The sequence below is a fragment of the Vibrio mexicanus genome, assembly GCF_001012815.1.
Lineage (GTDB): Bacteria > Pseudomonadota > Gammaproteobacteria > Enterobacterales > Vibrionaceae > Vibrio > Vibrio mexicanus.
Genome location: NZ_JYJP01000053.1, coordinates 1 through 40,597, shown reverse-complemented (window position 1 = coordinate 40,597; position 40,597 = coordinate 1). Strand labels below are relative to the sequence as shown.

Here is a 40,597-nt window from a genome sequence, read left to right as displayed (position 1 = left end):
CTTGTATTCGCCCTTCGGTCGAAAGAGTCCCGCTGGAATGCCAGCCCAGCCACTCCGCCATTTATTAGAAAGCCTAGTCTGATGACTAGGCTTTCGTCGTTTTCGACAATACAAATCGAAGCCTCAGATCCGACCGCTTATAACAAGCCCTGCTAAACATAGCAGGGCTTTTTGCTTTTAAGCCATGTCATATTCAAACGTGGGCGCTAAGTCGCGAACTAGATTCCCTTAACTAAGGACCTTCTGAACGTGTAATTGAATATATGGCAAGGTGTCTTGTTCAAACCAAGGGTTTCGTTTTAGCCAAATGGCATTTCTTGGTGATGGGTGAGGAATAGGTAAATAGGTTGGTGCCCATTGTCTCCAGTTGGCTACGGTTTCCGTTAGCGTACTAGGTTTGTCTTTCAGGTAGTATCGCTGAGCGTTATCACCAATTAATAAGGTGAGCTGTACGTTCTCTAGTTCGTTTAAGACTTTAGAATGCCAAGTTGGTGCGCATACCTTACTTGGTGGCTTATCGCCGCTTGCGGCTCTACCCGGATAACACAACCCAATCGGAACGATCGCTACCAGATCGGGATTATAGAAGTACTCGTCGTCAATACCTAACCACTTTCTTAGCCTTACACCACTTGGGTCATTCCACGGCTTATTCGTGTCATGTGCTTTCAGACCAGGCGCTTGTCCTATAATCAGTAGCTTTGATTTTCTGCTTGCTTGGATAATGGGCTTTGGTTCAAGAGGAAGCTCGTCTTTGCATAGCTGACACTGCCGTACTGACTCTAGTAGCTTCTTCACTCCTTAATATCCTTTGCCTAAGTCGATAACATTTTGTAGAGAGAAACCATCACGCCATCTACCGTAGTTTTCTACAAACTGCTCAATGACTTGATGCGGAAAACTGCTGGCAGCAATGTGCGGCGTAACAGTGATTCCGTCGTGATTCCAATAGATATGATTAGCTTTAAGAGGTTCTAGATCGAATACATCGAGAAAAGCATGGATTATTGACCCAGAATCTAAAGCGTCCAGTAAACCACCTTCTTCTATTGCGCTACCTCGCCCTACATTAAACAGTAGTGCATTGCTGCAGTAAGAAAGCGTTTTATCGTTCAAGATATGTTTCGTTTGTTCTGTATGCGGTAGTGTATTGACGACAATATCTGCCTGTTCAAAAGCCGACTGAAGCTCCTGTATATGATAGACCTGATCAAAAGGGGAGTCCTTTTTAGGAATCCCAGTACTATTGATCCCAATGACCGTCATACCCATCTGACTGGCTTTGAGCGCGAGAAAACTTCCTATAGACCCACAGCCTAGAACAACCATGGTTTTCTCATTGAGAGATTGGTATTGATGAGCTGTCCAAGATTGCTTTTTTTGTTGTTTGCTATAGAGCGCAAAATGACGATAGTGAGAAATGGAGTAACCTAACACGTACTCTGCAATTTGCTGACCAAAGATGCCACGTACATTGGTTAACTGATAATCGCGTCTAAGATCCTGACTCGTTAACGCATCGATCCCAGCATAGGCTGATTGTAGCCACTCAAGTTGAGAAAAATCGTCTAGACTCTCTTTAATTAGTGGTGGGGAAGCAAGAACGATATTCGCTTCGCTGCGAGTTTGCGTTAACTCCAGTCCGTCTAGAGTGTGGTTGTGAAGAGCCTTGATGTAGTCTTCGTCTCGTTCGGTAAGAATATAGAGTTTATCGGTGAAATTATCCATCAGCTTGCTTTTTTCCATCTTGTTTATCAAGTAAACTGCCGCTGTCTTTTTCCGCAACGATAAAACTACTATGTTACAGAATCCTCTTCAGGTCAGACTCGAGAAATTCGAACCTTGGCAACAAATTACCTTTATGGCTTGCTTGTGTGAGCGTATGTACCCTAACTATGCCATGTTTTGTGAGAATACAGAATTTGCTGAAGCGAGAATCTACCGAGATATTCTAGATAGTATCTGGGAGCAGTTGACGGTTAAAACTGCGAAGGTGAACTTTGAACGCCAATTAGAAAAGCTCGAAGAGATCATCCCGAGCTCTGAAGATTTTGATTTCTACGGCGTTTATCCAGCGATTGACGCTTGTGTCGGTCTTTCTTCGTTGTTGCATGGTTTATTGGATCGTGAGGGCCTGTTTGAAAGCATGCAAGAGGTCAGCCAACAATCAGTAATGACGGTTGCTCAGCTTGAAGAAGCACAAACAGGCGTTGAAATTACCAACGAAAACCAGAAAGAAAACGAAGCAGTTTGCGAAGAGTGGGACGTTCAATGGGCGATTTTTAGACCTCTGCGCGAAGCAACAGGTAGAGATATCGAGCTGATCAAAGACCTAAGATTCGAGTTGCGCGAAGAAGCCGTGAGCAACATTGGTATTTCTATCTGATTTTCTACCTGCCATAATTTACGGCACACGTCGAATTGAAAAGGGAGCTTAGTGCTCCCTTTTACTTTTCTATTCGTCGTCTCGACTCTCTATCACGCCGTGGATCTTTTTCCATTTCTCCCAGCGCTCAAACGCCAGTTGTTGCATGTCGGTCGTTTTGTCGGCTTCATCAACAATCTCCTCGCCTAGAAGATGCTCGAAGATATCTTCTAAAGTCAGAATGCCCTGAACGGTACCATATTCATCGACGACCATTGCAAGCTGAAGACGATTCTTCATCATCTGATCAAAAGCTTTTGGTAGTGTTAGGGTGTTGAGCATGACGTGAACTGGGCGCATTACCGCTCCAAGTTGTTTTTGCCCAGAGCCAGCTTGCTGAAGCCTGAATAGCTCTAATCGATGAACAAAACCTATGATGTTATCTTTGGATTGGCTAAACACTAACGGCCTTGAGAAAGGCGTATCCTTGTGTTCAGTTAGGAATTCATCGATGGTCGACTCCGCCTCTACACGAAACAGCACCGGTCTTGGTGTCATGACTTGAGTCACAGGAATGTCCTGCAGGCCGAGTAAGTTACTCAGCATCTTAGACTCACCTGCCGCAAACTCACCGCTCTCTTTTGCCAAAATCGCCATTGCTGAGAGCTCATCGCGCATTTTTGGCGTCTCCCCACCTCTTGATAGACGCTTAGTAATTTGTTCAGAAAACCAAACGAATGGTGTTAATGCCCATACCATCCAACGAAGTGTTGCAGCGGCTAGCGGTGCGAGCTGACGCCAGTAGGTTGCACCAATCGTCTTAGGCACGATCTCAGATAAAACTAGGATACCCAGAGTCAGAACTGCAGAGAAAACGCCTAGCCATTGGCTACCAAAAACGACGGAGGCTTGCGCACCGGCACTAGCCGCACCGATAGTATGAGCAATCGTATTAAGAGTTAAAATCGACGCAAGTGGCGGTCGATATCTGATTTCAGCTTGGTTAGTCTCTCTGCCGAAGGGTGACCTTGCTGGCGAAGTTGAGCGAGGTAGCTAGGGGTAATGCTCAGTAGTACAGCTTCCAAAACCGAACATATAAACGATACGCCAATAGAAATAGAGACGTATACAGTAAGCAGCAACATAATGTTCCTATGTAGTTAAACCATCATTTTCTCTCTGCATTTTGCCGTAAAACGGAGTGATTTTCTCCTATTTATGACAGACCTGAGCAGGGCAAACTTGGTTAAAAAAGTATTGCTGACAGTAAGAACGAACAGGTTTGCACTACTATCAGTAGTCATTAACTTGGGGTCTTAATGACTGTTTACAAGTCGAGAGTGAAGTATTTAGCTGAACAATTTGTGAGTTAATGCTCATATTATGGTTAAAAGTCCGTCATGAAAGCCAAAGATTGACGACAAACCTTTGCCAGATGGGGCATTTATGATTTAGAGTGAGTTGAATTCGATAACCTATGAGAAGGGAAACCTAATGAACAAGACCCAATTAATCGACTTTATTGCAGAAAAAGCAGACCTTTCTAAAGCACAAGCTAAAGCTGCTCTTGAAGCTACTCTTGGCGGCGTTACTGATGCTCTTAAAGACGGCGACCAAGTTCAACTAATTGGTTTTGGTACATTCAAAGTAAACCACCGTGCAGCTCGTACTGGCCGTAACCCAAAAACTGGTGACGAGATCCAAATCGCAGCAGCTAACGTACCTGCATTCGTAGCAGGTAAAGCACTGAAAGATTCAGTGAAATAATTTACACTACGCGAGGTAAGCAATTTATCTCGCGTAGATTCTATTTATGAAAAAACTTTTACTCACTTCTCTCATTACCTCTTTGCTCATTGGATGCTCGTCATCCGTTCCCTCGCCAAACTTAGAACAGTTCACCGAGTATTCGGGCGGTCATATCGCCGGTGATGCGACTAGCTTGTTCTGGTATACCGAACGCCTTTCACAACCTAGCTCTGGTGCAGATTATGTAACAGCAGGGGACTATGGCTGGTATAAAACTGACTATCGGTGGAGCGAAGGTAGCGTCAGAGAGCTAATCAGAGAAGGCGAGCAACTTGGCGACGATGGCTTGGTCCCTTATCGAGTTCATGTTCGTTTCAATAAAGATGGGCAAGCAATCTATCAGCGTTACCGACTGGATGGGAAAGTGTTGCCGATCAACCAAGAATCATTGAATCGTTACTTGGCTGAAGCTCAATCCGTGATTGATTCGACTAAAGAGAGTGACAGCTCGAATTACGAACTGATTCAAGGTATTTGGGATGGCTCTACATTCGAGACATGTTCAGGGCGCGTTTACGACAGTGTCGAGTTCAACCAGACGCTGCCAAGCTTTGTAATCAATCGCTTATCAACTATCGATAGTTATGTGGCGTTTCTTGGACGCTCTAGATTGAATCGTCTGCAGGTGGAAGAATTGCTTATGCTTGCAGATGAAGACCATGAATGCATTAGTCGTCCAGAACTACTCAGCGAATAACTTACTAGTTACTCATGGTGAGTTTTCAATATTAGCAACCAAACATAGAAAAGGCGCTCAATGAGCGCCTTTTACTTTTATTATGTTTTCTAGTGAGAATTACTTCTCTTGCTCACGAGCAATGGCACGGTAACCAATGTCGTTACGATGGAACATACCTTCCCAGCTAATCTGTTTAGCGAGTTCGTAAGCACGTGCTTGCGCTTCTGATACGCTGTTACCCAGAGCCGTTGCACACAGAACGCGACCGCCGTTGGTTGTTACGTTGCCGTCTTTTTCAGCAGTACCTGCGTGGAAGACTTTCTCGCCTTCAACTTCTGTCGTTGGTAGACTGAGATTACGTCGCCTTTGTTGTAAGACGCAGGGTAACCGCCTGCTGCCAGTACAACACCGATAGAAGCGCGTGGATCCCACTTAGACTCTACTTGGTCTAGCTTCTCATCGATAGCTGCCAGACAAAGCTCCACGAGATCAGACTCCATACGCATCATGATTGGCTGAGTTTCTGGATCACCAAATCGGCAGTTGTACTCGATGACTTTAGGTGTGCCATCTTTGTCGATCATAAGACCTGCGTATAGGAAACCTGTGTATGGGTTACCCTCTGCTGCCATACCACGAACAGTTGGGTAGATAACCTCATCCATGATGCGGTTGTGGATTTCAGTTGTTACAACTGGAGCTGGCGAGTAAGCGCCCATACCACCCGTGTTTGGACCTGTATCTTTGTCACCAACACGCTTGTGGTCTTGGCTAGTTGCCATAGGCAGAACGTTTTCGCCGTCTACCATTACGATAAAGCTCGCTTCTTCGCCGTCTAGGAACTCTTCAATTACTACGCGGCTGCCTGCTTCACCGAATGCGTTGCCTGCAAGCATATCTTTGATGGCGTCTTCCGCTTCTTCTAGCGTCATAGCAACGATAACGCCTTTACCAGCTGCTAGGCCGTCAGCCTTAACTACGATTGGTGCGCCTTGCTCGCGAACATAAGCGATAGCAGGGTCAATTTCAGTGAAGTTCGCGTAAGCGCCAGTTGGGATAGCATGACGAGCTAGGAAGTCTTTAGTGAAGGCTTTAGAGCCTTCTAGCTGGGCCGCTGCTTCTGTTGGCCCAAAGATTGGTAGGCCTGCTTCACGGAACGCATCCACAACACCGATTACTAGCGGAGCTTCAGGGCCAACAATTGTTAGCTCGATTTTTTTCTCTTGAGCGAAAGCAACCAACTCAGAGATTGCTTCAACGCCAATGTTTACGTTCTCAAGCTTTGGCTCAAGTGCTGTACCTGCGTTACCTGGTGCAACGAATACCGTCTCAACGTTTGGGTTTTGTGCTGCTTTCCAGCCTAATGCGTGCTCACGACCGCCGGCACCAATAATAAGAATGTTCATTTATCTGTCCTTAAAATCTTTTGAAAAATCGCCTTCCCAATAGAAAGGCGATTGAAATCTCGGAGAAACTAATCAGAGTTGATTAGTGGCGGAAGTGACGCATACCCGTAAAGATCATCGCCATACCGTGCTCATCTGCTGCAGCAATAACTTCGTCATCACGCATAGAGCCACCTGGCTGAATCACACACTTAATACCCGCTTCTGCAGCTGCATCAATACCATCACGGAATGGGAAGAATGCGTCAGATGCCATTACACAACCTTCAACTTGTAGGCCTTCGTCTGCTGCTTTGATGCCAGCGATCTTCGCAGAGTAAACACGGCTCATTTGGCCTGCGCCCACACCGATTGTCATGTCACCTTTTGAGTAAACAATCGCGTTTGATTTCACGTATTTAGCTACTTTCCAGCAGAATAGGGCATCTTTTAGCTCTTCTTCTGTTGGTTGACGCTTAGAAACTACTTTAAGGTCGTCTAGGGTTACCATACCTTGGTCACGGTCTTGAACCAGTAGGCCGCCATTCACGCGCTTAACATCGAAGCCAGTCGTCTTCGTTGTCCATTCGCCACACTCTAGTAGGCGAACGTTCTTCTTCGCTGCAACCACTTCTACCGCTTCAGCAGACACTGATGGTGCAATGATCACTTCTACGAACTGACGCTCAACGATAGCAGACGCTGTTGCAGCATCTAGTTCTTGGTTGAATGCGATGATGCCACCAAACGCTGATGTCGGGTCGGTTTTGTATGCACGGTCATACGCTTCAAGGATGTTGCTGCCTAGAGCAACGCCACATGGGTTAGCGTGCTTAACGATCACACATGCTGGCTCGTCGAACTCTTTCACACACTCAAGCGCTGCGTCTGTATCCGCAATATTGTTGTAAGAAAGTGCTTTACCTTGGATTTGACGCGCTGTTGAAACAGACGCTTCTTCTGGATTTGCTTCTACATAGAAAGCGGCTGCTTGGTGGCTGTTCTCACCGTAGCGCATGTCTTGTTTCTTCTCGAACTGTTGATTGAAAGTACGTGGGAATTTAGATTCCTCATCACCCTCTTTGTTCTCACCGTAAGAAGGAACCATAGTGCCGAAGTAGTTAGCAATCATGCCGTCGTATGACGCAGTGTGCTCAAATGCAGCGATAGCTAGGTCAAAACGAGTTTCTAGGGTAAGAGATTTCTCGTTAGCGTCCATTTCAGCAATAACACGGTCGTAGTCGTGTGCATTTACAACGATAGTTACGTCTTTGTGGTTTTTCGCAGCAGAACGAACCATTGTTGGACCACCGATATCGATGTTCTCAACAGCGTCAGCCAGTGTACAGCCTTCTTTCGCGACTGTTTCTGCGAATGGGTATAGGTTAACGACAACCATATCGATAGGGTTGATGCCGTGCTTTTCCATCACGTCATCGTCTTGGCCGCGACGGCCTAGAACGCCACCGTGAACTTTAGGGTGGAGAGTCTTAACACGACCGTCCATCATTTCTGGGAAGCCAGTGTAGTCAGAGACTTCAGTTACAGAGATGCCTTTTTCAGCCAGTAGACGCGCAGTACCACCAGTTGAAAGGATATCAACACCACGGTCAGCAAGACCTTGTGCAAACTCTACAATACCAGTTTTGTCTGATACGCTGATCAGAGCGCGGCGAATAGGGCGAGCGTTATTCATGCTTCCATCTTCCTCAAATTCACGGAGTTAAAAATAAAGATATTTGCCAAAGTCGAACTTGTTTTTACTCATTCCTATCATGAAAGTAGTAAAATATTGGCCAGCTTTGGTAAAGACCTTTGATGCTCTTGCGAGAAAAAGTCTCCAAAATTTGATGGCGCACATTCTAACTAATTTATTACAAAAAAGCTCGCGCAATCGTTTGGCATCGCAAAATAATTGCAAAAAATTCGGTCTTTAGCTTAAAAAGTAACGAGATAGTTAATAAGGAAAGTTATGTTTCAGATAGGCGAATTGGCGAAAAGGTGCGCAGTCTCGACCGATACCTTGCGTTTTTATGAAAAGAACCAGCTAATTCAACCCGCTGGTCGAAGCGAGTCAGGATATCGTCTTTACAGTGAAGAGAATCAAAAGCAGGTGAGCTTCATCCTCAAGGCCAAATCACTGGGCTTAACGCTAGAAGAAATTCGAGAGTTGTTGGAAATAAGGCTAGAGGCGACCGAACACAGTTGTGCTGAAGTGAAAGCCATTACGACGGCAAAGCTTGTATTGATTGAAGAGAAAATAAGAGAGCTTAGCCGAATACAGGTAGCGTTGAGAAAAATTAACGATGCGTGCTGCGGTGATGTTGAAGACGATGCCAGTCATTGCTCTATATTGGGGGCATTAGCCAGCGAAAAGAGTGACGAAGGTTGTTGCTCAAATTGATAGAGATTTAAGATGCTCTTAGGATGCGCACGTTTAAGTTCGTATTGACACTGACTTCCGGCAGATTAGGGTAATAGATGGTTACTTGATCTCGACCAGTCTGCTTTGAATAGTACATGGCTTTGTCAGCTTCAATTAACATCGATCTCGCGGTGGTGCTTGCTCCGCTTTTTTCTGAGATACCAATACTCACCGTCGGATACACAATGTGTTCATCCACTTTGCATGGGGTATGTGAAATGGCTTCTCTGACGCTTTCCGCTAGTTCATAGGTTTCTATTGCGCTGGCACCCTTCACCAGAATACAGAACTCTTCCCCGCCTAGACGGCCAATGATGCTGTTACTTGGCAGGGTATCCATACACAGCTTTGCCACATGAACAATGACGCTGTCTCCCGATAGGTGCCCGACTTGGTCATTGATCTCTTTGAAGTGATCGATATCGACCATCAGGCAGCTTGCTGGCGAAGAAGAGGATTTGAGTGTCTCTTCAAGCTCAATCAGAAATGCACGCCTATTAAGGGTACCAGTTAACTCATCTGTCTCAGACAGTCGCTTCAGTTCCTGTTGATAAAAGTACTCTTTAGTAATGTCGCTTTCTTGCCAAATAACGACTTTTTCACCGGATGGGCCTTGAATCGGTTTAAGGGTACTCTTAAACCAAGATTCGCCCTCAAGACTCAACTCATCGAGCTCTTCAATAGAGCGCTGTAGCTGTTGGCAGGAAGTTACAGAGTAAGTTAAGGATTGAGCTTGTTGTGATGCTAAAGCGTGATCAGCCAACTTGAGAATCTGTTCGGCGATGCTGGTGGGCAGAATGGCCTGTAAAGTTGTCACATATTGGGTATTGCAGTCGGTATAAACGTTACCAGAAGCTGTGATGATATGGTGGCGATCAGGCAGCTCTCTGAGGACCAGAGACAACCATTCTTCTCGTTGCATATCAATCATATAGGTGACCTAAATGTTAGCTGAACTGATTATTATATAGGGTTGTCAATATGGTGCAATCATATGCTTCACACCTTGGTTAACTTTTGCGCAACAAAATGTTAGGAACAAAAAAATCCGAACGGTTTAGGCTCGGATTTTATATTTTGTTTTGGTGTGGAACTTGTATGCTAATTTTCAACGTATCCTTGTTTTAATCTATTACTTTTGCATGCCGCCTTGGTGTACACACATTGTCACAGGCATATGTTGGTTAGAGCCATCTTTCATTTGGCAGTCTACTAGTGGACCCGCTTGACCTGTTCCAGCCGCTGCTGCGCCAAATGCCATTGTTAGTCCTAGAAAAAAGATTGATAGTGCTTTCATGATGTTATTCCTACTTTGTTGTATTACCAAGCCTGGCTTTTTGCAGACACTGGTAAGTTAAGAGTTAGCTTCAATCGATATATGCGATACAGATATCGTCAGTTGGTTTGCTATTGCGATAACGCCTTAAGCGTTGAGGGAATAATACGTAAGGAAAGCGAATAGAAAAAAATAGTAACTATTCGATATGTAGATAGTTTGCTTGAGTATGATTTCAATAGGGCCAAACCGATAGTTTGGCTCTTTATGAAATAGAAAATGATAGTTTTTATCAGCTTCGTTTAGGCTAATACTGGGGAAGAATCTTTCCAAGCGCCCCCTCGCCAGCGGATTAGGCAGACAGCACAACGCAAGTACTCATCAAGTAGGAGTGCCAACCAAACACCAATAAGCCCCCAACCGAGAGTAATACTCAGGAAATAAACTAAAGGTAGGCAAAACAGCCACATACTTAGAATTGAGAGAGTCACGGGATATTTAGCGTCGCCAGATACAACCAAGCTATTCACGACGACCATATTGATAGCACCAGCAGGATGCCTAAGAAAATCTATTGCGAGTAATGTAGCGCCGAGTGCCAGAATTTCTTGGTTCTGTGTGAAGAGCTGAAAGGCATAGTCTGAACCTAGCCAGATAGCAAACAACATTGCTGCGCTACCAGTGGTGCTCAGTAAGATACTTTGCTTAATTTGTCGTTCAATTCGTCGATGTTGTTTTGCTCCCAGTAGATGAGAGACCAATATTCGATTACCTACACCAATCGCTTGAGAATATATAACAGGAATAAGTATTAAGTTGAGCGTGTAAATGCGAGTTGAAATAGCTAGCGCACCGAGAGAAATAACGGTGATGGTAATGAAGAAGCGGTTCAGCTCATAAGACATTGGCTCCATTGTCGCCGGAATACCAATTTTTAGTGTTTGTTTTAAGTAAGTGGTCGCATCGCTTCTACTGCCACTGAAGTCAAACTTCACACCTTTCTTTATATGAACAAAGTACATCACAACAACAAGACCTAATAAGTAGGAGATTGCTGATGCGAGGGCGACGCACTCCACTCCAGATAGACCAAAGTCCTTTCGACCAAAAAGAAAATAACTGTTGAGTGTGATGTTTAATCCATTCGCGAGCATGGTTGAATACATGTTAAGACGAGTCCAACCGTTAATATTAAGGATACACCCATAGCCAATTTGAACAGCTTTAATTAGTAAAGCGGGGGCAAAAATAACTAGATAAGCACTGGTTAAGGCGTTCATGCCTCCATCGAGCCCCATCCAACTTCCAATGTGCTGGTGGCCGACTAAGTAAACGAGCATCACAACTAAGCCAATTGCGAAGTTAAAAACGACAGTATAGAGATAGTTTTTCGAGAGACCAGAATGCAATTGTGCCCCCAACATCTGGCCTAACACACCAGTCGTGCCAATAGAGAGAGAATGTAAAATCACTATCGGAATAACGATGATGGGCATCAAGGTTCCAATGGCTGCTGAAGATTGCTCGGATACCTGATTGAGGAAAAGAATGTCAGTGAAATTGATTAGATAAGTCAGTAAAACCTCCAGAAAGATAGGCCAAGTTATAGCGAACAAGCCCATATTTATGGCTTCAGTCTCTGTTCTCTGTGCGATGTTTTTCTCTGTCATGGCTTCTTCCTGTGAGATTTACTTTTCATTTTCGTGCTGTTTACCAAGAGTTAATGCCGACGAGCTTACGTCCAAGTGCAGTAAGCTTTGGCTGATCGTAAGGCTCTGGATCGACTTGACCTCTGAGGTTTCGATGACACTCAGGCGCTCTCATGGTTTGGAAACACTCGACTCGTTCATGTCTATCTTGAATGATTTCTACTGGCACTGATTCTTGGTCCTCTGCTTTGAACATGCTAACGAATTGAACGAATCGAGGTTGATGGTAATGATTGCTGACACATCCGTGAGGCAATCTCGCATCCCAAACGATGAGACTTCCAGCAGGGGCGTCAACCGCTACAATATCGTCTTTAGAGAAGGGCATAACATCTTTAAGAAACAGGCCTTTGGAATGGAATTGATCAAGGCTATCCATATGCTCGAACGTTCCTGCTTTGATTTGTTGGTAAACACTTGGAACGCATGAGAAGGCACCTTGCTGTTTATTAGTATCAGAAAGGTAGATCAGACCTTGATAGAGGCTTTGAGATTTTTTGCGAAAGTCGTAGTCCCAGTGGATAGGGTTCTCGTCATTTCCATATGTAGGTAAGTCATAGCGACATGGTGGGCGGAAAGAGGCTCTATCCATCGTAACCCAAAGGTTGGTCTCATCGAGTAAACGTGAAAACGCTGAATAAAGCTTTGGGTTTTGGCGTACATCCCAGAACGCTGGATGCTGATGGAGAGGGACTAAACCTATCGAGTTTAGAGGTTTGTCTTTGTACCAAGTTGACGGGTCAGACAGCGAAACCTCTAAAAAGTCGCATATGGCTTGAATCGAATTCGAACACTGCTGCGGATCAATAACATTCTCAATTACGACATAGCCATTGTCTTCGAGAAACTGTTTTTGCTGTGCAGTTAAGTCATCGACCATGCCGGTGTTCGTTTCGAGAGGGTAATCGATGATTGATTGGATGTTTTGGGCTTGTTCGAAAGAAAGTTCCATTTATATAAACCTAGTTTACTGACGTTGTTATTATTTAAATCTCGCAAGATCCTAATCCCCACTGAGGTCGGAGAACAGGCAGAAACCTAGTCGTTTTTGAATTGAAATGTGCTCGGTTTTTTACGTAACACTCTTCACTTAAGGTGTGGTGGGTGAGAGTTTCGCCGCAAGCTCAAGGCTTATGCTTTGCCATGCGGGACCACTTTATATAGAAATGAGCGGGCTTTCGGACCCTGCCTAGTCTCCTTTATTCGAAGAAGTTAACTAAGGACTCTCACATTGGATTATTTTTGCTTTGAAAAAGTCACAACGCTTTCGCCACCAACAAAATTGAATTTTGACATTTCCAAAGTGGGTCACCAGTTGGGGGCTAACTTAGTTCGATATCGAAAGGCGACGGGGATGAAGCAGCAGTGGATGGCGAGTGCTTTCGGTGTATCTTTAGCTCAGTACCGAAAATACGAGAAAGGGTCTGAAATAGTAAAAATGCATGCGGTTGCGAGGTGGTCGATTATTACAGGAGCACCAAGCGTTTTGCTGTTACTCGACACTCAATTTGCACCGTATTTAATGGATTACAACGCCTGTTGGGATAGCGCACCTTATTACTGTACGGTTTCTCATGCCAGTGATACGGCCTTTCGCTCATTACTGCTGTTAAGCTATGAGATGGTTGGTCTCGACCCTGATGACATCATTGAAGATGAGCCGAGCCCTAACATCAGACAAGCCCTTGTAGATATTGATTCTCACTACTATGTTCGAGTCGCGCAGAACATGAAGCTGATTCGACAACATTTGCAACTTTCACAAGAAAAAGCATCAGAGTTGTTAGACATTTCTGACGCTACTTATCGACAGTATGAAAAAAAGAGCAATAGCCCAAGAATTCCGTTTACCTTTTTTGCCAAGACGCACGCTGTGTTCCAGTTACGCAGTCAATGGGCCGAAACTGGGAGTTCGGATTTCGCTAAGTTCAATCGGCGCAGACACCAAAGGTTGAATGCTTTGCTTCCTGCACTGAAAGCGGCCAGTAACCAGCAAAGGGAAAACCTAATCCAGTTGTTTAACTCTGTTGCGACAAGTTTGGTCGAGAAGCAGTTGTCCCAGGAATTAGAGCAACATGCAGGTTTAAATAAAGATGAAAAAAAACCGCGTGCATAAAGGCACGCGGTTTCAAATTTTTAATGGTGAACTTTGATTAGTTCATGCCGTATTTTTTAAGCTTCTTGCGAAGAGTACCGCGGTTGATACCCATCATAGTTGCTGCGCGAGTTTGGTTACCGCGAGTGTACTGCATGATGGTGTCTAGTAGTGGCTGTTCAACTTCAGCTAGAACTAGCTCATATAGTTCTGTTACTTCTTGGCCGTTTAATTGAGCCAAGTAGTTTTTAAGAGATGCTTTAACGGAGTCACGCAATGGCTTCTGCGTGATTTGGTCTTGTGAAGTTACTGTAGTTACTGTTAAAGCTTCTGAAGTCAGATTTTGTTCGAACATATTCGGTCTAGCTCTTCTCTTAATATTATGATGCAACGTTTTCAAAATAACCGTTCAACGCTTCAAGTTGCAGCGGTGCTGTCTCGATGGCGTTAAAGGTACGGCGAAACTCACTCGCTTGCTCATGCTCTTTTAGATACCAACCACGTGCTTTCGCGCGATTCGTGGCCCTAAGAACTCCCCATAGAAATGATGGAGTGCGTCAACATGACCAAGCAAAATGTCTTTCACTTCCTGGTAAGGAAGCTCATCCATTGTGGTGCCGTTTTCCAAATAGTGTTGGATTTCCTGGAAAATCCAAGGACGACCTTGGGCGGGGCGTCCAATCATCAAAGCGTCTGCACCGGTGTAATCCAGTACATATTTCGCTTTCTCTGGGCTATCGATATCACCATTAGCAATAACCGGAATAGAGATCGCTTGTTTTACCGCTTTAATGCTGTCGTATTCTGCCTCTCCTTTGTACATGCAAGCTTTGGTTCTACCGTGTAGAGCAAGTGCCTGTATGCCGCAGTCTTCGGCGAGTTTAGCGATGTAAACACAGTTTTTGTTTTCTGTGTCCCAGCCAGTTCGAGTCTTCAATGTCACAGGGACATCGACTGCATTCACTACCGCGGTCAGAATATCTTTGATGATTTCTGGGTATTGAAGCAGTGCAGAGCCAGCCAGTTTCTTGTTCACTTTCTTAGCTGGGCAACCCATGTTGATATCGATGATTTGCGCACCGTTTGCAACATTGAATTGAGCAGCTTCAGCCATAAGCTGTGGATCCGAACCTGCAATCTGTACAGAGCGAATGCCCGATTCGCCTTCATGTACCATGCGTTGTTTAGATTTGGACGTATTCCAGGTTTTTGGGTTCGACGACATCATTTCACTGACGGCCATTCCCGCACCATATCGAAGACACAACTCGCGAAATGGTCTATCGGTAACACCAGCCATGGGCGCAACGATGAGATTGTTCTTAAGTTGGTAGTTTCCGATTTTCAAAACGTCTTCACAGCTTATGTACTAGCAAGGGCGCGCATTTTACGCATTTTTTTGCTGCGTGAAAAGACTAATATTTGAGCATTTACAATTTGTTTTTGTGAAATGATTAAAAATCAATCAATTAGCGCGCTAAGTCTTTGCTAGTCTTGCTTTTGTCCTGAGATGCGACACCACTCATTAAGCTCTTTAATCGGCTCAATATGCATCTCATCACGGTAGTAATTCGCAACATCTTCAGCTTGAGTGTCAAGAACACCAGACATCGCCAGTACACCATTTGGCTTAACAAGACCTTTAATGATGCCCGATAGGTCGCGCAGTGGGCCCGCTAAGATGTTCGCCACAACCACGTCAGCGATTAGGCCTTCTGGTTGGTCTTGTGGCAGGAATACTTCAAGCTGCTCTGCAACGCCATTGCGCTCAGCGTTATCTTTCGAAGCGAGTAGAGCTTGAGGATCAATGTCGATCCCGATGACTTTCTCTGCGCCAAGTTTGATCGCGGCGATCGCTAGAATGCCTGAACCACAACCGAAGTCGATAACGGTTTTACCGCTAAGATCGAGGCCTTCTAGCCACTCTAGGCAAAGTGCGGTCGTTGGGTGGGTGCCAGTACCAAAGGCAAGACCAGGATCCAGCATGACATTGACGGCGTCTGGCTCTGGCACTTCACGCCAGCTAGGGCAGATCCACAATCTTTTACCGAACTTCATTGGGTGGAAGTTATCCATCCACTCGCGTTCCCAGTCTTTGTCTTCAAGTTGCTCGACCTTGTAAGCAAAATCTGCGCTCAGCAGATTGCTGAGTTTGATTTGCTCTAGAATAAAGCCAGTGTCCGCCTCTGCGTCGTACAGTGCGAGAATATCAGTATCACCCCAAAGGCGAGTCTCTCCCGGAAGAGGCTCGAATACAGGCGTGTCATGGGCATCTAGGAAGGTGATAGACAGAGCACCTGTCTCTTCCATAAGCATGTCACCAATTTGCTCTGCATTAGCATTGGTTGCGTTGAGTTTGATTTGAATCCAAGGCATGAGTATCTGCTCTTAATTAGGGTTATGTGATTTGGCGCAAAGTGTAGCAGAAGTTGCTTGCGACTTTGAGCTTAACTTTTAACCAAAAACAAAAATGCTCACCGAAGTGAGCATTTTGAAAGTAAAAGAAACAGGTTCTCTTATTGAAGACCTAGCTTTTTCTCAAGGTAGTGGATGTTCGCACCACCGTGCTGGAAGTTCTCATCATTCATAATGCTCTCTTGAAGAGAAACGTTAGTCTTGATGCCTTCTACAATCATTTCGCCTAGCGCGTTTTTCATACGAGCGATGGCTACGTCGCGGCTTTCACCGAAAGTGATCAGCTTACCAACCATTGAATCGTAGTGTGGTGGCACTGTGTAGCCTGTATAGATGTGAGATTCCCAACGAACGCCCATGCCGCCTGGCGCGTGGAAACGTTCGATCTTACCCGGTGAAGGTAGGAAGCGCTCAGGGTCTTCTGCGTTAATACGACATTCGATAGCGTGGCCACGGATCTTGATTTGGTCTTGCGTGTAAGACAGAGGCTGACCTGCAGCAACACGAAGCTGCTCTTTGATTAGGTCAACGCCAGTCACCATTTCAGTCACAGGGTGCTCAACCTGAATACGCGTGTTCATTTCGATGAAGTAGAACTCGCCGTTTTCGTATAGGAATTCGAACGTACCTGCGCCGCGGTAACCAATCTCGATACATGCTCGAGTACAGCGTTCACCGATGTACTTACGCATCTCTTCAGTGATACCTGGAGCCGGTGCTTCTTCCACAACCTTCTGGTGACGACGCTGCATAGAACAGTCGCGCTCACCTAGGTGGATAGCATTGCCTTGTCCGTCAGCAATCACTTGAACTTCTACGTGACGTGGGTTTTCTAGGAATTTCTCCATGTAAACCATGTCGTTGTTGAATGCCGCTTTTGCTTCTGCGCGAGTCATGGCGATAGCTTCAACCAGTTCAGCTTCAGAGCGAACCACACGCATACCACGACCGCCGCCACCACCTGATGCTTTGATGATAACTGGGTAGCCGATACGCTTCGCGTGCGCTTTGTTCTTCTGTTCATCGTCGTCCAGTGGACCATCAGAACCTGGTACACAAGGAACGCCCGCTTTCTTCATTGCATTGATAGCTGAAACTTTGTCACCCATCATGCGGATTGTTTCTGCTTTCGGGCCAACAAAGATGAAACCGCTGCGCTCAACTTGCTCAGCAAAGTCAGCGTTTTCAGATAGGAAACCGTAACCTGGGTGAATCGCTACCGCGCCCGTTACTTCTGCAGCAGAAATAATGCGAGGAATGTTTAGGTAGCTATCGATACCACGAGCAGGACCGATACAAATAGCTTCATCGGCTAATAGTACGTGCTTAAGATCGCGGTCAGCGGTTGAGTGAACCGCAACCGTCTTAATTCCGAGTTCTTTACATGCGCGAAGGATACGAAGTGCAATTTCACCTCGGTTCGCGATGACTAATTTATCTAGCATGAGAGAGCCTCTATTATTCGATTACAACAAGTGGCTGGTCGAACTCAACTGGTTGGCCATCTTCTACTAGGATAGCTGTAACAACGCCTGACTTGTCAGCTTCGATTTGGTTCATCATCTTCATCGCTTCAACGATACATAGTGTATCGCCAGCGCTAACTTTCTGGCCTACTTTTACGAATGGCTTCGCATCTGGGCTTGGTGCGCTGTAGAAAGTACCAACCATTGGAGAAAGAACTTGGTGACCAGAAACTGCTGGTGCCGCTTCTTCCGCTGCCGGAGCTGCTGCTGGTGCCGCCGCAGGAGCTGGCGCTGCTGCTGGAGCAGGTGCCGCTGCGTATTGAACAGGTGCTACCGGTGCAGCTGTGCCGCTGCGGCTGATGCGTACTGACTCTTCACCTTCAGAGATTTCTAGCTCAGCAATGCCAGACTCTTCAACTAACTCGATCAGCTTTTTGATTTTACGGATATCCATGTTTTGATTCTCTTTCTCTTGTGAAATAAGACAGCTTATTTGGCTGTAGAGTGTTTCGTTACTTTAAAGTAATAGCGTTACTTTGCCTGCAGTTGTTTAACGGCTGCCGACAGAGCGAATTTATAGCCTTGTGCGCCTAAACCACAAATCACACCTTGTGCTTTATCAGACAGGTAGGAGTGGTGACGGAAAGGTTCGCGAGCATGCACATTGGATAGGTGCACCTCAATAAATGGGATGTTAACGCCAAGTAGCGCGTCACGCAGTGCAACACTGGTGTGAGTAAACGCTGCTGGGTTAATGATTATGAAGTCGATTTTTTCATGCGCTGCATGTATGGCTTCAATGAGCTCATACTCGCGATTGGACTGCAGATGTTCTAATTCAACATTCAGCTCTGCCGCCTGTTTGATAAGGTTTTCAACAATCTGCTTGAGCGACAAAGACCCATAATGGGCAGGCTCCCTTAACCCTAACAGGTTAAGATTTGGTCCATTTAGGACTAGAATGCGTGACTTTGCTGACATTGTGCAGTTATCTTCCTGTATCGTGAAAAGAATCTAAACACTCCCATAATCTTGCCTTTTTATCATCCTCTTTTTGTAGAAAGTGAGTCAAAATTAGCAAATTGCCCAAGATTATAGCTAATTCAGCGCATTTAGCAGCAATTTACTGGTCTAATCTCCTATTGTAGTCGAGCATTTTTGTAACCGAGGTAACACTATTAAGAGTAACCATATATTAATAGTGGTTAATTTGAGACGTACGCTGCGCTTTTCACTGTTGGTGAGCAAACGCTAGTTAAAGTCACCGTAGAAGTTAGCTTGGTAGGAACTGAGTGGGGAAAGAAAAAGGCCTAGCATTACGCTAGGCCTTTGAAATATTGAGTTTTGCTGGTGGTATTAAGCCAGTTCAGCTTTCTCTGCAATCAGCTTATCAACAACGCTTGGATCGGCAAGTGTTGAAGTATCACCTAGGTTACTGGTATCACCCGTTGCGATCTTACGTAGGATACGGCGCATGATCTTGCCTGAGCGTGTCTTCGGTAGTGAGTCTGTCCAGTGCAGGACATCTGGCGTTGCGATTGGGCCAATCTCTTTACGAACCCAGTCTTTCACCTCTTTATGCAGTTCTGCTGATGGGAACTCGCCATCATTGAGCGTGATGTAGGCATAAATTGCTTGGCCTTTGATGTCGTGTGGAATACCCACAATCGCAGCTTCTGCAATCTTATGGTGAGCAACCAGTGCTGACTCGACTTCTGCAGTACCCATACGGTGGCCTGACACGTTCAGTACGTCATCGACACGACCTGTGATCCAGTAGTAGCCATCTTCGTCGCGACGAGCACCGTCACTGGTGAAGTACATGCCTTTAAACGTTGAGAAGTAAGTCTGCTCGAAACGCTCGTGGTCGCCGTAAACGGTACGCATTTGGCCTGGCATGAATCGAGAATAACAAGGTTACCTCTGCTGCTGTTTCTTCGATGATGTTACCCATGTTATCAACCAGCGCAGGTTGAACACCGAAGAATGGGCGCGTTGCTGAGCCAGGTTTTAGATCTGTCGCACCTGGTAGTGGAGCAATCAAGATACCACCAGTTTCTGTCTGCCACCAAGTATCCACGATAGGTGACTTCTCGTTACCGATGGTCTTGTAGTACCACTCCCAAGCTTCTGGGTTGATTGGCTCACCGACCGAACCCATTACACGCAGGCTCGATCGGCTTGTGCCGTCTACAGCTTCTGTGCCTTTTGCCATCAGTGCTCGAATAGCGGTTGGAGCAGTATAAAGAATGTTAACTTGGTGCTTGTCGACCACTTCACTCATACGGCTTGTATTCGGATAGTTTGGCACACCTTCAAATAGGATGGTTTTCGCGCCGTTTGCCAGTGGACCGTAGATTAGGTAAGTGTGACCAGTAATCCAACCCACATCAGCGGTACACCAGAAGGTTTCACCTTCTTGGTAATCGAATACGTACTTGAAGGTCATGGTTGCGTAAACAAGGTAACCACCTGTGGTGTGTAGAACACCTTTTGGTTTACCGGTTGAGCCAGACGTATACAGAATGAATAGTGGATCTTCTGCTTTCATCTCTTCCGGTGGACAGTCTGCAGACACGTTCGCCGTTGCTTCATGCCACCAAACGTCGCGATGCTCGTGCCAATCGATATCACCGCCAGTGCGTTTGAATACGATCACTTTTTCGATGGTCTTCACTTCTGGATTCGTCAGTGCTTCATCAACGTTCTTTTTAAGAGGAACTGAGCGGCCACCGCGAACCCCTTCGTCAGCAGTCACAACGATTTTTGAATCTGAATCGATGATACGACCCGATAGTGCTTCTGGAGAGAATCCACCAAATACCACCGTATGGACAGCGCCAATACGTGTACAAGCCAGCATTGCAACGGCAGCTTCAGGTACCATCGGCATGTATAGACACACAACGTCGCCTTTCTTAACGCCTTGCTCTTTTAGCGCGTTAGAGAAAAGACACACTTCTTTGTGCAGCTCGTTAAAGGTTAATGTTTTGTCGTCTGCAGGATCGTCGCCTTCCCAGATGATAGCGACTTCATCGCCACGCTCAGCAAGGTGACGGTCGATACAGTTAGCTGACACGTTAAGTGTGCCATCTTCGAACCAGCGAATGTCTACGTGGCCAGTGTCAAAAGAAGTGCTTTTTACTTGAGTAAACGGTTTGATCCAATCAACGATCTTACCGTGCTCTGCCCAGAAACCTTCTGGATCAGAAACAGATTGTTGGTACATGGATAGGTAAGTGTCATTATCCGCATGGGTCGTTGCTTTAATATTTTCTTTTACCGGATAAACGTGGGCTTCACTCATTGCTTCTCTCCTTGCGCTTCGTTCAACTGAACAAAGCTTCTTCCATTTGATGTAGGCATTGATTATTGAATTAATGACTAATGGCTCATCTGAGCACGATTGAATGTCTGTATTTATAACTCTCTGACAGCGGGCGTTTTTCCACAATTAGACTTTAGGATGAGAGAGGGAGATCCTTTGTATATTAGCGAACTAAGCTCGAAAACTTAGAGCTGTGTCTCAAGGATCAGCGGTTATAGGGCAGGTTAAAGCTAGGCAAATCGCCTTTTGTCAGGCGAACAAATACTAAAGCGGCTGAAATGGCGTCTTGAAGAGCATCATGTTTGTTTTGCATTGGTAGATCTAAATGCTTACAGATCGCGTCTAAGCTAAGGTCGAAGTAGGCGTTGGGCAGGTGCTTTTCTAATTTGTCATGATAGATCTGGCTCACCTCTATCAAAGGGTTCGGCAACGGAAAGCCTAATTGTTTGCGGCAAGCGAGATCGAGAATCTTTTTGTCGTAGCGAATGTGATAGCCAACCAGTGGGCGATTACCGATAAATTCGAGCAATTGGATGAGTGCTTGCTTTTCATCGATGCCATCGACCAAATCTTGGTGGCGAATATGATGAATCTTCACCGAGCCGGAATCGAGGGATTGCGGTGCTCTGAGCCTGACCTCGAATGGTTTACTGGTAATAATTCGATTGTCGATGATCTTGGTGGCCGCGATGGTCACCAGTTCTGCACGATTGGGGTCTAGGCTGGTGGTTTCGCAGTCGAGCGAAACATATTCGCCTTTTTGTACCGAGGCAAACAGTGGTCGATAATCAGAGCCTTTTGAGTTTGTAATGCCAATATCGGCGTTGTAACCAATTCATACCGCGCCCTCAATCTCTTATTTGATAATGATAGCCCAAGAACTGCTTAAATTTTTTCACCACGTGTAGGCTGTGGCGCAGCAAATCGCGCTCGGTGCGATCCAGTTGCTTTAGGTCAATTCGGTTATGACTGTGTTGGTGCGTAAGTTGCTGGTTGAGACGAAGCTTAAATAGAAGCTTTAACGCCTCGCTTAAGTTGTCTGCGGTGTCTGGTTCGAGAATTTTCTTTGTTCGCAGCGCTTCAATACGCTCAAAGGTGTTCTTTTCTTCAATTCCATACTCTAATGCCAGAGTGCGAATTCCATGGACAATAGGGAAGATACCACCACTTTTGACATCCACACCTTGTTTGTCTTTTTTGACGTTACCAAACAGAGTGAGTGGTAGTGAGAATTGAAGAGCAGGGCGCGAGAAGTCTTGAAGAGCGAGCATGTTATTGAACATAATTTGAGTAAGGTGCTGCTCAATAGGTTCCAACAGCGCTTTGTTTCCTGCCACGGCATGAACATCCGTAAATATAGCGAGATTCATTACATGTTCTGCTGAGCTTGGTTTCGACCATTGGCTGACAGTAGCTTTCCATTCAGACTGTGTTTTCACCCATTGCGGATTGTTGACCATCACATTGCCCGGGCAGAGCGGGTAACCGAGCTGCTGTAGGGTATGAGTCAGTTGGTTCATCACCGTTTCACATTGTGGCCAATCGAGCCCATCTTGGAGAACGAGTGCATTGTCTTGATCGGTTTTGAGGATCTGCTCACCGCGCCCTTCTGAGCCTAACACCACCAAACAGCATTGATTGTGCAGCGCAGGCGGCACTACCAGTTCAAACGCTTTCTCTATGATGTGTTCATTAACGGCAGAGATCAGCTCCATGATAAAGCGAGTGCGAATCCCATTATTTAATAAGCTTTCGACCAGCTGACGCTGTTTGTTTGAGGCCAACGCAAGCTCTTCGATGGATGTGGCGCGAGCAATAGACAAAGTCAGCACATGCGAGTGGGTGGAAAAGGCACTGAGGATCTGCGTCATATCCAACATGCCGACCGCTTCGGAGCCTTGGCATACCATCAGCCGCTTCATTCGATTTCGCGTCATGGTGATCATGGCGTTAAACAGGAAGTCGCCATCATCAACGTGCTGAACGGGGAAGGTAGCGATATCGCCGACTGGGGTATCCAATGGGTGGTCGTCGAGCATAACGGCGTGTAGCATGTTGGTTCTAGTCACAATGCCGTAGGGATGTGCGTGCTGGTGGTCATTCAAGCGACTATCATCTTTGGCTAGCTCAACTAAGGCTGCATCCAATCCATTATCTTTCAGTTGCTGAGTGACTTCTCGCAGTGGTTGCTCGGGCGAAAGTAGCATGGGAGGGTGATAGATACTGCTGTCTACTTTGGTGAGGATAAACTCAGCCAAATTTTGTTGTTGCTGAGCGGCCTCAATAAGCTGTTGGCGTTTGGCGAGGTTGTTATCAAAGTACGCGGCGAACTGGCCATTTTCATAGTAGAGATCGAGAAAAACTTGTTTAGGCAGCAGATAGCAAAGGGTGTCTTCTAGGGCGACATATTGATGCCGTGTGGTCTCTTCAAACAGGGAACGGACATCGAACATATCATCGTTAGCGTAGTGTGCGAATATCTCTTTGCCATCACCAGAACGTTCTTCCACCGCGCCCTTTATCAGAATGTGCAGATGGGCACAGCTTTGGTCACACTGAAGCAGCAGCTCTTTGGCGCGAAAATAGGCGACATCCAGAGAAGAACGAAGGGTGTTTTGTTGCTGTTGGTTCAGCCTATCAAAAGGCGGAGCTTTCATGTTGAATTTATCAGGCATAGTGCTCTCATTATTAATGATATGACCACCAGTTAAGTGTGACAAAAAAGGGCGGTTGCTCCAGACGACTTTGGTCTAATAGCCTTAAGGAGGGGGTATGAATAAGGAAAGAGAGGATGAAAGATTATTCCCTTTTTCTGCGAGAGAGATCTCGTCATAATGTGCGCACTTGTTCTGACCCTCCCATCACGCAGTAGGACATCAAAATGCTCAACCCATCGCCTTATGGCTGGATATCCCAATATTTCATCGGCTTTTTCTTCGCTTATGGTGTTTACCTTCCTTTCTGGGCCTTATGGTTTGAAGGGCAAGGAGTGACCGCGACAGATATCGGCTTATTGGTCGGTTTGGGTTTTGCGACGCGCTGTGTGGCTAACTTGGTGATTACCCCTCGCATTCACCGAGTAGAGCATTTAATCCCTGCCTTGCGTTGGTTGAGTGTCGCCTCTTTAGTCTTTATCGCCTTCCACTTCTTTACTGGCGGTAGCTTCTGGCTGATGGCGGTTGCGACGGTGTTGTTTAATCTCTGCTGTGGCCCGATTGTTCCCTTGTCTGATGCGATGGCTAACCACTATTCACGTTTGAAAATGTTGGATTACGGCCGAACTCGCCTGTGGGGTTCGGTGGCTTTTATCGCGGGTTCAACCGTAGTCGGATTCTTGGTAGCGCGCTATGGAATCGACATGATTGTCTACACGGCATTATTTGGTGTGTTGGGGTCTTTGCTACTGGGTATGCGTAACCCATCGGTAATGCCGGTGAGCGAAACCGAAACCGAGCAAGTTCGTCCAAAGCTTTCCAAACTCCTTACCGAGTGGCCAGTGGTCAAGTTCCTTATTCTTGTTGCGTTGATTCAAGGTAGCCACGCTGCGTACTACAGTTTTAGTGCGATCCACTGGAAAGACGCCGGCCACGCCGAAAGTACCATTGGTTATCTGTGGAGTTTGGGTGTGGTAGCTGAAGTGGCTGTTTTTGCCTTCAGTAAGCGTCTGTTTTCTGGATGGGCATTGCGAACCTTGTTTGTTGTCGCGGCAGCTGGGGTGATGCTGCGTTGGGGCTTAACCGCTTCAACTACATCGATCTTTGCGCTGATTCTTATTCAATTACTTCATGGTGTTACCTTTGCGATGGCGCATATTGCGGCAATTCAGTACATCCAAAGTGCCGAGTCTAACAAGATGGTTGCACTGCAGGCTCTGTATAACGCGTTACCGCTCGGCGCATTTATCGCCTTAATGACGGCTTTGAGTGGCTGGGGCTACGAGAACTGGGGTGCTAACATTTTCTGGGTAATGGCGGGCATGGGCGTATTGGCACTGTTCTTTAAAGTTGATGAAGCGACTAAAGACGAGCAGGCTCCAGTTGTCGTTAAAGCGGAGCCGAAAGCACAGAATTAAACCGTGCTGATTGAGTTTAAAAAGTAACCCTTGTTAAATAAAAGCTCTCCTTCTGATGGAGAGCTTTTATTTTTTAGAAAGGATTTCTAATGCAAGGTTGGCTCGTCGTTCCCGTCTCACTCGCTTATCTGGGTGTACTGTTTATTATTGCCTGGTATGGGGATAGGCAAACCCAATGGTTAGCCAAGTGGCGCCCGTGGATCTACAGCCTGTCGATCGCTGTTTATTGTACTTCATGGACCTTCTACGGAACGGTTGGGCAAGCTAGCAGCAACCCTTGGTCATTTCTTCCTATTTATATCGCCCCCATCATAATGTTCACCTTGGGGTGGCGAGTCATTGCGCGATTAATTCTGATTGCAAAGCGTGAGCATATTACCTCAATTGCTGACTTTATCGCCGCTCGATATGGCAAGTCTCAAGGCCTTGCGGTAGTGGTCACTCTGATTGCAGTGGTTGGTATACTGCCTTATATCGCATTGCAGCTTCGTGGTATTACCATGGGGCTGGAAATTGTTGCGCCTAATCTTGCCAGCGATTTTGGCTATCAGGACTACCATGTCTCTTGGTTTGTAGTCGGCGCTTTGGCTATGTTCACCATGCTGTTTGGTACCCGTCATATCGACAACACCGAACATCACCGTGGCATGATGATGGCGATTGCGTTTGAATCGATTGTTAAGCTGGTGGCGTTTCTCGGTGTTGGCTTTTTCATTGTTTATTTGGCGTTTAAACGAGCGGAAGTCGACTTGGTTCAAATGGCCAAGCAAACCTATCAATCTCCGAATATCCCAACACTGTTAATTCATACCGGCCTGACTATGATGGCGATCTTGTGTCTGCCGCGTCAGTTTCACACCATGGTGGTGGAGAACGAACGAGCGCAAGATCTGCATACCGCAAGATGGCTCTTCCCTCTGTATCTGATTCTAATGGGCATCTTCGTGCTTCCAATCGCATGGGTAGGGCAAAGTATGCTATCTGGCAGCCCAGCAGATACCTATGTGATTAGCGTACCGATGTCGGTAGGTGCCGATGATATTGCGTTGCTGGCGTTTTTAGGCGGTACGTCGGCGGCCAGTGGTATGGTGATCGTTTCAACCATTGCGTTGGCAATCATGGTGTCGAACGATTTAGTTATGCCACTGCTGCTGCGCCGTATGCGATTAACCAATCGTAACCACAAGCACTTTTCAGGGTTGCTGCTTATCATCCGCCGCGCGCTTATTTTACTGCTGCTGCTTGGCGCATGGGCGTTTTACCAGGCGTTGGGAAGTATTCACTCACTTTCGGCGATAGGTTTTCTCTCGTTTGCCGCCATTACCCAGTTCGCGCCTGCCTTAATTGGCGGTATGTACTGGCGTCAGGGTAATCGTAAAGGGGTTTATGTTGGCTTGGCGGTAGGTTTTACTATTTGGTTAATCACTCTGATGAGCCAAACCAACATGCTGGCAGGCGATGCAGACAGCAACATGCTGTTATGGCTTATTTCGCCACCTGACTGGTTCAGTGAGCGAGGCATTAGTGGTTCTGATTGGGGTATGCTGCTAAGTGTGGTGAGCAATGCCCTTTGCTATGTAGTCATCTCTTTGCTTACCCGCTCTAGCCTAAGTGAGCGCTTACAGTCGGCATCTTTTGTCGGAACGCCGCTACCTGAAAGCGAAAATATCAGCTTGTATCAAAGCCGAGTGACGGTGGCAGAACTGGAAATGTTAGCCTCCCGATTTGTCGGCCGCACGCGTGTTCGAAGCGCCTTTTCACAATACTGGCAGCAACAACGTGAGACGCTACTCCCGAATCAGCAAGCACCTGCCACCTTAATTCGCCACACGGAACGTGTACTGGCGGGGGTGTTTGGTGCCTCTTCTGCGAAGTTAGTCCTTACTTCTGCTCTTCAAGGCAGAAATATGCAGTTGGAAGAAGTGGCGACCATTGTTGATGAAGCTTCTGAGCTGTACGACTTCAGCCGCGGATTACTGCAAGGTGCGATTGAGCACATTGGGCAGGGCATTGCTGTGGTCGATAAACAGCTAAGACTTGTGGCGTGGAATCAGCGCTACTTGGAACTGTTCACTTTCCCGGCTGGATTGATACAAGTGGGTCGGCCGATTGCTGATGTGATTCGGCACAATGCTGAGCAAGGTTTATGCGGCCCTGGTGACCCAGAAGAGCATGTGCGTCGCCGCGTGTTCCACTTGGAGCAAGGCACAAGGCATACCTCTTCTCGAGTGAGACCAGATGGACGAGTGATAGAGGTGCAAGGAAACCCCATGCCGGGCGGCGGGTTTGTAATGAGCTTTACCGATATCACGGTGTTTAGGGATGCCGAGCAAGCGCTAAAAGAAGCTAACGAAACTTTGGAAGAACGTGTGCATGCTCGTACCCAAGAGCTTGAGCAATTGAACAAGCAGTTGGTGTCGGCCACTCAGCGTTCGGAGCGCGAATCGCAGTCTAAATCGCGTTTCTTGGCCGCGGTGAGCCATGACTTAATGCAGCCACTCAATGCCGCGCGCCTGTTTGCTTCTTCTCTTTCGGAAGTGGCACAAGAACAAGAGGTGAAAAAGCTCTCAGCGCATATTGAAAGTGCTCTTGGCGCTGCGGAAGATTTGATTGGAGACTTACTGGATATCTCACGTTTGGAATCGGGCAAGTTAGATATCAATGTGCATGCCTTTGCGGTGCGAGATGTACTGAATAATCTTGATGCGGAATTTAGCGCACTGGCGAAGCAGCAAGGCATTCAGTTTGAAATGATTCCATCCTCCTTGTTTGTACAGTCTGACCCTAAATTGTTGCGCCGGGTGATTCAGAACTTTTTGACTAACGCGTTCCGTTATAGCCCGAAAGGCAAAGTGGTGTTGGGTGTGCGCCGAGTCAACGATCAAGTCAGTATTGAAGTTTGGGATAACGGTATGGGTATCGATGAAGATAAGCAGCAAGAGATCTTCGAAGAGTTTACTCGTGGCAGCCAAATACGTTCTGACCAAGGTTTGGGGTTAGGGCTAGCGATTTCAAAAGGCATTGCACACGTGCTTGAGCACACGATTTCAATGCGTTCGTGGCCTGAGCAAGGCAGCGTGTTCTCTATTACTCTGCCAAGAGCCAATGAGCCGCAAGCTGTGCCTGTGGTTGCGCCAGCAGCGCAAGTGTCGGACTTAAGTCACTTGAAAGTGCTGTGTGTAGATAACGAGCAAGAGATCTTAGTGGGTATGGAGAATCTACTTGCTCGCTGGGGCTGTGATGTTCAAACCTCTTTGGATTTAGTCGAAAGTCTTAAGATCCTAGAGAAAGGGTGGATTCCTGATGTGATCTTGTCGGATTATCGCCTCGACAATGGTCGAACTGGATTAGAAGTCCTACAGCAGTGCCGCTTAAGGTTGGGTGACAGCTTTAAGGGTGTGATCATCAGTGCTGACCGAACTCCTGATATGCTTGAAGGTATTCAGTCAAATGGGTTTAGTTTTATTCCTAAACCCGTCAAACCGCTTAAACTCAGGGCGGTATTGAATAGAGCATAGAAAATCGTTTTCATGCAAAAAGGGGTAGCTAAATAAGCTACCCCTTTTTAATGTTTGGATTTTATACCAACTAGTTGCTTTCTTCTTCGGTAAACAAGGTTTCGTATTTCACAAATACGGCTTGAGTTTCACCGTAGTAAAGGGTGCCATCGGATTGAGCGGCAACACGTAGCCAACCCTCTTCTGATGTTGGTTTCGGCAAAGTGATATACCAGTTTTCGCCAGCTTGGTCTGCGCGAATCATATCGATAGGTTGAGCGTTGTGCTCTTGGCTTTCCACTAATGAAACCTTGATGCCTTCTAGTGGAAACACTGACTTTAATGACAGCTCGACGCTATCAGCGGTGAGTTTTTCTGAGCGGAACTTCACTTTAAAGTCACCGTTTTCAAAGTCGCACAAACCACTGGTATAGCGACAGTTAGATTTCGCAGCGAGTTTATAGCTCTCGCCCTCTTTTGCCGCATGTGGCTTTTCACTAAGGGCCATATCCGTCCCGAAATAGGCGATCAAAGAGAGAATAGGGGCGATTAATAACGCAACGATAAAGTGCTTATTTTTGAACATCTTGGCTTCCTTGCTGCAACAGGCATCGATTACGGTAACTGAAATTTTAGAATAAAAAAGCCCCCGAAGGGGCTTTTGTGGGTTGGGTTAGATTTTAGTGGTCTACAGCACCGCCAGCGCCTGCTGGTACACGTACGTGTTCAACCAAATCTTTCACTTCTTGTGGTGTTTCAGCTGTTACTTTCGATACCGCGAATGCCACGATGAAGTTAAATACCGCACCAATTGCACCGAATGCGTTTGGCTCAATGCCTAGGAACCAGTTGCTGCCCCAGCTTTCTAGGTAAGTCCAGTCAGCAACGAATAGAATACCTTTGTGCTGGAATACGTAGAATAGAGTGATACTGATACCCGCAATCATACCCGCGATTGCACCTTCTTTGTTAATGCCCTTGCTGAAGATACCCATCATCAGTGCAGGGAAGATTGAGGATGCGGCGAGACCGAAGGCCAGTGCTACCGTACCGGCTGCAAAGCCTGGCGGATTGAGACCAAGGTAACCGGCCACCGCGATGGCCACCGCCATGGAGATTCGACTGGCGAGCAGCTCTTTCTTCTCGGATATGTTTGGATTGATAACGCCTTTGATTAAGTCATGGGATATGGCGGACGAGATAGCCAACAATAGACCCGCTGCTGTTGATAGTGCGGCTGCAAGACCGCCGGCTGCCACCAATGCGATAACCCAGTTAGGTAGTTTTGCAATCTCAGGGTTAGCCAATACCATGATGTCACGGTCAACTTTTAGCTCGTTAGTCTCTGCGCTAGACGTGTACTGGATGTTGCCATCGCCGTTCTTGTCTTCAAAGCCAAGTAAGCCTGTTTTCTCCCAGTTCTTGAACCAGTCTGGACGCTCATCATAAGCAAGGTGCTGACCTGGCGCAGGGTTTACTGTATCCATTAGGTTCAGACGAGCCATCGCAGATACTGCTGGTGCAGTTGTGTATAGAATCGCGATGAATACCAGTGCCCAACCTGCTGATGTACGAGCATCACGCACTTTAGGTACAGTGAAGAAACGGATGATTACGTGAGGTAGACCCGCAGTACCGATCATTAGAGACATGGTGTACACGAACATGTTGAGTGTATCGCCCCTGACTTGGGTGGTGTACTCAGTAAATCCGAGTTCGGTGACCACTTGGTCGAGCCTATCGAGCAGATAGACATCGGTCCCTTGTATGGTACTACCTAGACCGATCTGAGGTAGAGGGTGACCTGTTAGTTGCAGAGAGATAAAGATTGCAGGGATAGTGTAAGCTAAAATGAGTACGCAATATTGAGCAATCTGCGTGTAAGTGATCCCTTTCATACCGCCCATTACCGCGTACATGAATACGATACACATACCAATTAGAAGGCCTGTCGAGTAATCCACTTCTAGGAAGCGACCAAACGCAACGCCAACCCCTTTCATCTGACCGATTACGTACGTTACCGACGCGATGATCAGACACACAACCGCTACGATACGCGCTGTGTTTGAGTAGAAACGTTCACCTACGAACTCTGGTACAGTGAACTTGCCGAACTTACGTAGGTAAGGTGCAAGTAGTAGTGCTAGAAGTACGTAACCGCCAGTCCAGCCCATTAGGAATACGGAACCGCCGTAACCCATAAAGCAATAAGACCCGCCATCGAAATGAATGATGCCGCTGACATCCAGTCTGCAGCTGTTGCCATGCCGTTAGCGATTGGGTTTACACCACCGCCTGCAACATAGAACTCTTTGGTTGATCCTGCACGTGCCCAAATCGCAATACCAATGTAAAGGATGAAGGTCGCACCAACCACGAGGTAAGTGATAGTTTTCAAATCCATCTGAGTTACTCCTTACTCATCTACGCCGAATTCACGGTCAATTTGGCGCATCTTCCACGCGTAGTAGAAAATAATACCTAGGAAGGCATAGATAGAGCCTTGTTGAGCAAACCAGAATCCTAGTTTGTATCCACCTAGTTGAAATTGATTAAGTTGATCGACAAATAAGATGCCGCAGCCGAATGAAACGACAAACCAGATAACCATAAGCGATATCATGAGTTTTACGTTTTTATCCCAGTAGCTTTGGCTTTATCCTGATTTTCAAACGCCATGGCCTTCTCCTTTCGTTTCCGTTTTAAAAGAATTATTGTGTTAACGTAATGTTACGATTTCTAAGATAGCAGCGTAGAGTCAACAGATCTGTGCAACTTTAGTCGGGCAAAAAATAGGCAGAAATGGCGGTTAAACCGCGACTTAGGGTAGTTTGAGCAAAAAAGTGTGATGTTAATTTGATGTTAAATTAGCCTAAGGTCTAAGATCTGGAGGGTATTTAAGGTGAGAGTCTTAAATATTAACAACTATTTTTCGAGAAACAGGGCATTGAATACTATCAATTCCGCTCATACAGGTAATTGTTTGGTATAGTGGCTTATACCCAAGTAACCTCAAGATGCGTGGCTCAGCGAGAGTTGCCTAGTTTGCAAACGCGGCAACGATTGGAAAATCTAATGGTTCTAAATTGAGAATCGTTAACAAAGTATGCGAGCTAGGCAAACTCGCCCTTCGGGAGCGAATCACTGGCTCAATTTCTGCGTTAAATGATTTGGACAGAACCTGTTATTCCGCTGTGTCATTTGCCTTGAACTGGAACCCGTGATTCGCTCTGAATCCTGCATCTTGAAGTCACTTGGGTATATGTACGCAACATACGGTTTTATTGGGGGAAGAATTGGACGCAGTCACCATTAATCACTTATTTCTAACGGGAGCAGTGCTCATTGCCGCGAGTGTGTTACTTTCCCAATTTTCCTCTCGTATTGGCGTCCCCATTCTCGTAATCTTTCTCTTTGTTGGCATGCTGGCCGGTGAAGATGGCCCTGGCGGTATCGCCTTTGATGATTACTCTCTGACCTATTTAGTCAGTAACCTTGCGCTCGCCGTTATTCTTCTCGATGGTGGGATGCGCACCAAAGTCGCCAGTTTCAAAGTGGCATTTTGGCCTTCTTTATCTCTTGCAACCATCGGCGTTGCACTCACCGCAACTATGACTGGCCTAATGGCAGCTTGGTTGTTCGACCTGACTTTAATGCAAGGTATTTTAGTGGGGGCGATCGTTGGCTCTACCGATGCGGCAGCGGTGTTTTCTCTGTTAAAAGGTCAAAGTTTGAATGAGCGTGTTGGCTCTACATTGGAAATCGAGTCTGGCACCAATGACCCAATGGCGGTGTTTTTAACCGTTACTTTGATCGCACTACTCGGCAATCCAGGGGCAGACATGGGGGCAAGCTTCCTCATTAAGAGTTTCGTGATGCAGTTCGGTGTTGGAACGATTGTCGGGTTTGCTGGTGGCTGGTTGCTGTGGAGTTTGGTCAATCGCATGCAATTGGCCGACGGGCTTTATTCAATTCTGGTATTAAGTGGCGGGGTCGCTCTGTTTGCATTCTCCAGCATGTTGGGTGGTAGTGGAATATTAACGATCTACCTTGTTGGTTTGTATATCGGCAATCGACCAACTCGCGCACGTCACTCGATTCTTAATGTGCTTGATGGGATGACATGGCTGAGCCAAATCGTGATGTTTTTGGTACTTGGCCTACTGGTTACGCCATCTACTTTGATGGAAATTGCGCTACCTGCATTGGCGCTTGCCTTTGGCATGATTCTGTTTGCACGCCCATTGTCGGTATGGATTGCTTATCGCCTTTTAAAACGTTTACCACCAAAGAGCGTTGGTTTGTCTCTTGGGTCGGTTTGCGCGGTGCGGTTCCGATCATTTTGGCGGTTTTCCCTATGATGGCAGGGCTTGAGAATGCACAGCTCTATTTCAATATCGCTTTCTTCGTGGTCATGGTCTCTTTGATTGTGCAAGGCGGCAGTTTGATGAAAGTGGCCGGTTTAGCTCAAGTGACGCTTCCTCCAAAGCCAACGCCAATTTACCGAACGGGCGTAGAGATCTTCCCTACTAGTGAATGGGAAATGTTCGTTTATAAACTTAAGCCAGAGAAGTGGTGTGTGGGTGAGCCGCTAAAAAGGCTATCAATGCCTGAGGGGACGCGAATTACTGCGCTTTTTAGAGATGACAAACTGCTTCACCCATCGGGTAGCACAGTGCTAGAAGCTTACGACACTCTATGTGTGTTGGGCCAAGACCATGATCTGGATAGTTTAAGTACGCTATTTAGTGAAGCGCCCGAATCGGAAGAGGCGGCGCGCTTCTTCGGGGATTTCTTCTTAGACGTGACTCAATCTGTGGCTAACGTCAGCGAATATTACGGTATCGAGTTGGGTACAGAGGAAGATGGCAAGATGTCGCTGAAAGAGCTGGTTGATCAGCAGCTAGGAATGTACCCAGTTTTGGGTGATAGCTTTGAGTGGCACGATATCACTTGGGTGGTAGCAGACTTGATGAGCACGAAGTGGTGAAACTAGGTTTATGTCTACCGGAATCAGATGAGGCTCAAGAGAGCCACTAATTGTGGATCTCTTGTAGCAAGATTACGGCTTGAGTACGGTTTTTTACCCCTAGTTTGCGGAAAATCGCGGTCATATGGGCTTTGATGGTCGCTTCGGAAACATTGAGTTCATAAGCGATCTGCTTGTTTAGTAGACCATCGGAGAGCATACCCAACACTTTGTATTGTTGAGGTGTGAGTGCGGCAATCTTCTCTGCTAAATCATCACACGCTGCGCTATTGGTAATCGAACCTTCTGGAAAGAATGGTTCGCCGTTGAGTACTTGATTTAGGGCGCTTACCAGCTCACGCATATCGCTCGACTTAGGAATAAATCCAAAGGCTCCGTGGCTCTTTACTTGAGTCACGACGGCAGGCTCTTCACTGGCCGACACCACCACGATCGGTAAATCAGGATACTCCGCACGAAGCTGGATCAGACCCGACATACCATTTGCACCTGGCATTTTGAGATCCAGAAGCAACAGATCCGGTTCTTCTTCTTTTTCTAACAAAGACAATAACGCGTCGAGAGAATCGGCTTCTAACAAGTTCGCGCCACTCACCGCCATATGAACGGATTGGAAGAGTGCATTTCGAAACAGCGGGTGGTCATCAGCAATGATGATGGAGTAGGTCGAATCCATGACTAATTACTTCTTATAGCGTGTTTAGTTAGTATTACCATTTGGTCGTAATTCCAACAACCTTTCGACGCTTATTGACTGATTTTTATTCCTAAAATGTGAAAGAGTTGGGTATCTAGCCCAACTCTTAAGACCTCTCATGAAATATTAGAGGCGAAGGTAACTTGTTGTTATTCAAAGATTGGCGCGTCGTAGTCTTCCGCTTCATCACTGTAAGCAGTAACAATGGCGTCTTCGACAAGGCCGGTTTCTGCCTGTACTTGGGTTTCAAAGAAGTGTTGAATTTGCTTACGACGACCATGAGCAGACCAGCTCTCTTTATCCGTCCATACTTCATTGAAGACGATGCTGTAGTCAGTACGTGTCGCACTTGGGTGGTCGATTTGACGTGTCAGAAGATACTGTAGGCACCCCTCTTCGCGAAGCGAGTCCGGCTCTAGGGCTTTTAATACCTCGAACAGTTCAGCTTCTTTGCCTGGTTTGGCCTTAAATTGCGCTAAAACGTACACTTTGCTAGACATAGTCATCCCTTTATTGATGATTGATTTAGGGTGATGAAGTGTTGAGTAGTGCACTTCATCAGGTTGAGTATGCCTAGCTTAGCAATTAGTTTTCGCTGATAAAACGCTCAATATGGTTTTCAAATGGCTCGGCGGCCATAAAGCCCGTTAGACGCGCTGCTGGAATATGATTGCCTTGTGCATCCCAAAATTCAATAGTCGGTAGGCCAAGTACTTTGAGTGACTGCAGCAGTTCAATGTCCTGTACTTGGTTACGGGTTACGTCAGCTTGGAGCAATATGAAGTTTTGCAGTTTTTTCTCAACGCTTGGATCGTGGAAGGTGTACTTCTCGAATTCTTTACACGCGACACACCAGTCGGCATAGAAGTCGAGCATCACTGGTTTGCCAGCTTGTTTCGCCAGCTCTAACTGCTGCTCTAAATCAGTGACGGTTGTGATACGTTGAAACTCAATGGTCGCAGCTTGAGTGTTATGCGAGCCACCACTAAACCAATAGTTCAGGGCAGGCTGCGCGGAAGCAAACAAACCTAATACCGCAATAATGCCCACGGCACTTTGTTTCCAACCACCAAATTCAAGGCGATTTTTAATGTGATACAGCCAGCTAAAGGCGATGATACCTAGAGCAGACCAAAGGATAGTCGACCAAAGCTCTGGCAAAATACGCTCAAGTAGGAAGATTGGCGCGGCCAGTAAGATAAACCCGAATAACGTTTTTACGGTATTCATCCAAGCGCCTGCGGTAGGGAGAAGCTTGTTACCAAATACTGCAGCTAGGATCAGTGGGATGCCCATCCCCATGGCTAGCGCGTAAAGGGCCACCCCCCAGTGAGTAGATCACCACTTTGCGCTACGTAGAGTAGTGCACCAGAAAGCGGCGCTGTGGTGCACGGTGAACAAACTAAGCCAGAGATAGCGCCCATGGCGAAGACGCCTGCATTGCTCCCGCCTTTTTGCTTGTTACTTAGGTTGTTAAGCCAAGTTTGTACTGACGATGGCAGTTGCAAGCTGTACACGCCAAACATCGACAACGCGAGCGCAACGAACAGGATGCTCAAACCGATCAGTACATACGGATGCTGCATCGCGGCTTGGAACTGCAGGCCAGCAGAAGCTACAACGAGCCCGAGCAATGTGTAAGTCAGCGCCATACCTTGAACGTAGATAATGGATAAACCCAATGCGCGTTTCTGACTTAGCTTGCCGCCACCCAGTACAATGCTGGTCAAGATTGGGTACATCGGCAGCACACACGGAGTAAAGGCAAGGCCAACTCCGAGAGCTAAAAAGAGTAGTGGAGTCCACCATTTCTCAGCCAAGTTACCTGCTAAGCCTACCTCGCGCGAAACCGGAATATCAGTTTGAGAGGCCGATGTCTGGTTGTTTGTAGACGTAAGCTGTTGGTTGTCTTTCTCTGAAATCGCCGTTGCTTCTGGGGAGTTTGCATTTTGAGGGCTTGAGCTTGAGTTACCGAAAGGTTGAATATCGATAACACGTGTTTCTGGTGGGTAACAGAAGCCAGCTTGCGCGCAGCCTTGATACTGCACGATGACCTGTGCACCTTCTTGGTAATCACTGAGCGGAATCGTGACCAACAGTGGGTCAGTGTAGATATTCACATCACCAAAGAATTCATCGTGGTAAGGCTCGCCATTGCGCATGAGCTGTTCGCCGATCGTCACATTGCTGGGTGAGATGGACAGCCTCTCTTGGTAAAGGTAGTAACCTTGCTTAACTTGCCAGTCGAGATAAAGCGTCTCGCCCTCTTGTTGAGGGTCAAATGGGAAAGCGATGTCTACAGGCACAAAGCTGTTGTTGGTATCAAAATCTAGGGTCGCTTGATTGTTACCAAACAGAGCGTGAGCAGGCAGTGCGACGATTGAGGCGCAGAAAATAAGCAAAGAGACAAGTAAGCGCATGAATATCCAATAATCGTTTAAGTTGCTGTTATCTTAACCTAATAGGACAGGTTCGCGAGCGAAATAGTTTCATCGTACTGATAAAAAATAAAGGGAGCCGAAGCTCCCTTGTAAGATCATGTTGATTGTTTATCTATATCTGCACTAAGTTAGTCTTCGTACAGAAGTGTTTAGATAAATAGGCCGCCGAAGGCAAAACCTAAACCTACCGCTGTAGAGATAGTGACCACACCCGGAATGAAGAACGGGTGGTTAAATACATATTGGCCAATTCGCGTTGAGCCCGTGTCATCCATCTCAACCGCAGCAACAAGGTTGGGTAAGTTGGAAGTACGAACAGTGCACTTACCGCTGCAAATGAGGCAACAGCTGTTAATGGTGCCACGCCAATTGCCAATGCTGCAGGCATTAGCGCAACTGTTGTTGCACCTTGAGAGTAAAGCAGCATAGAGGCAAAGAACAGCACCATAGCAAGCATCCAAGGGTAATCAGAAAGCAGGTCGCCAGCGATTTCTTTGATGCCGTCAACGTGTGCGTTAACGAACGTTGAACCTAGCCAAGCGACACCAAGAACACACACACAGGCTGTCATACCAGAGCGGAAAGTCGCTGCAGATGGGATTTTTGATGCGTCGATCTTAGTGAATAGAACGATTGCAGCAGCAGCGGCTAGCATGAAGGTCATGATCGCTTCATTACGGCCAAGAGCTGGGTTCTCGATAAGGCCTACAGAGCCTGAAATTGCAGCTGCGTAACAAACCACGAAACCAATCGCTGCTAGGAAAATGTAAGTTGCTGTCTTCGCCGTAGGCAAGATTTCACGTTGCTTGTCCGTCGCGAGCTTGATGAGGCCTTTTTCCAAACGCTCTTGGTAAACCGGGTCATCTTTTAGCTCACTACCCATAAAGTTAGCCACGAACGCACCCACCATACAAGCGATGAACGTGGTTGGAATACAAACCGCTAATAGCGTTAGGTAGTCAACGCCAAATGGTGCCAGCATGGCTGCGAATGCCACAACGGCCGCTGAGATTGGCGATGCTGTAATGGCAATTTGAGAAGCAACAACGGCAATAGACAGTGGACGCGATGGGCGTACACCTTGGCCTTTTGCTACTTCTGCGATGACTGGTAGTGTCGAGAACGCGGTATGACCCGTACCCGCCATCAGCGTCATTAAGAAAGTGACGATTGGCGCGTAAAAGGTAATACGTTCGGGATTTTTGCGCAGGAAGTTTTCTGCGATTTGAACCAGCCAGTCCATACCGCCCGCGACTTGCATTGCGGCAATAGCAGTAATCACTGACATGATGATCAAGATAACATCAATTGGGATGAAAGCTTGGCTAGTTGGCACGCCCATTATCAGTGATAGCGCTATAACACCTGCACCACCTGCTAAACCAATACCAATACCGCCGATTCTTGCCCCTAGATAAATAAAGAGCAGAACGACAAAGAGTTCGACCGCTACCATATTAATACCTCATTTCCATTTCTTAAGATTAAATTATCGAAATGCACGGCAAAGGAACCAAGCATTTGAATAATTGCACCCATATGTTGATTGTTGGACATAGAGATGCGAGATTGAGCTCAAAAAAGGGCCCCGTTTGGGACCCTTCAAATGTGCATTTATTCGAAACGCTTGGCTTTATACGTTGGATGCATGAAGTTTTCAACTGAAAGAATGTCATCCAGTTCATCTTCAGAGAGCAATCCACGTTCTAGTACAACTTCGCGGACACTTTTACCTGTTTCAGCACAGATTTTACCGACGATGTCACCTTCATGATGGCCGATATATGGATTTAGGTAAGTCACAATACCGATAGAGTTGTAAACGTAGCCTTCACACACCTCTTTGTTCACGGTAATACCATCGATACACTTGTCACGTAAGTTCACGCAGGCATTGGTTAGGATATCCAATGACTCAAACATGCTTTGTGCAATCACAGGCTCCATGACGTTAAGTTGTAGCTGACCACCTTCTGCTGCGAAAGAGATGGTGTTGTCGTTACCCAGTACTTTGAAACACACTTGGTTCACAACTTCAGGGACAACAGGGTTCACTTTAGCTGGCATGATTGAAGAGCCTGCTTGCAGCTCTGGAAGGTTCAACTCGTTAAGACCTGAACGCGGGCCAGAAGAAAGTAGACGCAAGTCGTTACAGATCTTAGATAGCTTCACCGCCAGGCGTTTTAGCGCACCGTGAGTCATTACATAAGCGCCACAATCCGAAGTCGCTTCAATCAAGTCTTCAGCAGGAACGCAGTCTAAGCCTGTCACTTCTGCAAGGTGCTTAACGGCGGCGGCTTGGTAGCCAGCTGGTGCGTTAAGGCCAGTACCGATAGCTGTTGCACCTAGGTTGACTTCAAGCAGTAGCTTAGATGTGTACTCTAGAGCACGGATCTCTTCATTAAGCGTCACTGCCCAAGCGTGAAACTCTTGGCCGACGGTCATTGGCACCGCGTCTTGTAGCTGGGTACGGCCCATCTTCAACACGGTATTAAATTCTTGGCTCTTAAGCTCGAACGCGCCTTTTAGATATTCAATGGCTTCAACCAGTTTTACTACACTGTTGTAAACCGAGATTCTAAAGCCGGTTGGGTAGGCACAGTTGGTCGATTGGCTCTTGTTTACGTGGTCATTTGGATTAATGAACTCGTATTGGCCTTTCTCTTTACCCATCAACTCTAGTGCTACGTTGGCAATCACTTCGTTGGTGTTCATGTTCACCGATGTGCCAGCGCCGCCTTGAAAAACGTCTGATGGGAACTGGTCCATGCACTTGCCCGTTTCCAAAATGAGGTCACAGGCTTGGATAATGTACTTCGCCACTTCACTTGGAATCGCGCCAAGTTCTTTGTTTGCCAATGCGGCTGCTTTCTTGGTCATCACCATGCCGCGCACGAATTCTGGCACGTCAGAGATGGTCACATTTGAGATGTTGAAGTTTTCGATAGCGCGAAGGGTATGAATGCCGTAGTAAGCGTCGGCAGGGACGTGGCGTTCACCTAATAGGTCTTCTTCGATACGAGTTGGCTGAGCGTTAGCGTTCGCTAGAGGAGTGTGGGTAGCCATAACAGGATCCTTAGATAATTATTCTGATAATTTAGGTGTTATTTAGCCATTTCTGCGTTCTAAGAATCCATTCGTCAGAGTGTTTGGCTGGAAAATCCGTCCTGACTTCTGAAGCACATAATACTGTACTTAGCGCATAAAAATAGTAAGTGGATCACTATTTTGCACTTTCATTTGTACAGTAAATGATTGTCACGATAAATCCTTATTGAATAACTGTTTTTAAGTAAAAATCAGGCAAATTTCATGCTTTTTTACAGCTTGTATTTGAGCTCTTTGTCCTTTTCGGCTTACACTGGTTAGAACAAAGGAGGGCGTGTGTTTCCTATCTTATTATTACTCTTTATTTGCGTACCGATTGTCGAAATTGGCCTATTCATTCAAGTTGGTGATTATTTAGGTTTGTGGCCGACGATTGGCTTGGTATTACTGACTGCATTTGTTGGTGCTTCACTCGTGCGAAGCAAGGTATTCAAACCCTTCTTTCTGTGCAGAATCGCCTGCAGCAAGGTGAACTTCCGGCGCAACAAATTTTTGAAGGCGTGATGCTAGCGGTATCAGGGGTGCTACTTCTGACTCCAGGCTTCATGACCGATGCATTTGGCATGCTGGTGCTGCTACCTGCTCCAAGAGCCGTAATTGCAAAATACTTGATGAGCAAGATGGTCGTGAAATCTATGGGAAGCCAAGGTTTTCATGGCGGTTTCTCAAGTGGCCCGAACCCTTTTGAGCATGACCCGTTTCAGCGAGGCCTCATGATCAGCAAGGTGACGGCAATACGTTCGAAGGCGAGTTTGAACGTAAAGACGATGACGACCGCAACCGCTTGAATTAATCTTGCCGACTCTACAGAATCTAAACAAAAGGCACGCTATGCGC

At 46.5% G+C, this 40,597-nt stretch carries 24 protein-coding genes and 11 pseudogenes; 9 read left to right on the top strand and 26 right to left on the bottom strand.

The genetic code is table 11. The annotated features are described in order from the left end of the window. Positions 1-228: 228 nt before the first annotated feature. Positions 229-798, bottom strand: a complete 570-nt coding sequence (locus UA76_RS08235) for a uracil-DNA glycosylase family protein (protein WP_047044816.1) — start codon at positions 796-798, stop codon at positions 229-231. A gap of 3 nt (positions 799-801) precedes the next feature. Beyond that, complete coding sequence (locus UA76_RS08230) at positions 802-1,728, bottom strand: D-2-hydroxyacid dehydrogenase (protein ID WP_047044821.1); 927 nt, start codon at positions 1,726-1,728, stop codon at positions 802-804. Positions 1,729-1,798: 70 nt separating this feature from the next. On the opposite strand from UA76_RS08230, the gene UA76_RS08225 reads away from it, so the two are divergent. Then, on the top strand, positions 1,799-2,386 hold the full coding sequence (locus UA76_RS08225; protein ID WP_047044813.1) for a YjaG family protein: 588 nt from the start codon (positions 1,799-1,801) through the stop codon (positions 2,384-2,386). A 69-nt stretch (positions 2,387-2,455) separates the two neighbouring features. Here the strand turns inward: UA76_RS08225 and UA76_RS08220 are convergent. Continuing rightward, positions 2,456-3,510: pseudogene (locus tag UA76_RS08220) on the bottom strand (CNNM domain-containing protein). A gap of 349 nt (positions 3,511-3,859) precedes the next feature. On the opposite strand from UA76_RS08220, the gene hupA reads away from it, so the two are divergent. Then, complete coding sequence (hupA, locus tag UA76_RS08215; protein ID WP_004729753.1) at positions 3,860-4,132, top strand: nucleoid-associated protein HU-alpha; 273 nt, start codon at positions 3,860-3,862, stop codon at positions 4,130-4,132. A gap of 46 nt (positions 4,133-4,178) precedes the next feature. Continuing rightward, a complete protein-coding gene (locus UA76_RS08210) occupies positions 4,179-4,871 on the top strand; it encodes a DUF1481 domain-containing protein (RefSeq protein WP_047044808.1) in 693 nt (230 codons plus the stop codon). A 99-nt stretch (positions 4,872-4,970) separates the two neighbouring features. On the opposite strand, the pseudogene purD reads toward UA76_RS08210, so the two are convergent. Next, a pseudogene (gene purD / locus UA76_RS08205) lies at positions 4,971-6,259 on the bottom strand (phosphoribosylamine--glycine ligase). A gap of 82 nt (positions 6,260-6,341) precedes the next feature. Then, positions 6,342-7,934: a bifunctional phosphoribosylaminoimidazolecarboxamide formyltransferase/IMP cyclohydrolase gene (gene purH / locus UA76_RS08200; protein ID WP_047044805.1), complete on the bottom strand. Its 1,593-nt coding sequence runs from the start codon at positions 7,932-7,934 to the stop codon at positions 6,342-6,344. Between the two features lie 276 nt (positions 7,935-8,210). Here purH and zntR point away from each other — a divergent pair, with 276 nt between their 5' ends. Continuing rightward, complete coding sequence (zntR, locus tag UA76_RS08195) at positions 8,211-8,642, top strand: Zn(2+)-responsive transcriptional regulator (protein WP_047044802.1); 432 nt, start codon at positions 8,211-8,213, stop codon at positions 8,640-8,642. A 7-nt stretch (positions 8,643-8,649) separates the two neighbouring features. On the opposite strand, the gene UA76_RS08190 is transcribed toward zntR, so the two are convergent. From UA76_RS08190 to UA76_RS08180, 4 genes are all read right to left on the bottom strand, one after another. Further along, complete coding sequence (locus UA76_RS08190) at positions 8,650-9,594, bottom strand: GGDEF domain-containing protein (protein ID WP_047044800.1); 945 nt, start codon at positions 9,592-9,594, stop codon at positions 8,650-8,652. Positions 9,595-9,795: 201 nt separating this feature from the next. Further along, positions 9,796-9,960: a hypothetical protein gene (locus UA76_RS23660; RefSeq protein WP_157617604.1), complete on the bottom strand. Its 165-nt coding sequence runs from the start codon at positions 9,958-9,960 to the stop codon at positions 9,796-9,798. Between the two features lie 281 nt (positions 9,961-10,241). Then, complete coding sequence (locus UA76_RS08185) at positions 10,242-11,609, bottom strand: MATE family efflux transporter (RefSeq protein ID WP_047044797.1); 1,368 nt, start codon at positions 11,607-11,609, stop codon at positions 10,242-10,244. 40 nt (positions 11,610-11,649) lie between these two features. Then, positions 11,650-12,600, bottom strand: coding sequence for a phytanoyl-CoA dioxygenase family protein (locus tag UA76_RS08180; RefSeq protein WP_238322221.1), 951 nt, complete (start codon positions 12,598-12,600; stop codon positions 11,650-11,652). Positions 12,601-12,879: 279 nt separating this feature from the next. Between UA76_RS08180 and UA76_RS08175 the strand changes: the two genes are divergently transcribed. Beyond that, a complete protein-coding gene (locus UA76_RS08175; protein ID WP_075202554.1) occupies positions 12,880-13,764 on the top strand; it encodes a helix-turn-helix domain-containing protein in 885 nt (294 codons plus the stop codon). 37 nt (positions 13,765-13,801) lie between these two features. On the opposite strand, the gene fis is transcribed toward UA76_RS08175, so the two are convergent. From fis to UA76_RS08130, 9 genes and pseudogenes are all read right to left on the bottom strand, one after another. After that, positions 13,802-14,098, bottom strand: a complete 297-nt coding sequence (gene fis / locus UA76_RS08170; protein ID WP_000462885.1) for a DNA-binding transcriptional regulator Fis — start codon at positions 14,096-14,098, stop codon at positions 13,802-13,804. 25 nt (positions 14,099-14,123) lie between these two features. Beyond that, a pseudogene (gene dusB / locus UA76_RS08165) lies at positions 14,124-15,091 on the bottom strand (tRNA dihydrouridine synthase DusB). Positions 15,092-15,231: 140 nt separating this feature from the next. Next, a complete protein-coding gene (gene prmA / locus UA76_RS08160) occupies positions 15,232-16,119 on the bottom strand; it encodes a 50S ribosomal protein L11 methyltransferase (protein WP_047044791.1) in 888 nt (295 codons plus the stop codon). A 140-nt stretch (positions 16,120-16,259) separates the two neighbouring features. Further along, complete coding sequence (gene accC, locus UA76_RS08155) at positions 16,260-17,603, bottom strand: acetyl-CoA carboxylase biotin carboxylase subunit (RefSeq protein ID WP_047044788.1); 1,344 nt, start codon at positions 17,601-17,603, stop codon at positions 16,260-16,262. Positions 17,604-17,616: 13 nt separating this feature from the next. Beyond that, on the bottom strand, positions 17,617-18,078 hold the full coding sequence (accB, locus tag UA76_RS08150; protein ID WP_047044785.1) for an acetyl-CoA carboxylase biotin carboxyl carrier protein: 462 nt from the start codon (positions 18,076-18,078) through the stop codon (positions 17,617-17,619). 77 nt (positions 18,079-18,155) lie between these two features. Further along, positions 18,156-18,605: a type II 3-dehydroquinate dehydratase gene (aroQ, locus tag UA76_RS08145; RefSeq protein ID WP_047044782.1), complete on the bottom strand. Its 450-nt coding sequence runs from the start codon at positions 18,603-18,605 to the stop codon at positions 18,156-18,158. Positions 18,606-18,980: 375 nt separating this feature from the next. Continuing rightward, positions 18,981-20,931 (bottom strand): annotated as a pseudogene (gene acs / locus UA76_RS08140) (acetate--CoA ligase). Between the two features lie 226 nt (positions 20,932-21,157). Further along, positions 21,158-21,791 (bottom strand): annotated as a pseudogene (locus UA76_RS08135) (3'-5' exonuclease). Positions 21,792-21,800: 9 nt separating this feature from the next. Beyond that, complete coding sequence (locus tag UA76_RS08130) at positions 21,801-23,627, bottom strand: DUF294 nucleotidyltransferase-like domain-containing protein (protein WP_047044780.1); 1,827 nt, start codon at positions 23,625-23,627, stop codon at positions 21,801-21,803. 206 nt (positions 23,628-23,833) lie between these two features. Here UA76_RS08130 and UA76_RS08125 point away from each other — a divergent pair, with 206 nt between their 5' ends. After that, entirely contained in the window at positions 23,834-25,024 is a 1,191-nt protein-coding gene (locus UA76_RS08125) for a 3-phenylpropionate MFS transporter (protein WP_047044775.1), read from the top strand. A gap of 89 nt (positions 25,025-25,113) precedes the next feature. Beyond that, a complete protein-coding gene (locus UA76_RS08120; RefSeq protein WP_047044772.1) occupies positions 25,114-28,542 on the top strand; it encodes a hybrid sensor histidine kinase/response regulator in 3,429 nt (1,142 codons plus the stop codon). Positions 28,543-28,612: 70 nt separating this feature from the next. On the opposite strand, the gene UA76_RS08115 is transcribed toward UA76_RS08120, so the two are convergent. The 3 genes and pseudogenes from UA76_RS08115 to UA76_RS08105 form a co-directional block, all read right to left on the bottom strand. Then, on the bottom strand, positions 28,613-29,107 hold the full coding sequence (locus UA76_RS08115; protein ID WP_047044769.1) for a hypothetical protein: 495 nt from the start codon (positions 29,105-29,107) through the stop codon (positions 28,613-28,615). A 94-nt stretch (positions 29,108-29,201) separates the two neighbouring features. After that, positions 29,202-30,928, bottom strand: a pseudogene (locus tag UA76_RS08110) (sodium:solute symporter family protein). A 12-nt stretch (positions 30,929-30,940) separates the two neighbouring features. Next, positions 30,941-31,203: pseudogene (locus UA76_RS08105) on the bottom strand (DUF4212 domain-containing protein). Between the two features lie 617 nt (positions 31,204-31,820). On the opposite strand from UA76_RS08105, the pseudogene UA76_RS08100 reads away from it, so the two are divergent. After that, a pseudogene (locus UA76_RS08100) lies at positions 31,821-33,564 on the top strand (potassium/proton antiporter). On the opposite strand, the gene UA76_RS08095 reads toward UA76_RS08100, so the two are convergent. The 5 genes and pseudogenes from UA76_RS08095 to aspA all read right to left on the bottom strand — a co-directional run bounded on the left by UA76_RS08095 (position 33,561) and on the right by aspA (position 39,718). Further along, the gene (locus tag UA76_RS08095; protein ID WP_047044767.1) at positions 33,561-34,190 is read right to left on the bottom strand and encodes a response regulator transcription factor; all 630 of its coding nucleotides are present in this window, start codon (positions 34,188-34,190) and stop codon (positions 33,561-33,563) included. The pseudogene UA76_RS08100 and the gene UA76_RS08095 overlap by 4 nt on opposite strands. Positions 34,191-34,360: 170 nt before the next feature. Beyond that, on the bottom strand, positions 34,361-34,711 hold the full coding sequence (locus UA76_RS08090) for a putative quinol monooxygenase (protein ID WP_047044765.1): 351 nt from the start codon (positions 34,709-34,711) through the stop codon (positions 34,361-34,363). An 85-nt stretch (positions 34,712-34,796) separates the two neighbouring features. Further along, positions 34,797-36,631, bottom strand: a pseudogene (locus UA76_RS08085) (protein-disulfide reductase DsbD). A gap of 170 nt (positions 36,632-36,801) precedes the next feature. After that, positions 36,802-38,108, bottom strand: a pseudogene (locus tag UA76_RS08080) (anaerobic C4-dicarboxylate transporter). 158 nt (positions 38,109-38,266) lie between these two features. After that, positions 38,267-39,718, bottom strand: a complete 1,452-nt coding sequence (gene aspA, locus UA76_RS08075; RefSeq protein ID WP_047044762.1) for an aspartate ammonia-lyase — start codon at positions 39,716-39,718, stop codon at positions 38,267-38,269. 318 nt (positions 39,719-40,036) lie between these two features. Here aspA and UA76_RS08070 point away from each other — a divergent pair. Beyond that, positions 40,037-40,553, top strand: a pseudogene (locus tag UA76_RS08070) (FxsA family protein). Positions 40,554-40,597: the final 44 nt, after the last annotated feature.

Coding starts and splice junctions, on each gene's coding strand:
- hupA (WP_004729753.1), top strand. CDS start 3,860: ATGAACAAGACCCAATTAATCGACTTTATTGCAGAAAAAGCAGACCTT.
- aroQ (WP_047044782.1), bottom strand. CDS start 18,605: ATGTCAGCAAAGTCACGCATTCTAGTCCTAAATGGACCAAATCTTAAC.
- UA76_RS23660 (WP_157617604.1), bottom strand. CDS start 9,960: ATGAAAGCACTATCAATCTTTTTTCTAGGACTAACAATGGCATTTGGC.
- UA76_RS08095 (WP_047044767.1), bottom strand. CDS start 34,190: ATGGATTCGACCTACTCCATCATCATTGCTGATGACCACCCGCTGTTT.
- UA76_RS08210 (WP_047044808.1), top strand. CDS start 4,179: ATGAAAAAACTTTTACTCACTTCTCTCATTACCTCTTTGCTCATTGGA.
- UA76_RS08115 (WP_047044769.1), bottom strand. CDS start 29,107: ATGTTCAAAAATAAGCACTTTATCGTTGCGTTATTAATCGCCCCTATT.
- UA76_RS08090 (WP_047044765.1), bottom strand. CDS start 34,711: ATGTCTAGCAAAGTGTACGTTTTAGCGCAATTTAAGGCCAAACCAGGC.
- accC (WP_047044788.1), bottom strand. CDS start 17,603: ATGCTAGATAAATTAGTCATCGCGAACCGAGGTGAAATTGCACTTCGT.
- purH (WP_047044805.1), bottom strand. CDS start 7,934: ATGAATAACGCTCGCCCTATTCGCCGCGCTCTGATCAGCGTATCAGAC.
- UA76_RS08190 (WP_047044800.1), bottom strand. CDS start 9,594: ATGATTGATATGCAACGAGAAGAATGGTTGTCTCTGGTCCTCAGAGAG.
- aspA (WP_047044762.1), bottom strand. CDS start 39,718: ATGGCTACCCACACTCCTCTAGCGAACGCTAACGCTCAGCCAACTCGT.
- zntR (WP_047044802.1), top strand. CDS start 8,211: ATGTTTCAGATAGGCGAATTGGCGAAAAGGTGCGCAGTCTCGACCGAT.
- UA76_RS08230 (WP_047044821.1), bottom strand. CDS start 1,728: ATGGATAATTTCACCGATAAACTCTATATTCTTACCGAACGAGACGAA.
- UA76_RS08120 (WP_047044772.1), top strand. CDS start 25,114: ATGCAAGGTTGGCTCGTCGTTCCCGTCTCACTCGCTTATCTGGGTGTA.
- UA76_RS08125 (WP_047044775.1), top strand. CDS start 23,834: ATGCTCAACCCATCGCCTTATGGCTGGATATCCCAATATTTCATCGGC.
- fis (WP_000462885.1), bottom strand. CDS start 14,098: ATGTTCGAACAAAATCTGACTTCAGAAGCTTTAACAGTAACTACAGTA.
- UA76_RS08180 (WP_238322221.1), bottom strand. CDS start 12,600: ATGGAACTTTCTTTCGAACAAGCCCAAAACATCCAATCAATCATCGAT.
- accB (WP_047044785.1), bottom strand. CDS start 18,078: ATGGATATCCGTAAAATCAAAAAGCTGATCGAGTTAGTTGAAGAGTCT.
- UA76_RS08130 (WP_047044780.1), bottom strand. CDS start 23,627: ATGCCTGATAAATTCAACATGAAAGCTCCGCCTTTTGATAGGCTGAAC.
- UA76_RS08185 (WP_047044797.1), bottom strand. CDS start 11,609: ATGACAGAGAAAAACATCGCACAGAGAACAGAGACTGAAGCCATAAAT.
- prmA (WP_047044791.1), bottom strand. CDS start 16,119: ATGCCTTGGATTCAAATCAAACTCAACGCAACCAATGCTAATGCAGAG.
- UA76_RS08225 (WP_047044813.1), top strand. CDS start 1,799: ATGTTACAGAATCCTCTTCAGGTCAGACTCGAGAAATTCGAACCTTGG.